38 protein-coding genes (1 of these 38 running past the window's edge) are annotated in these 57,671 nt (G+C 39.3%); 18 read left to right on the forward strand and 20 right to left on the reverse strand.

Annotated features, from left to right (window positions below):
• From OB69_RS01405 to OB69_RS01415, 3 genes are all read left to right on the forward strand, one after another.
• Positions 1–1,716 (forward strand): T9SS type A sorting domain-containing protein (locus OB69_RS01405; protein WP_157608462.1); only part of this gene is annotated, 1,716 nt, incomplete at its 5' end.
• A gap of 247 nt (positions 1,717–1,963) precedes the next feature.
• A complete protein-coding gene (locus OB69_RS01410) occupies positions 1,964–3,583 on the forward strand; it encodes a M14 family metallopeptidase (protein ID WP_053221911.1) in 1,620 nt (539 codons plus the stop codon).
• Between the two features lie 8 nt (positions 3,584–3,591).
• Entirely contained in the window at positions 3,592–5,331 is a 1,740-nt protein-coding gene (locus OB69_RS01415; protein WP_053221912.1) for a M14 family metallopeptidase, read from the forward strand.
• Positions 5,332–5,612: 281 nt separating this feature from the next.
• Here the strand turns inward: OB69_RS01415 and OB69_RS01420 are convergent, their stop codons facing one another.
• From OB69_RS01420 to OB69_RS01435, 4 genes are all read right to left on the reverse strand, one after another.
• A complete protein-coding gene (locus tag OB69_RS01420; protein ID WP_053221913.1) occupies positions 5,613–6,965 on the reverse strand; it encodes a DEAD/DEAH box helicase in 1,353 nt (450 codons plus the stop codon).
• Between the two features lie 76 nt (positions 6,966–7,041).
• Positions 7,042–8,022, reverse strand: a complete 981-nt coding sequence (locus OB69_RS01425; protein ID WP_316931869.1) for an NADPH:quinone oxidoreductase family protein — start codon at positions 8,020–8,022, stop codon at positions 7,042–7,044.
• A 43-nt stretch (positions 8,023–8,065) separates the two neighbouring features.
• Positions 8,066–8,599, reverse strand: coding sequence for a GNAT family N-acetyltransferase (locus OB69_RS01430; protein WP_053221915.1), 534 nt, complete (start codon positions 8,597–8,599; stop codon positions 8,066–8,068).
• Positions 8,596–8,790, reverse strand: a complete 195-nt coding sequence (locus OB69_RS01435) for a YwbE family protein (protein WP_053221916.1) — start codon at positions 8,788–8,790, stop codon at positions 8,596–8,598. Before OB69_RS01435 ends, OB69_RS01430 begins: the two co-directional genes overlap by 4 nt.
• 131 nt (positions 8,791–8,921) lie before the next feature.
• On the opposite strand from OB69_RS01435, the gene OB69_RS01440 reads away from it, so the two are divergent.
• On the forward strand, positions 8,922–10,409 hold the full coding sequence (locus tag OB69_RS01440; protein WP_053221917.1) for a YfcC family protein: 1,488 nt from the start codon (positions 8,922–8,924) through the stop codon (positions 10,407–10,409).
• 141 nt (positions 10,410–10,550) lie between these two features.
• Here OB69_RS01440 and OB69_RS01445 read toward each other — a convergent pair whose 3' ends face one another.
• The gene (locus OB69_RS01445) at positions 10,551–11,168 is read right to left on the reverse strand and encodes a deoxynucleoside kinase (protein ID WP_053221918.1); all 618 of its coding nucleotides are present in this window, start codon (positions 11,166–11,168) and stop codon (positions 10,551–10,553) included.
• 670 nt (positions 11,169–11,838) lie between these two features.
• Between OB69_RS01445 and OB69_RS01455 the strand changes: the two genes are divergently transcribed.
• Positions 11,839–12,804: a YheT family hydrolase gene (locus tag OB69_RS01455; protein WP_053221920.1), complete on the forward strand. Its 966-nt coding sequence runs from the start codon at positions 11,839–11,841 to the stop codon at positions 12,802–12,804.
• Here OB69_RS01455 and OB69_RS01460 read toward each other — a convergent pair.
• From OB69_RS01460 to OB69_RS01475, 4 genes are all read right to left on the reverse strand, one after another.
• A complete protein-coding gene (locus tag OB69_RS01460) occupies positions 12,801–13,277 on the reverse strand; it encodes an SRPBCC family protein (protein WP_053221921.1) in 477 nt (158 codons plus the stop codon). The genes OB69_RS01455 and OB69_RS01460 overlap by 4 nt on opposite strands.
• Positions 13,278–13,316: 39 nt before the next feature.
• On the reverse strand, positions 13,317–14,429 hold the full coding sequence (locus OB69_RS01465; protein ID WP_053221922.1) for a fatty acid desaturase family protein: 1,113 nt from the start codon (positions 14,427–14,429) through the stop codon (positions 13,317–13,319).
• 111 nt (positions 14,430–14,540) lie between these two features.
• Entirely contained in the window at positions 14,541–15,740 is a 1,200-nt protein-coding gene (lhgO, locus tag OB69_RS01470; RefSeq protein WP_053221923.1) for an L-2-hydroxyglutarate oxidase, read from the reverse strand.
• A 1-nt stretch (position 15,741) separates the two neighbouring features.
• Positions 15,742–16,131 carry a DUF3127 domain-containing protein gene (locus OB69_RS01475; RefSeq protein ID WP_053221924.1) on the reverse strand — a complete coding sequence of 130 codons (390 nt, stop codon included), beginning with the start codon at positions 16,129–16,131 and terminating at the stop codon, positions 15,742–15,744.
• Between the two features lie 202 nt (positions 16,132–16,333).
• On the opposite strand from OB69_RS01475, the gene OB69_RS01480 reads away from it, so the two are divergent.
• The 7 genes from OB69_RS01480 to OB69_RS01510 all read left to right on the forward strand — a co-directional run bounded on the left by OB69_RS01480 (position 16,334) and on the right by OB69_RS01510 (position 32,625).
• Entirely contained in the window at positions 16,334–19,540 is a 3,207-nt protein-coding gene (locus tag OB69_RS01480) for a T9SS type B sorting domain-containing protein (RefSeq protein ID WP_157608463.1), read from the forward strand.
• Positions 19,541–19,600: 60 nt separating this feature from the next.
• Positions 19,601–22,735, forward strand: a complete 3,135-nt coding sequence (locus OB69_RS01485) for a UvrD-helicase domain-containing protein (RefSeq protein ID WP_053221926.1) — start codon at positions 19,601–19,603, stop codon at positions 22,733–22,735.
• Complete coding sequence (locus OB69_RS01490; RefSeq protein ID WP_157608464.1) at positions 22,732–23,538, forward strand: hypothetical protein; 807 nt, start codon at positions 22,732–22,734, stop codon at positions 23,536–23,538. Before OB69_RS01485 ends, OB69_RS01490 begins: the two co-directional genes overlap by 4 nt.
• Positions 23,539–23,562: 24 nt before the next feature.
• The gene (locus OB69_RS01495) at positions 23,563–26,400 is read left to right on the forward strand and encodes a PD-(D/E)XK nuclease family protein (protein WP_053221928.1); all 2,838 of its coding nucleotides are present in this window, start codon (positions 23,563–23,565) and stop codon (positions 26,398–26,400) included.
• A gap of 615 nt (positions 26,401–27,015) precedes the next feature.
• Complete coding sequence (locus tag OB69_RS01500; protein ID WP_053221929.1) at positions 27,016–28,398, forward strand: thioredoxin-like domain-containing protein; 1,383 nt, start codon at positions 27,016–27,018, stop codon at positions 28,396–28,398.
• Positions 28,399–28,664: 266 nt separating this feature from the next.
• Positions 28,665–31,436, forward strand: coding sequence for a TonB-dependent receptor (locus OB69_RS01505; RefSeq protein WP_053221930.1), 2,772 nt, complete (start codon positions 28,665–28,667; stop codon positions 31,434–31,436).
• A gap of 115 nt (positions 31,437–31,551) precedes the next feature.
• On the forward strand, positions 31,552–32,625 hold the full coding sequence (locus OB69_RS01510) for a phytase (RefSeq protein ID WP_053222089.1): 1,074 nt from the start codon (positions 31,552–31,554) through the stop codon (positions 32,623–32,625).
• Between the two features lie 74 nt (positions 32,626–32,699).
• On the opposite strand, the gene OB69_RS01515 is transcribed toward OB69_RS01510, so the two are convergent.
• The gene (locus OB69_RS01515) at positions 32,700–33,170 is read right to left on the reverse strand and encodes a GNAT family N-acetyltransferase (protein WP_053221931.1); all 471 of its coding nucleotides are present in this window, start codon (positions 33,168–33,170) and stop codon (positions 32,700–32,702) included.
• A 110-nt stretch (positions 33,171–33,280) separates the two neighbouring features.
• Here OB69_RS01515 and OB69_RS01520 point away from each other — a divergent pair, with 110 nt between their 5' ends.
• Complete coding sequence (locus OB69_RS01520; RefSeq protein ID WP_053221932.1) at positions 33,281–33,880, forward strand: DinB family protein; 600 nt, start codon at positions 33,281–33,283, stop codon at positions 33,878–33,880.
• A gap of 7 nt (positions 33,881–33,887) precedes the next feature.
• On the opposite strand, the gene OB69_RS01525 is transcribed toward OB69_RS01520, so the two are convergent.
• The 5 genes from OB69_RS01525 to OB69_RS01545 all read right to left on the reverse strand — a co-directional run bounded on the left by OB69_RS01525 (position 33,888) and on the right by OB69_RS01545 (position 41,810).
• Entirely contained in the window at positions 33,888–34,415 is a 528-nt protein-coding gene (locus tag OB69_RS01525; protein WP_053221933.1) for a hypothetical protein, read from the reverse strand.
• Between the two features lie 183 nt (positions 34,416–34,598).
• Complete coding sequence (locus OB69_RS01530; RefSeq protein ID WP_053221934.1) at positions 34,599–35,009, reverse strand: response regulator; 411 nt, start codon at positions 35,007–35,009, stop codon at positions 34,599–34,601.
• Positions 35,006–36,961: a sensor histidine kinase gene (locus tag OB69_RS01535; RefSeq protein ID WP_053221935.1), complete on the reverse strand. Its 1,956-nt coding sequence runs from the start codon at positions 36,959–36,961 to the stop codon at positions 35,006–35,008. The genes OB69_RS01530 and OB69_RS01535 overlap by 4 nt, the downstream gene beginning before the upstream one ends.
• 260 nt (positions 36,962–37,221) lie before the next feature.
• Positions 37,222–38,694 carry a S10 family peptidase gene (locus tag OB69_RS01540; RefSeq protein ID WP_053221936.1) on the reverse strand — a complete coding sequence of 491 codons (1,473 nt, stop codon included), beginning with the start codon at positions 38,692–38,694 and terminating at the stop codon, positions 37,222–37,224.
• Between the two features lie 11 nt (positions 38,695–38,705).
• On the reverse strand, positions 38,706–41,810 hold the full coding sequence (locus OB69_RS01545) for a WD40/YVTN/BNR-like repeat-containing protein (protein ID WP_082338026.1): 3,105 nt from the start codon (positions 41,808–41,810) through the stop codon (positions 38,706–38,708).
• A gap of 180 nt (positions 41,811–41,990) precedes the next feature.
• Here OB69_RS01545 and OB69_RS01550 point away from each other — a divergent pair, with 180 nt between their 5' ends.
• Positions 41,991–42,935 (forward strand): hypothetical protein, encoded by a 945-nt coding sequence (locus OB69_RS01550; protein ID WP_053221938.1) that lies wholly within the window; start codon positions 41,991–41,993, stop codon positions 42,933–42,935.
• Positions 42,936–43,068: 133 nt separating this feature from the next.
• Here the strand turns inward: OB69_RS01550 and OB69_RS01555 are convergent, their stop codons facing one another.
• Positions 43,069–44,385, reverse strand: a complete 1,317-nt coding sequence (locus tag OB69_RS01555; protein ID WP_053221939.1) for a TonB family protein — start codon at positions 44,383–44,385, stop codon at positions 43,069–43,071.
• Positions 44,369–44,956: an RNA polymerase sigma factor gene (locus OB69_RS01560; RefSeq protein WP_071426676.1), complete on the reverse strand. Its 588-nt coding sequence runs from the start codon at positions 44,954–44,956 to the stop codon at positions 44,369–44,371. Before OB69_RS01560 ends, OB69_RS01555 begins: the two co-directional genes overlap by 17 nt.
• 94 nt (positions 44,957–45,050) lie before the next feature.
• Here OB69_RS01560 and OB69_RS01565 point away from each other — a divergent pair, with 94 nt between their 5' ends.
• Complete coding sequence (locus tag OB69_RS01565) at positions 45,051–46,934, forward strand: YfbK domain-containing protein (protein ID WP_053221941.1); 1,884 nt, start codon at positions 45,051–45,053, stop codon at positions 46,932–46,934.
• Positions 46,935–47,886: 952 nt separating this feature from the next.
• Here OB69_RS01565 and OB69_RS01570 read toward each other — a convergent pair.
• Positions 47,887–48,270 (reverse strand): hypothetical protein, encoded by a 384-nt coding sequence (locus tag OB69_RS01570; RefSeq protein ID WP_053221942.1) that lies wholly within the window; start codon positions 48,268–48,270, stop codon positions 47,887–47,889.
• A gap of 195 nt (positions 48,271–48,465) precedes the next feature.
• Between OB69_RS01570 and OB69_RS01575 the strand changes: the two genes are divergently transcribed.
• A complete protein-coding gene (locus OB69_RS01575) occupies positions 48,466–51,552 on the forward strand; it encodes a hypothetical protein (RefSeq protein WP_157608465.1) in 3,087 nt (1,028 codons plus the stop codon).
• Between the two features lie 1,076 nt (positions 51,553–52,628).
• On the opposite strand, the gene OB69_RS01580 is transcribed toward OB69_RS01575, so the two are convergent.
• The gene (locus OB69_RS01580) at positions 52,629–53,153 is read right to left on the reverse strand and encodes a hypothetical protein (protein ID WP_245620761.1); all 525 of its coding nucleotides are present in this window, start codon (positions 53,151–53,153) and stop codon (positions 52,629–52,631) included.
• 51 nt (positions 53,154–53,204) lie between these two features.
• Between OB69_RS01580 and OB69_RS01585 the strand changes: the two genes are divergently transcribed.
• Entirely contained in the window at positions 53,205–53,681 is a 477-nt protein-coding gene (locus OB69_RS01585) for a DUF456 domain-containing protein (protein ID WP_053221945.1), read from the forward strand.
• A 186-nt stretch (positions 53,682–53,867) separates the two neighbouring features.
• On the opposite strand, the gene OB69_RS01590 is transcribed toward OB69_RS01585, so the two are convergent.
• Positions 53,868–55,781: a M14 family metallopeptidase gene (locus tag OB69_RS01590; RefSeq protein ID WP_053221946.1), complete on the reverse strand. Its 1,914-nt coding sequence runs from the start codon at positions 55,779–55,781 to the stop codon at positions 53,868–53,870.
• A 195-nt stretch (positions 55,782–55,976) separates the two neighbouring features.
• Between OB69_RS01590 and OB69_RS01595 the strand changes: the two genes are divergently transcribed.
• A protein-coding gene (locus OB69_RS01595; protein WP_053221947.1) for a PAS domain S-box protein crosses the window boundary here: on the forward strand, positions 55,977–57,671 show its 5' portion. 1,527 nt of this gene lie beyond the right edge of the window; only the first 1,695 of its 3,222 coding nucleotides appear in the window; its start codon is at positions 55,977–55,979; its stop codon lies beyond the right edge, outside the window.

The raw sequence follows: 57,671 nt of genomic DNA on the forward strand, positions 1-57,671 counted from the left end.
AAAATCACCAGTTCGGGAGATGTTTCAACTATTGCAGGCAATGGACAAGGTAGTTACTCAGATGGGAATGCTTTAGAAGCTGGTATTTCAGGGCCAATTGGATTGACTGTCGATTCTAATGATAACATTTATGTTTCTACAGTAAACTACAGAGTCAGAAAAATCACAATAGAGGAGAACTATCTACTCAGTGGCACTGCTATTTATCAATCAGGTATAAAGGACGTTGAACTTCGGGTGGATGATGGGTTTGGAGGTTCTGCCACGCAAATTTTTAACATCACTGTAAACGATATAACACCGCCTGTATTCACTTCACCAACTACTGTAACTTATACAGAAAATGAAACAGGTACAGCCTACACCATTGTTGCCACAGATGCGAATGATATTACTTATAGTTTAGGCACGGGAAATGATGAATCATTTTTCAACCTAACAGAGGGTGTAGTAACCTTTAAGGCATCTCCAGATTTTGAGACGAAGAGTAGTTATACTATTCAAGTAAAAGCGAATGATGGCTCAAACGAGTCTGCTCAAACTGTAACAATTACAATCATTGATGTAGATGAAATTCCTCCAGTATTTACTTCAGCAACTGCGGTAAATTATGCTGAAAACGGCACAGGTACAGCTTACACTATTGTTGCCACCGATGCTAATGATATTACTTACAGCATAGGTACGGGAAATGATGAAGATTTCTTCGATATCGCTTCAGGTGTAGTAACCTTCAAGACATCACCAGACTTTGAGACGAAGAGCAGTTATACTATTCAAGTAAAAGCAAATGATGGACTGAACGAGGCTACCCAAAACGTGACGATCTCAGTTACGAATGTTAATGAAGCACCGACTGAATTATTCATCAATAATACCTCCATAGAGGAAAATAATGAGGTAGGTGATGAAATAGGTCAATTGACTACTGCGGACCAAGATGCTGGAGATACACATAGCTATACTTTGGTTTCAGGTTCTGGAGACACAGATAATGCATCATTTGAAATCGTTGGTAATAAGTTGGCTGCCAAATCATCATTTGATTTTGAAGCTAAAGCATCTTATTCAGTTAGAATCAAAGCTACTGATGTTGGAGGCTTGTCGTTCGAAGATAACTTTATCATCACAATCACAAATCAAGCAGAGGCAATTTTAAGGATTGAAGGCGGTCAAAGTGCTGAAACCACCAATGTAGGGGAAACCTCTACTCTAGAAATTTCAATATTCAACGATGGTGATGGTGTAATGGAAGTGAGTTCAATTACCTATCCAGATGGTTTTACAGGCCCGGCAACGATTGACGCAATAGCTCCATCTGCAAGTAAATCGATCACCGTAAGTTTTGCTCCTACAGAAGCCAAGACTTATTCTGGTGATATTGTAATTAGCTATAATGGAGGTTCTGGTATTAAATCAGTAGTTGCCGTAGCCGAAGTTGTAACCTCAATTGATAATGGATTTATTGACGAGGTAGCAGTAAGTATCTATCCAAATCCTGCTAATGATCGTATCACAATAGATTTGAGTCAGTACAATGGAAGACCTGTAGAGGTTTCAATATTTAATGAATCTGGTCATGGTCTCTATAAGAGGTCGAATATTAGACATTTGACTCACGATGTTGAGGTTAGTAATTATGTTCAGGGCATTTACATTGTATTGGTAAAGTCTGAGATTGGTGTGGTAAGAAAGAAACTGATGATTTTCAGATAGAAAGTTTTGAACCTTATTGTTTGAGACAGAAAACCGGGGGAGACTTCGGTTTTCTGTTTTTAATTAATGTGGTGTTGACGAATTGGGCTTAATAATTCACTTTAACTCTCCCGCCTTAGCCTTTCCCACCTAACCCGATCTAATACCATTCAACAGAGGAATTGAATGTCTTTAGTAATCCACGATTTTTTGAACCCTATTTTTTCCGTAAACTCATGGTTTAATTGAACAAACTATTAATTAGCCTATGAACCAGAAAGTCAAAAAATGGGTATTAGGGGCACTATTTTTATTTAGTGTTTCACTTCAAGCCCAAGACTACAACAACGCTAATCAGCTTGCACAAAGACTGAAGCAGTTGGCCGGGTCTTCACCCGATGTAAAATTAGAATCAATCACAAAAACCGATGGTGGCAAAGACATTTGGATGCTGACCCTTGGCAAAGGCGATGTAGATAGCAAACCAGCTATGGCCGTTGTTGGTGGGGTAGAAGGTGCTCATATTCTTGGAGTAGAAATGGCCGTGCGCTTTGCTGAAGGTATTGTGAAGGATAATGCGAGTGTTTTAGAGAATACTACTTTTTATGTTTTCCCAAACATGAGCCCTGATGCTACCGAACAGTATTTCGCAAGCTTGAAATACGAAAGAAGTGGCAACGCAAAACAAACCGATGACGATCGTGATGGAAAATTGAATGAAGATCCATTTGAAGATTTAAACGGTGACGGTATTATTACTTGGATGCGTGTAGAAGATGCTACTGGTGACTGGATTACTCACCCTGCAGATAGCCGTGTAATGATTAAAGCTAACAAAGCAGAAGGTGAAAAAGGTAAATACAAAATATTTACCGAAGGAATGGATAATGACAAAGATGGTAACTTCAATGAAGATGGCGAAGGCGGAATTCATTTCAGAAAAAATTTAACTTATGAGTATCCATATTTTGTAGCGGGTGCAGGAGAACACTCTGTATCTGAAAAAGAAAACAGAGCCTTGTTAGACTTACTCTACACTAAGTGGAACCTTTATGGTGTTTTCACATTTGGCCCAGGCAATAACCTTTCAAGCCCTTGGAGATTTAACCGTGCTGGAGCCTCAAAAAGAGTGGTGACCAGTGTTTTGAGCGATGATGCTGATTTGAACAAATTCATTTCAGATGCTTATAACAAAACTACAGGAATGAAAAACGCACCTGCTTCTGGCGAACAAGGTGGTGATTTCTTACAATGGGCATATTTCCACTTCGGAAGATTGAGTTTAGGTACACCAGGTTGGTGGGCACCTACTGTAAAAGATGAAGAAGGAGCAGTAGCCAATAAAGACAAAAACCAAGAAGTAAACTTCTTAAGATGGGCAGCGCAAGAAAATCTAAGCAACTATTTTGTTGATTGGAAAGAAATCAGTCACCCTGATTTTCCAAACCAAAAAGTAGAAGTAGGTGGTATTGCACCATTTAAAATGAACAACCCTCCAATGTCAATGGTGGCAGATGCTTCTAAAAAGAACAATGATTTTATTGTTGAATTAGTAGGGATGCAGGCAGACGTTAAATTGATAAACCTTAAGTCTGAAGCCGTAGGTAAAGGAATGACAAGAATAACAGTAGACGTTTACAATGCAGGTACATTGCCTACCCATACGCAAATGGGAACCCGTTCGCGTTGGTTAAGACCAATAGTAGTTGAAGTGAAGCTTGGTAAGGATCAAGAAGTGATTTCTGGACGAAGAATTATGACAATTAATAACCTTGAGGGCGATGGATCGCAACAATTTACTTGGCTTGTTAAAGGAAAAGGATCGGTTCAAATCGAAGCTGGTGCTCCACATGCAGGTATTGACAATGTTACTGTAAACCTTAAATAATAAAACCGATGAAAAGATATATATCAAACTTATTCGCTGGTTTAATCATGGTAGGTTTAACACTGCCAGTAACCAGTTTTGCTCAGAATGCCGATGAAGTTTTTAGGGCAGCAGGCTCGCCTCACAACCCTAAGGTAAACATTGCCTTTAATCGCTATTATACTTCTGAAGGATTGGCCGAGTTATCTAAAAAAATAGCTGCTGCTCACCCAGATTTGGTAAAGCGTATTTCTATAGGTAAATCTTATGAAGGACGTGATCTTTGGATGCTTCAGATTACGAACTTCAAAAAAGGAATCGCAGACAGAAAGCCTGGATATTATATTGATGGTAATATTCACTCTAATGAAATTCAAGGAGCTGAAATTTCTATTTATACCGCTTGGTACTTAACGGAAAACTATGGTGATGTAGACTACATTACTGATATGCTCGATAATCGTATCTTCTATATTGTTCCAACCATCAACCCAGATGCAAGGAATCATTATATGCAACAAGCGAACACGGGCAGTTCTCCTCGTTCAGGTATGATGCCTTTGGATGATGATCGTGATGGTTTAGTAGACGAAGATGGTCTTGATGATCTGGATGGTGATGGCTCTGTTACCAGTATGCGTAGAAAAAGTGAGTATGGCGATTTTATAGTAGACCCGCTTGATCCACGAAAAATGCTCCAAATTGGACCAGATGATGTTACTACTGCACAACGTTACGAAATGTTGGGTTCTGAAGGAATTGATAACGATGGTGACGGTAGAGTGAATGAAGACCGACCTGGCGTTTATGATCCGAACAGAGACTGGGCATGGAAATGGCAACCTGATTATATTCAGCGTGGTGCCTTAATGTACCCTTTCAGTGCACCTGAAAACCGTGCTGTAGCTGATTTTGTTATGGCTCATCCTAATATTGCTGGAGCCCAAAGTTTCCATAATTCTGGAGGTATGATTTTAAGAGGCCCTGGGGCTGAAGAAGATCTAGCTACCTACAACCGTGCCGACCTTAGAATTTACGATGCCATTGGTATGAAAGGACAGAAAATGCTACCAGGCTACCGTTACTTAACCGTATACAAAGATTTATACTCTGTATTTGGTGGAGAGTTAGATTGGTTCTACGGAAGCAGAGGTATTTATACTTTCACTAATGAGATCTTCACTAGCTTCGCTTACTATAAAAATGAGCGTGGCGGAAGAGATGAGGGTTATGACTTTGATAAAGAATTATTAGCAGGTGATGCTTTTACTCCTTGGGCTCCTTATAACCACCCAACTTATGGCGAGGTAGAAATTGGAGGTTTCAAGAAAAACTTTGGAAGAGCTACCCCTGGATTCTTGTTAGAAGAAGAACTTCACAGAAACATGTCTTTTGCTTTATATCATGCGCATCATATGCCGCTATTGAGCATAGATAAAGTGACTGAAAAAGATTTAGGTGGAGGGTTAAGAGAGATCACCGCTGTAATCAAAAACGATAGAATGATGCCGACCCATGCTTCACAGGATTTGAAGTATAAAATCGAAAGACCTGATTATGTAACCATTTCTGGTGTGGATGTTCAAGTCGGTATGATTGTTCAAGATTTAGATTTAGGGCTTAGTACAGAACAAAAAGTCGATCCAGCTAAAATGGTGTTGGAAAACATCCCTGGCAACAGCACTGTTACCTTGCGTTGGATTGTATCAGGAAAAGGTACTCCGAAAATCACTGTAGATAGCGCTAAAGGTGGTATTGTAACCAACTAAGCTATTTCTATCGAAATTACATAAATAAAAAAACCGGAGGAGACTCCGGTTTTTTTATGCTCTATTACTTGGTTAGAAAGTATTTGTAAACTCTCACTAGCTATAGCTCTTTTTCCCCTTCTTTTCTCTTTTTGCTTCTTTTTTTTCTTTGGGTGTTTTTAATGCTTCTTTTTTGGTAGACTTTTTTGCGTCCTGAGATTTGGCCATAGTTTCTGAATTTTCTTCAATGTACTGTTTTAATGTCAGGAATTGATAACAATTATAAATACAGCCAGAAGAGCCTACCTTCTCTTATTCTTTTTGATTTGATTTTTATCTCCTCGAGTTCTAGGCTTTTTATATTTCGCCTCAATTTTTCTTTTATAAGATCCGCCTTGATTTTCCTTTTGGTTCTTTTCTTTTTTTTCGTGGAAAGCAGGGCCTGGTACATGCTTAGATTGCTTGTGGTTTTTATGGACTTCAATTACCACAGGCTGTTCTTCAGGAGTTAACTTTCTGGTTATTGGCACCTCTTCTGGAAAAGGAAGCGTAGGTATTTCATAACCCATTAACAATTCAATAGCCTCTTTGTCGGCTTCTTCTTTTTCTGTGTAGAATAAAATGCTTTTTCCTTGATGCTCAGCTCGGCCGGTTCTACCAATTCTGTGCATGTAGTTTTCAGGGAAATTAGGAGTATCGAAGTTGATGACATGGGTGATCTGCTCTAAATCTAATCCACGGGCAATCACATCGGTAGCTACTAAAATCCGTGTGTTACCCTGATCAAAATCTTCGATAGATCTGATTCGGTAGTTCTGCGATTTGTTAGAGTGAATTACCCCAACTTTCGACATGAAAGTTTCTTCTAATAACTCATAAAGCCTATCGGCTGCCTTTTTATTCGCCACAAAAACCAATACTTTTTTAAACTCAACTGTATCTTCTAACAGATATTTCAGAAGGTTGGCTTTGGTATAAAAGTTAAGTACTGGGTAACATTGTTGGGCTATATTATCGAGTGGAGTTCCGCTTACAGCTATTGAAATTTTAGCGGGGGTGATGAAATAATCATTAATTAACGCATCTACTTCGTCAGTCATAGTGGCCGAAAACATAATGTTTTGCCTTTTTTCTGGAAGTAAATCGAAAATATTCTGAAGCTGAAATCTAAAGCCCAAATCGAGCATTACATCCACCTCATCTATAATTAATTTGTTAATGCTTTTTAAGGAAAGTGCTTTGCTCAGTACTAAATCATACAGTCGGCCAGGCGTAGCTACTAGAATATCGCATCCTTCGAGCGCTTCAGCCATATGCGTTTTGATATTCACTCCACCATAAACTCCCAAAACACGAACGTTCATGTATTTGGCCAATAGCTTGGTTTGTTCCACTACCTGCAGTACCAATTCACGAGTTGGAACAACCACCAAAATACGTGGTGTAGTTTGTTTAGAAAACTTCAGGTCGCGCAGGGAAGGAAGCATGTAAGCAAAGGTTTTTCCCGTGCCTGTTTGCGCAATTCCCACCAAGTCTTTTCCAGATAAGACCATAGGAAAGGCTTCTGCCTGAATAGGAGTAGGCTTTTCAAAATTTAGATCATCAATGGCGTTCCGAAGCGGAGTAGAAAGGTTAAGCGATTCAAAGTTATCCATGAAGAAAATATTTTTGCAAAAGTAGGGATATCTTAATTAGCAATTAGTAAGGCCGAAAATCTTCTAGTAAAGTATTTTAATCAATTACAACCACATTCTTACCCATTACTTTTCGATCCATCAAATCTTGAATGGCTTCAGCACCTTGATTAAGCGGGTATTGTTTATGGATATGCTGCTGCAGTTGGCCAGTTTTGATCCAAGCGAGAATCTGTTGAAAATTGGCCATGCTGTCTTTTGGCTGTTTCTGAGCAAAGGCTCCCCAAAATACGCCTACAATGGATGCACCTTTGAGAAGTGGTAGGTTTAAAGGAATTGAAGCTGGAGCACCGCCCGCAAAACCTACTACCAAATAACGACCTTGCCAAGCCAATGAACGTACTGCAGGTTCTGAAAAACGATCGCCTACGGGATCGTAAACTACATCTACACCTCGGTTGTCGGTCAGTGCTTTTATTCTTTCCCTAAGGTCTTCGGTGCTGTAATTAATGACTTTATCGGCTCCTTTGGTTTTGCACAGTTCTAGTTTTTCGTCTGATGAAGCTGCGGCAATTACTTTGGCGCCCATCAGCTTCCCTATTTGAACGGCAGCCAAACCTACACCACCTGCTGCACCCAAAACCAAAAGTGTTTCGCCTTCTTTTAATTGAGCCCTTTGTTTTAAGGCGTGAAGTGAAGTACCACAGGTGTACATGGTGGTAGCCGCTGTAATAAAGTCCATTCCTTCGGGAATGGGTAGGGTTTTATAGCCATCTGCCAAAACTTCTTCCGCAAAACCTCCCCAACCTGTGAGCGAGAAAACACGGTCTCCCACTTTTAAATGGTCGATTCCTTCACCCAGCTCTTTTACAATGCCTGCCACTTCGCCTCCAGGAGCAAAAGGTAATTCAGGTTTAAACTGATATTTATTTTGAATAATGAGGCTGTCGGGGAAGTTAACACCACATGCCTTTACAGAAATGACCAACTGACCTTTTTGTGGTTTTGGGCTTTCAGAGGTGGTGAGCTTTAGGTTTTCTGTAGAACCAAATTCATGGCAGAGTAGAGCTTTCATCATTCAAATTATCAGTTTAGACTTGCTCGTTCAGATTAACCAAGATTTAAGACAAAGGCAAGTCGCAGCGCATTAAATGATCTTTTTGTTTATCGGTACCCAGCTTAAAAGGGTGTTCTGCAAATTTATAGAAGCCCAGCTGTTTATAGAAGGCAATGGCTTTTGCGTTTCGCTCCCAAACACCTAACCAAATGTATTCAACTTGATGTGATTTGGCTTGCTGAACAATGAAATCGAAAAGCATTTTACCATAACCTTGGCCATGAAAATCTATATCCACATAGGCGCGTTCAAGCTCTATACTTTTTGGGTCGTTAATATCTGATTGAAAAGGAGTGAAGTTCAGTTTTATATAGCCTATCACTTGGGCTTCAAGCTCCAAAAAATAGAAGTCAGAGCCTTCATTAGCCATTTCTTGACCTAGTTTTTCTTCTGTTATGGCCTTTTCAATATAGGCATTGAAATCTTTAGGGTCGTTGTCTTTTTCAAAAGTGTCTTTAAAGGTTTTGAGCGCAAACTGGGTCAGTTGTGTTAAGTCTTTTGCTTCGCACTTTCTAATAATTGCAGACCCAGTTTTCATTCGAGTATTTCTTTAACGCGCCCTACTTGGCCGTCTTCTAAACGCACTTTAATACCGTGGGTATGTTTCGGAGATTTTGTCAAAATATCTTTCACAACACCTCGAGTTAGTTTTCCACTTCTTTGGTCTTGTTTGAGCACAATGTTTACCTCAATACCCGGCTTTATGTTCGCTCTGTTGGTTCCGTCCATTTTGCAAATGTAACGAAAGCGAAATAATGAAACCCTTGCCTTTACTAAGATTTTAACTTGAATAGAACTTGATTATTTAGGCCCAGATGAATCATTCAAATTCCTTAACTTAAAGCTTTTAATCTTGCCTTATGAAGAAATTCCAGTTTCCTAATCCGTTTACGGTACTGTATATCATTATCATACTAAGTGCTATAGCCACTTTTTTAATGCCGGCTGGAAGCTTTTCAACCTTAAGTTATGATGCAGGTAATTTTCTTATTGAAGGCAAAGAGAACACCGTTTCTTTAAAGGCAAGTCAATCGGTTTTAGATAGCCTAAACCTGAAAATGGAGCTCTCTAAATTTGAGGAAGGGAAAATCAGAAAACCTGTTTCTATTCCAAATACTTACGCTGAAATGGAATCGAGCCCACAAGGCTTAATGGCTATTGTATATGCTCCAATCAAAGGTATTTACGAGTCGATTGATATTATTCTTTTTGTATTGATTATCGGAGGGTTTATTGGTGTTTTTACCGCTTCTGGTGCTTTCGATCGAGGCTTGTCCTCGCTTTCAGAAAAAATGAAAGGGCGAGAAAAGTGGCTGATTGTAGCGGTTATGGTTTTGGTTGCCATAGGAGGAACAACCTTTGGAATGCAGGAAGAAACCATCGCCTTTTATCCTATTCTAGTTCCCATTTTTCTAGCTGCTGGTTATGACCTAATAGTACCTGTTGGAGCATTATACGGAGGTTCTTGTATTGGCCTAATGGGCGCAATGATCAATCCTTTTGAAACGATAATAGCATCCGATGCAGCTGGCGTAAGTTGGACATTGGGCATTTACAGTAGATTGGCGATGTTTATTTTAGGAGGCATTGTTGTGATTACTTATGTGTTGCGATATGCAGAAAGGGTGAAGAAAGATCCCAAGCAGTCGCTTTTATATAATATGGATATCAAGCAGCCATTTTCGGCATTGAAGAAATCTGAACAGGCAGAAAAACTGAATTTGAAAACTCAATTGCTCTTAGTGCTTTTTGGCCTAACCTTCGTGATAATGGTGTATGGTGTTTCTAGCTTGGGTTGGTGGTTCGAAGAAATGACAGCTCTGTTTTTGGTCAGTGCCTTGTTCTTAGGTCTCATCATCCGTTTGGGCGAAAATGCTTTTGTGAATGCCTTTATTGCTGGCGCGAAAGATTTGTTGGGAGTAGCGCTAATTATTGGAGTAGCACGTGGTATTACCATTGTAATGAATGATGGACAGATTTCAGGAACCATCCTGAATTATGCTTCCAACATGGTGAGTGGGGTAGATGGCTTGGTGTTTTTGCCTGTGCTGATGTTGGTGTTCTTTGTATTGGCCTTTTTCATTTCTTCATCTTCTGGTTTGGCCTTGGTGAGTATGCCCATTATGGGTGCTTTGGCCAATGTGGTGGGCGTTCCTACGGAAGAAATCGTGAATGCTTATGTATTTGGTTTTGGGCTTATGATGTTTATAACACCAGCCGGAATTATTCTTCCTTCATTGAGCATGGTGAATGTGCCCTATAATGTGTGGCTCAAATTTGTGTGGCGCCCAATGTTGATGATGGCCGTTATTGGTATGGCTATTTTAGCAGTAGGCTATTTGGTTTAAACGTATTGTATTGGGGTTAGGGCAAAAAAAATGTCCTGGTAGAATACCAGGACTGTATAAGTTTCAATTAAAAAGTAGAGTTTCAATAGCGAATACACCACCAAGATAGTAATTTTTTCAATACATAGTGTTACTATAATATTAACTAAAAAGCCCATTAATTTCTAGATTCACTTTTTCAACAATGAGCGAGTAATCTTCTACTTTGCTAACAAAGTCTAGGTTGTTTACATCTACAATGAGCAGTTTACCCATATCGTAGTTGCCAATCCAGTTTTCATAGTGCGAATTGAGGTTTTTTAAGTACTCAATTCTAATCAACTCCTCGTAATCTCTTCCTCGCTTCTGAATATTGCCTACAAGTTTTGGGATGTCTGCTTTAAGATAAATCAATAAATCTGGCGGTTGCACATACTTGATCATAGATTTAAACAGTTCCAAATAATTTTGATAGTCTCTGTCGCTTATAAAGCCCGACTGTTTTAGGTTAGCAGCGAAAATATGTGCGTCTTCGTAAATAGTTCTGTCTTGAATCGTGCCTTTTACAGATTCTTGAATGGCAGCAATTTGCTTAAATCGACTGTTTAAAAAATAAACCTGAAGGTGAAAGGACCAACGGCTCATGTCCTCATAAAAATCCTTGAGATAGGGGTTATCCTCAACCGATTCCAGTTCAACATTCCAATTGTAATCCTTTCCTAATTTCTGGGCTAAAGTGGTTTTGCCCGACCCTATATTTCCTGCTATCGCTACGTGCATATGTTCTAAAGTAATGGCTGCAAGTTAGGACTTAGCCATCTTTTGAACAGGCTTTTTTGCATAAAAAAAGTCTGTGGAAAACCAGACCTTTTTTACAAACACCCAATAAATATGATGAGATTATTTATTGAGCTAAAGGTAAATTACGAGTTTGTCTTAGTTGTAAAGTCAAGGTTAATAATGTGTTACTATAAAATATTTGCAGTGTTAAATTGCAAATGGAGCTTTAGTTCGATTTTATCTTTCTAAGAATATAAGTATTTTCAAGAGCTCATTTATTGGAGTGAATTCCATGAAATGTCTTTAATGCGCGATAATGAAATGGCTAATTGTTTTTTTGAGTGTAGTTTTCTTAGAGTTGCTGAGGGAGTCGTTCCTTTCAAAGAATAGTGAGAATAAAAAACTTAAGGTTGCCACAGTTGTATTATTCGCAATTCTTTCTTCAATCTTAATTCTATATTTAATTGAGGGTTTTTATATCGTTCTGATTGTTGAGTTCTCTATTCTAATTCTAGCTTTCCTTAGTGTCAGACGAATCGTTTATTCAAAACCTGCTTAAGTTTATCTTAATCCTTAGTTGGTCTTGCAGTGCAATAGGGATATTGATTTTGGGCTTTTTCTTTAAGATTATGGATATTCGCCCTTTCGATTAAATATTCAGAAAAACCACATGCCCATTCTTCCTTCGAAATACCAAGGTCCTCCATTCATTTACCTTAATGGCCATTTTGAAACCATTATTCCAAGCATAAGAAGGAAGGTGACGGGTGTTAGTTATGAAAGAGAGCGCATTGAAACGCCTGATGATGATTTTTTGGATATTGATTGGGTAAGAAAGGGGAATAACCGCTTATTGGTAGTGAGTCACGGACTGGAAGGAGATTCTGGAAGACATTATGTAACTGGGTTAGCAAAGCTTTTTGGTCAGAACGGTTGGGATATTCTGGCTTGGAACAACAGAACCTGTAGTGGTGAAATGAACCGCCAGAAAATCCTTTATCACCATGCTGCCAGCTATGATTTACGCAGTGTGATTGACCACGCAAATCAAAAGTATGATTATAAAGAAATTGGTCTTGTAGGAATAAGCATGGGAGGTGGGCAGACCTTACGTTACTTGGGGGAGTCAGATTTTCCATTGCCGAAAAACGTGAAAGGCGCGGTGGCCATTAGTGCACCTTGTTCTCTGACTGAAAGTGCGGCTACTTTAAACCTTAAGGTGAATAAGGTGTATGAACAGAAATTCCTTGTAAAGCTTAGAGAGAAGATAAAGAAGAAGGCCATACAATTTCCTGAAATTGATGTAAGCCGAATGGATACGGTAAAAACGCTTAAGGAATTTGATAACCTTTATTCTGGCCCTATTCATGGTTTTAAGGATGCGAAAGAGTTTTATGAATTTTGCGATCCTTATCCTTTCATTAAAAATATTGAAGTTCCCATTTTACTCATTAATGCACTCAACGACCCATTGCTAGAAGGGAATTGCTACCCATACCAGTTGGCAGAAGGAATGCCAAACCTGTATCTAGAAACCCCAAAAAGAGGAGGACATGTAGGCTTTATCCTGGCTAAAAGTGAGTTTACTTATTCAGAACTTAGGGCTCTTGAATTTTTGAACGAAGAGAAAGGTTAATTGAGCAGTACCTGCTTCCATTTTTCCGATTCGGCATATTCTTTAATGACTTGGTTTCTTTTCTCAAGAAGCTTGAACATGTATTTTTCTAAAACAATGCTGTCGAAAAGCTTACCAAGAATACCTAGGGGAGAGGTGTAATCGAACCGGTCTTTCATTTGGGTTTGCCCGTTAATTTCTTCAAAATGATGTTCATGCTTGAATGATTTGAAAGCTCCTTTCACCATTTCATCTACAAAGTAATGTGGGCTGTTAAAAACCGTAATTTTGGAAGTGAGTTTTTGAGTGATGCCAAAGTGTTTGGCTTGCCAAGTTACCGTTTCATTCAAGCCAATCAAGCCTGAAGTTTTGCCTGCTATTGCTCTTTCCTTAGTCTCAATCGTAGAAATTTGATGAAGATCAATACTTCTTGATAAATCAAAACACCGTTGCACCGGAGCGTGAATGGTGGTTTCGATTTTTATGCAGGGCATATCTTAAGTTATTAATAAAATCGATTAGCATAAGTTAAACTATGCTTTCCCTAATTTCTGATCATATTTTCCAGTACCTAAATCATGCAGCAAGCTAAAGTGGCTTTTTAAGGCATGATAAAAAGTTTTGTGTTGATAGTAAGGAATGCCGTATTTCTCGGCTGTTTGCTTTACTATTTTGGAAATGTTTCTGTAATGAACGTGACAGATATTTGGGAAAAGATGATGTTCGATTTGATAATTCAATCCGCCTACATACCAAGAAAACCAACGGCTGCCATTGGCAAAATTAGCGGTAGTTCTCAACTGGTGAATCGCCCAGTTGTTTTCCATGCTACCTTCTGCATTTGGAGTAAAGAAATCGGTTTCTTCAATCACATGGGCAGGTTGGAAAATAAGTGCTAGAATAAGACCAGAGATAAACTGCATCATTAAGAAGCCGAGCAACACTTGCCACCAAGGTAAATCTACAATGAGAATGGGCAAAACTACCGTAAGTACAATGTATCCCACTTTGTAAAAACTCAAGCGCCAAATCGCCTTTCTTAACGTAAGGCCTTGACCTACTAATAAGTTCTTTTTGTTATAGTCAATCAGTTGTTTGAAATCCTTGCTGAAAAGCCAATTCAATGTCAGTAATCCGTAAACAAAGGGAGCGTAAAAGGCCTGAAATTTATAGCCTTTTTTGCGCGGTTGGCTCGGTGATAAACGCATTACCGGATTCTCAAAGTCTTCATCATAACCTTCTACATTGGTAAAAGAATGGTGGAGTACATTGTGTTGAATTTTCCAGTTGATATGGTAAGCACCTAAAAAGTTGACCAAGAAACCGAAAAATTGATTTACAGTTTTCTTGTTAGAATAAGCTCCGTGATTGGCATCGTGCATTACCGATAAGCCAATGCCCGACATGCCCATACTCATTAAAAACCAAATGCCCATCATTGGCCAAAAAGTGTTTACTGTGCCTGATAATAGTATAGCTAGCGGAATGAAGTATAAGCAAATCATGAAAGCAGTTTTCACTTTCATGGTAGTGTTGGCCTGCTTAGAAATGTTGTTTTCTTTAAAATATCCGTTTACGTTTTTTCTAAGTTCAGTAACAAATTCGGGTCTGTCTTGGGTATTGAATTTAACAGCAGGAGTACTCATAACGGATTTTTTTACTTTGATACAAAAGTAATGCGAATTGAGTTTAGTTGGTGTAGTTCAGCCAAAGATTTGATTATCGGTGAACCAGTTCATTTTTAGTCTTCAATCTACTCAATCAAAACGCTTTAAAGCCAAGTCTGAAATGGAATTACCAATAGATAAAGACGAAGTAGCTGCTGGCGAAGGCGCATTACATACGTTAATGGCCTGTTTGGTTTCTATAATGGAAAAGTCATCTAACAAACCGCCAGTTCTGTCGCAAGCCTGAGCACGAACACCCGCACCGCCATCAATCAAATCATCAGATTGAATTTCTGGAATTAGCTTCTGCAGGGCCTTGGTAAATGCAGCTTTGCTGAAAGAACGGTACATTTCGCCAAAACCCGTTTTCCAGTACTTCATGGCAACTTTTTGGAAGCCCGGCCACATTAATGATTCGGCCAATTCGCCCAAATGAATTTGCGATTTTTTGTAGCCTTCACGTCTGAAAGCCAACACGGCATTAGGTCCCGCTTCAATTCCGCCTTTCATCATTCTTGTGAAATGAACGCCTAAGAAAGGGAAGTTGGGATCGGGAACGGGGTAAATCAAATGCTTTACTAAATATTCCTTTTCTGGTTTCAACTTAAAATACTCACCCCTAAAAGGAATGATTTTTAAGTCTACATCTTCGGAAGTTTTTCTAGCAATTTTATCCGAATACAAACCACAACAGTTGATTACAAGCTTGGCCTCAAATGAGCTGTCATCGGTAGAAATATTCGAATATTGACCTCGATCAGAAATGCCAGTTACCTTGGTGTTTAATCTAATTTCACCACCCAATTCCTTGATTTTCTCACCGTATTTTTCGGCTACCAGTTTGTAATCTACAATGCCCGTATAGGGAACATTGAGGGCTGCGATTCCTTTTACATGCGGTTCAATTTCATTCATTTCTTCGATAGAAATTCTCGAAATTTTGTCTAAGCCGTTTTGTAAACCTCGCTGATATAGGTTTTCTAATAGTGGTTTTTGAAAGTCATCAGTGGCTACCACAATTTTCCCACATAGTTCGTAAGGAATACCTTCTTGATCGCAAAAATCAATCAGCATATGGTAGCCATTAATGCAGTTTGTGGCTTTTAAACTTCCGGGCTTGTAGTACAAACCAGAGTGAATTACACCGCTGTTATTTCCAGTTTGATGTGCTGCTAAGGCACCTTCTTTTTCAAGAAGAAGGAGCTTAAGGTTAGGCTTTTTCTTTAAGGTTTGAAAGGCCGTTGCTAAACCTACAATGCCACCACCAATAACAATCACATCGTATTTCATCTTAGAACGGTAAGTCGTCTGAACTATCACTATTTAACCAATCTGGCTCATCGCTTGCAGATGGAGGAGGAGGCGTATTTCCGTTGGCTTGAGGCGCTGCACTTTGCCCAGCCGATTCAGGTGTAATTCTCCAAGCTTGTAAAGAATTGAAATATTTTACCTGACCTTGAGCATCTGTCCATTTTCTTCCTTTTAGGTTGAAACTTACGTTCACCGTTTGGTTGGGTTTGAAACTGTCTAAAAGATCACATTTATCTTGAATGGCTTCAAACTTCACATATTCAGGGTATTGTGGGTTTTCAGCATATTCTACAACAAACTCTCTTTTTCTGAAAGAGGCAGATACTTGTTGGGTTGGGAATATTTCGAGGAGTTTAGCTTTGAGTTCCATTTTCTAAATTTTGCTCAAAACAATTGATTAAATAGTCAAGATGCAAATTCAAATCGCAACTATAATTTGATTAGGCTTAAAACCTTTTTTTAAAACTTATGTCATAAGAGGCGAGAATAGGTGTGGTGAATACTTCTTTTAATTAATGAAAATACTCATATTGACCCAAGTTTGACTAACTACTATTATTGACAAGACTACGTTGAGGAGGCTAATTCTATCTTTTTTTGGACTGTTATGCATTGCCTTATCGGTAAATGCCCAAGTTACTACCGAGGGTAGAGATTTCTGGTTTGGGTTTATGCCTAATAATGATAGCGATTCTCCGTCATCCCTTGAGGTTTTTGTAACCAGTAAAAAAATCGCTAACGTAACCCTATTTATTTACGAAGATAATCGGACTTTAACATTTACTGTAACTCCAGGAGTTACCCACAAGCAATCCATATTTGAAACTTTGGAAAATCCTTATGCAGCTACGAGTAATGGTGAAAATCAACGTAAAGCGATACACATTGTTTCGGATGAGCCGATAAGTGTATATGCTTTCAACAATAGATCAGCTAGTGCAGATGCATCAATTATTCTTCCCACTCCCTCATTAGGTAATAAATATTATGCATCAACATATTTTGAATCCCCTCCAAGTAATGATGTGGCAGGGACTGATAATTCATCATCTCAGATATTGATTGTTGCATCAGAAGATGCTACACGCTTGAGAGTTACCCCAAGCTTTCGAACATTAGATAATAAGGACGCTGGCGTTCCATATAGCATTGAGCTAAACCAAGGGGATATTTATTTAATACAGGCACAAGGAGATTTAACAGGCACCCTAATTGAGTCTGAAGATACTAGCGATAATTGCAATAATTTCGCTGTTTTTGGTGGGAATGTCTGGACAAGAGTTACTGGTGGGCAGGACTGTTCAGCTCTAAATAGAGGGAATCTTTGGTCTGGAGGCTATGCAGGTGATCATTTGTTTGAACAAATGTATCCAGTCAGCACTTGGGGAAAGAATTACGCAGTACTTGATCTTGAAATGCGCTCTGGTTATGTTCTACAAATCACTACTTCTGAACCGAATACAAGAGTTAGTGTTAATGGGCGTAATTATAGTATTGTTGAAGAGGGAGAATTTTTGAGACTCTTATTTCCTAATCAAGTAACATCCATCACATCAGATAAACCAATTCAAGTCGCGCAATTAGCTCAGTCTTTGAGTTGTGATTTCCCTACTGGAACAAATAACCCAAATGGTCCAGGTGATCCTTTTATGATAATGATTAGTCCAATTGAACAACGTTTAAAAGAAATAACATTTCCGGCACTTGAAGCCTCTGCCATTAATAGGTATTTTGTAGGCTTGATAACGGATCTTGTAGGTATCTCTGGCCTTAGAATTAACGGTAATCTAATACCATCTACGGATTTTCAGAATATCCAAAATAGTTCTCTCTATTATGCTACAGTATCTATTAATAAGGGTTCAGATTATAATCTCAAATCTGACGAAGGCTTCGTAGCCTATGTATACGGCTTTGGCCAAATTGAATCATTTGGTTATGTAGCAGGCGCCAGCCTCGAAAATCTCAATGCTCAACTTTTATTGGCCGATGCCAACCTTAACATTATATCCAATGAAGGCTGTTTAAATTCAAATATTGATTTTAAAATTCAGTTTGAAACCATACCGGGCGAAGACCCGCTTTATACAGTTTTCGATTGGCATTTTGATGATGGTGCAATGGCTACTGGCGAGGAGGTAAACCATACTTATACCACTCCTGGCGATTATGTGATCAGAGTAATTGCTTCCAACGGTGAAGGCAGCTGTGGTAATTCAGAAGTTTTTACAAAACAGGTCACTATATTGGAAGTGGAGGCCACTGAAATCGTAGGGCCACAGTCGGTTTGCCCAGATGTTAATTTGATTGATTATTCTGTGGTAGGTGCAGATGAGAATACTTATGAATGGATTATTTCGGCCGATGGTCAAATCACTAGTGGCCAAGGAACGGATCAAATTCAAGTGTCATGGGGGGCGCCCAATGACAATGCCTTCTTGAAAGTAGTACCGAAAAATGCTTTAGGCTGTATAGGTGATACGCTGGAAATTCCAGTGAAAATTAATAAAGAACTTGCTCCACCATTACCTACAGGCAAATCAGAGGTTTGTTTTACAGAATTTCAAGAAGTTATTTACTCTACACCGCAAACCAACGGTTCTGTTTACACTTGGGAAGTAATCGGAGGAACCTTTGTTGATGGTATTAACACTGGCAACGAGATAAAAGTGAAATGGGACGGAGTTGGAAATGGCAAGGTCAGGTTTTTAGAATCCAACCCCTTGGTTGCCGATTGCGATGGATATTCTGAGTATTTGCCAGTTATTATTTATTCAGAAATTAAGCCAGTTGCCAATATTACTAACATCTCCTGCTTTGGATTAAAAAATGGAGCGATTGACCTCACGGTAACTGGCGGAAAACCAGGTAACTATACAGCTACTTGGGATAATGGAATGACAGGCCTTTCGGTTTCTGGACTTGCCGCAGGTAATTATGAAGCCACCATTACAGATGCTGCGGGCTGTGAAATTACTCAAACATATACCATTACAGAACCGACTCCTTTAACAGTTACTGACGGCTCAATTTTACCAGTAAGGTGTTTTTCGGAAACCAATGGAAGTATTAGTTTAAATATCACAGGCGGAACACCAAATGCGCAAGGGAAATACTCGATTAAAGTAGTGGGAGTGAATTTTGATAAAACCTACAGTGATCCTGTAATGACGAATTTACCAGCAGGCGGTTATGCCGTTACGGTTACCGATGCCAATGGCTGTCAGGTTTCAAGAACTTATACGATTACCGAACCACCCGCCTTAGAGCCTTTCTTGGAGTCATTTCTGAATCTTCCCATTTGTCCGCAAGCCGTAAATGGAACGACTTATATAGAAGCCAAAGGAGGAACGCCAGACTACCAATTTTACTGGAGTAACAAACCAAATATTGATTCTCAAGAAGGAAGTGATTTCTCTCAAGGGTCTTATTCGCTTACAATTAAAGATGCCAGTGGTTGCGAAACAGTAATGGACTTTGATGTGGAAGAGCGTTTTCCTAAAATATTTATTCCCAATGCCTTTAGCCCTAATAATGACGGTGTAAACGATGAGTTTAAACCCGTAACCGATTGCGACCTTCAATACAGCATGCAAATCTTTAATAAGTGGGGAGAAATCATTTTCTCTACAGAAGACATCACCAAAGGCTGGGATGGAAGGTATAAAGGAACCAAGGTTCAAGACGGGCAGTACAGCTACATCATTTTCTATGCGGGAGCTTTAAATGGTGTCAGCTTTGAGGAAACCAGACGAGGCACTCTGAAAGTTTTTCGCTAGACTTCGTTCACAAATCAATGCCTTTCTTTAATTTCAGCATTGGACTGAAAACTTATTATTTTGGCATTAACGGTTTATAAATCTTCCGCAGGTTCGGGTAAAACCTTTACACTCGTAAAGGAATATGTCAAGTTGCTGATTAAAAGGCCACAAGACTTCAAACATATCTTGGCCATTACCTTCACCAATAAGGCTACGGAAGAAATGAAAACCCGTATTCTCAAGGCTTTGGAAGAAATGGGAGCGGGCAAAGAAACGCAGCTGTTCAAAATATTAGCCACCGAACTGGCCGCAGAACTCACTCCACTTAACATTCAACAAAGGGCAGAAGAAGCCTATGACCTGATCATTCACAATTATGGCCGGTTTGAAGTGTCTACGATCGACAGTTTCTTTTCTAGGGTGCTCAAATCATTCGCCAGAGAATTGGATTTGCCCCTCAGTTACGAGGTAGAAATGAATACCTCCATGGCCTTGCAAGAAGCCATGAATGAGCTTTTCAAAAGCTTGGATGACAATAAAGAAGTGCGGCAATGGCTTACTCAATATGCCAAAGAGCAAATTGAAAGCGATAAATCATGGAACGTAGATCAGCAGATTGAAAAGCTTGGCAAGAATCTCTTCACTGAATCTTTTCAAGACGGTTTCAGCGGGTTAAATCTCACTTTCGAAGAACTGAAAAAGATCATTGAATCATTAAGGTCAGATATTAAGTCTTTTGAAGTGCAACTAAAAAAGTATGGAAATGAAGCTTTAGATTTAATTTCTCAGCATGGGTTACAAGTAGCAGATTTTAGTGGCGGCCAAAATCGAAGTGTTGCCAATACTTTTGTGAAGCTTATTAATAAGGATTACAAACTTACTTCTACTTTTATTAAAACCGTAAATGGTGATAGCAATTGGTATACTCAAAAGTCAGATAAGAAAGCAGAAATAGATCAATTGGTGTCGGGTAAGTTTGGAGAGATTTGTCAAGGCATAGTTGATTTTATTGAAGACAACGAAAGTGACTACAATTCCGCAAAAGCAATCCTTAAAAACGTGTATGCTTTTGGTTTGCTGGAAGAACTGAATAAGTATTTAAAAGAATACCGCGATGAGCATAATGTGATGCTTATTTCGGACACGAACATCATTCTCAAAGATATTCTGGAGCAAGCCGATGCGCCTTTCATCTTCGAAAAGCTCGGTAGTTTTTACAAGCATATCATGATCGATGAGTTTCAGGATACCTCCAGTTTTCAGTGGAATAATTTAAAACCTTTGATCATCAACGCCCTTTCAGAAGACAATGAAGTGCTGATTGTTGGCGATGTCAAGCAGTCCATTTATCGTTTTAGGGGCGGAAATATGCGTTTGTTACTTTCACAGGTGAAGGAAGAGCTAGGTGCTTTTTATCCTAAAGAAGCTGATCAGGTGCTGAATGACAACTGGCGAAGTTTGAGCAGTATCGTCAACTTCAATAATAACTTGTTCGGAAAATTGCCAGAAGCTTTCGGTAAAAACGAGTCCTTGCATGACACAACCTTGTTTACCCAAGCCTATGAAAACCACGAGCAACATATTCAAGGAGGAGAAGGTGGCTATGTGCAAATGCGTTATTATTCTTCTGATGAGGAAGATGAAAAATGGCAAGCACAATCTGTTAAGGACCTGCTAATTCAAATTAGAGAGAACAAAGAAAAGGGCTTTTCACTGAGCGATATGCTTATTTTGGTGAATCGTAACAAGGAAATTTCAGATATAGCCACTGCTTTTCTAAACGAGAAAATTCCATTTATCAATGGTGAATCGCTCAAGCTTCAGCAGAGCGAATCGGTTTTATTTGTGCTGGAATTACTCCGCTATTTACAATCGGGTAAGGATGAAGTGCTCATGCTTAACCTCATCAGTCTTTTCTTTAGGTTGAACGATATTCCAGAGCAAGCTGTAATGCTGCGCGGAAAAGGAGAACGAATGACTTTGGAAGAAGCGGGCTTCCCTCAAGAATTCCTAACCAGACAATACGAAATAAAGCAGTATGCACTTTTTGACTTGGTGAGCGAATTATTGCTCATGTTCGACATCGAAAAGAAGGCGGATGTGTACTTGCAACAGCTTTTGGATGTTATTCTTGAGCAGTCACAGCGAGGTACCAATTCTATCAATACTTTTTTAGAATGGTGGGATAAGGAAGGAGATAATCAAACCGTAGCCACAAGTGAGAAAACCAATGCCATAAGAATTCTGACGATTCATAAATCTAAGGGACTGGAATCGCCTATTGTGTTTATTCCCTTTACCAATTGGGATATTCTGCCGAATGCTACCACACATCAGTTTTGGACGAAGAATATACCTGCGCAGTACCAGTCGCTTCAGTACATTCCGCTAGATTTTAGTAAAAGCACATTGCTAAAATCTCATTTTCAAAAAGATTTTTATACTGAAGCAACAGAAAGCGCGCTTGATATTCTCAATAAAACTTATGTGGCTTTTACGCGCCCCAGAGAGAAACTCTATTTAGGAGCGCCTTTGTCGAAGGGAACTAAGGGTGCTAGAATCCATGAGTTTCTTCTGGATTTACTTCCTGAAATTGGATTGCTTTCTCAAGAAGAATCTACTTACACGCAGTTTAGTTTGGGTACTGATGGTCAAAAAATAGGTAGTGGAGAAGAAATAGACGCATCGGTTGCGATTGGCATTTATCCGCAGGTTTCCTTCCTCAATCAGCTGACCATCCGCAATGATTCGGAACGCTTTTTTATGCTGCAAGAAACTGAAGAAGCCCAGAACATTAGTTTGGGCAATCAGGTGCATGAAGTACTTTCTGCCATTCGGGTAAAGGAAGATTTAGAAATGGTTTTACGGCAGTTTTTACAAGCTGGGGAGTTAGACCATAAAACAATAGCGTTGGTGAAAGATCGAATCCTAAGGCTTTTTGCTGACCCAAAAATCAGTATCTGGTTTTCTGATGACTATGAAGTTTTCAATGAAAGAGAGATTTGGTTCGAAGGCAAAGCCCATAAACCAGACAGGCTACTGATTAAAGGACCCGAGGCAGTGATTATCGACTATAAAAAGGAAAAGGAAAGCCCAGCCCATCAAGAACAAGTAAAACGTTATATGAATGCCATGAAAGCCCTTGGTTTTGAGCAAGTCTCCGGTCATTTAATATATGTTGAACCAGTAATAGTGAAGGAGGTGATGATATGAGATTGCTTTTGTGTTTGTCATTTTTGCTTTTACAGTTTTATGCTGAAGCTCAACAAAGTATATATTCCGTTTTGCATTTTGCTCATGAAACTTCCAATAAGGGTAAAGTCAAATTAATAGAGGAGAGTAGGACTTTTTATCGTATTTCAAGGGTCATAAAAGAGTCGAGGGTTTTAGAGTATAATGAAAATCAACAGTTGTTGGTTGAGAAAAGGTATTCCAAGAAAGAAGGGAAATACTTAGAGGTCATGTTTGGGTATCAAAATGGGCGGAAGGCTTACAGAAAGCGTACTGCGAAATCAGATGACGGTTTCTCAACTGAGTTTAATTCTTATAGATATTCCAAAGAAGGCCATTTAATCGAAATGGTTTATTATGACGCTGATTCAGTTGTAACTAGACAAATTACTTTGAACAATAACGAGAATGGGCATCCAATACAATTAAAAAAGTATCGGGGCGAAGAGTTAATTGGTATTGAAGAGGCTCGCTATGATTACAGCAACAACAGAGTTTATATTAAGGCATTAAATGAGTTTGGAGATGTCATTTCTGAGGTTGATTATACAGTTGATCAAAGATTAAAGAATCCAGAGTTTACCTATGATGATCATGACAATGTGGTTGCTTTCCCTAGAAACGTTAAAGGCTCAGACCAAATGTATACCTTAAGAAAATATAAGTATGATGATAATGGAAACTGGACTACCATGACCGTTTATTTGGCTGAGAAGAGGGGCGATAAATATATTTTTATGATAAAGGATAGTGTGTTCAAAAGAAAAATCACCTACTATAAATAACCTTAGTACGAAGTGGATCAATATATGAAAACCTTCCACCACCTTATTGTAGAGCAAATTCAGGAAAGCGACTTGCAACAGCTAAAAGGCCATTGCTTTGTGTTTCCTACCAAACGTGGAGGCGTTTTCTTCAAGCGCGCTTTGCTTCAAAAATACGGTCATCATGATTTTATGCTGCCTACCATTTTCAGTATTGAAGACTTTGTGCAGCGAATGACAGGCTTGTCTATTACGGATGAACTCACTTTGCTTTTCCACCTATTCAAAATTTACCAAAAGCGAGATAAGGATTTAGAATTCGATGCTTTCTATGCTTGGGGCAAAGTGATTTTGAAGGATTATGATGAGATAGATCGCTACTTGGCCAACGCCAAACAAATCTATTCCGACTTACAGAATATTAAAGAAATTGATCATGTTTTCGGCTATAATGACGAATTCAGAGAGATCATTGCCCGTTTTAGAACCCTGACGGAAAAGCAAGACAAGACAAAGTTGCTCACTGAGTTTTTGAAAATCTGGAAAGAGGTTGGTGCGGTGTATGAAGATTTTCAAGGTGAATTACTAAAAGAAGAAAAAGCTTATGGCGGTATGCTGTACCGAAATTTAGCTTCGGTACTCAGTCAAGACCACTTTGAGCATCCTTTTGAGTATTATCATTTTTGCGGTTTCAATGCCCTTTCAAAGTCCGAAGAAGTAATTTTTGATGCCTTGGTAAAAGCCAAGCGTGCCCAACTCTATTGGGATACGGATAACTACTTCATGGTGGAGAAGAAGGAAGAGGCTGGCGATTTTATGCGGGAATACCGAACCAAGTGGCCCGAAAGCATTTGGTTCGATGCCGATTCTTTAAACGAGCCGAAAACAGTGCATGTGCATGCCGTGCCTCAAAATATGGCGCAAGCGCATTTGGCTGCAAAATTGGCCGGAGAACTCATTCAGCAAGGTGCCAAACCAGAAGAAACTGCTATTGTATTGGCCGATGAAAAGCTGTTGGTGCCTTTCCTTTACGCCATGCCATTGCACGACCATAAGGTCAATGTAACGATGGGCTACCCAATGAAGTCGACTATCGTTTTCGATTTTGTGCTGTGTTATTTGGAATTGATGCGAAAGGCACAAACCACCGACCAAGGTTTGGTTTTTCATACCTATGACCTTCGACCTTTTCTTTCCAATGCCTACACCGCGCTTTTTCACGAAGGTATTTATCAGCAATTGAACGAATGGTTTGTTCGGGAAAAGAAAACTAAAATTGGCTTGAACGAATTGCTAGAGAAAGTGAAGTCGAGTCAGTTGCAAGCCTTGCTCAAAGCGGGGAAAGAATGGGAGGGGATTGCGAATGCCTTAAAGACATACCTCACAGCCGCATTCTATGATTTTAAAGAGAAAGACAGTGGACTGACGGATCGTGAGTTTATCTATTTCTTCCTCAAGTCACTCAATCAGCTAAACGACTACCTAAGACAGAAAGAGACCTTTTCCTTAAGGTTGATCAAGAAAATCATTCAAGAGCATTTCAGGGCCGTTAAAATACCTTTTGAGGGCGAACCAGTGCAAGGCGTTCAGGTAATGGGTTTCCTAGAAACCAGAACCTTGGACTTCAAACACATTATAGTGGTTTCAGCCAACGAAGGAAAGCTTCCGACCACTAGAAACTCAAATTCTTACATTCCTTATGGTTTAAGAAAGGTGTTTCAATTGCCCACTTTCGAGGAGCAAGATGCCATTTATGCTTATCACTTCAAGCGATTATTGCAAAGAGCGGAAGAAGTGCATTTTGTTTATGATAATACTACACAAGGCGATTCGACAGGGGAAAGGAGCCGCTTTATTCTACAGCAACTAAAGCGTTACAAAAAACTGGAGCATTATACCATTTTAGAGAAATCGTATGAAGGCCTTGTTCCGAAAGCCATCAATTCGAATGAGATTTCGATTCCAAAAGGGCCAGAAGTAAATAAACTACTGAGTAGGTTTTTGCAGGGCACAGAGGAGGGTAAGTTCTTGTCACCTACTTCCCTTACCAATTACATTACCTGTCCGCTAAAGTTCTACCTAAAAAACGTAGCCAGTTTTAGAGAATTGGATGATTTGGATGAAGACATTGATGCACGAAATCTTGGAATTGTAGTGCATGAGGTATTGGAGTTTTTATACAAACCTTGGCTAAACAGAGAAATTGGTGCAGAGCAAATTCGTTTGCTCAAGGGCTTGGTGGAAAAGCAGCTGATTGACTCTTTAGAACGAAACAAAATCATTCAAGAAAACCAGCAACTGTCGGGCAGAGATTTGGTGACCAAACAGGTGATGGAGCAGATGATTCAAAAAGTGTTGGATTTAGATGCGCAAGAAGCTCCTTTCAAAGTGATTGGTCTGGAAGCAGAAGAATTTGAAACGCTGGTGGCCATTGATGGAATTGGCAAGGCTCGGGTTAGTGGTACGATAGATCGAATGGATGAAAAGTCTGGCGAGCTACGCATTACAGATTATAAAACGGGTAAGGTAGAGTTTGTAAGCAAAACGCTGATGTATAAAGATCCGCAGGCTTATATCGATAAGTATTTTGATGACCCAAAATACAAGTCTGGTTTTCAAGGCTACCTCTATGCGGTGCTCACCAAAGGTCATTTTGACCTTCCTGTAAAAGTGGGCATTACGAGTATGCGTAAGTTGAGCGAAGGCACCCAGTGGCTCCGAGATGGCCAAGCCATTCCTGCTGAGGCTATTACTATGTTTGAAGAAAAGCTTCAAAACCTAGTGCGTGAAATTTACAACCCAGCAATTCCATTCACCCAAACCGATGACTTAAAACGCTGCGAATATTGCGAGTTTCAACAGTTGTGTAAAAGGGGAGGTTAACAGCATAAATTTGATCAGGTCGCCCCGCTGGGGCTTATTGATTTTATGGCCAAGGCTTTTACAAACTGTTCACCCCCCCCCCTGGGGTTCTCTATATTCATAAAGGCGAATTGCATTAACCAAACTTATTTGCGGGCTTGGCCAGAGATAGATCTCCAATTGTTAAAGTCTTTGATAAAAGTCCCAGAGGGACGGCCAGATTGTATGAGATTCATCAAACTAAGTTTGGTTCAGAAAGCCTGATTTAGATGCTATGTGATGTGCGTGATTGTTTCGCCCTATAAAAGTCCCAGCGGGACGATCCGTTTGTAGACTTACAAACATAAATTAACCGCTAAGCTCCGTAGGAGCGACCTGTGTTTTACAAAACCAATCGATATACAGTTCACCCCGCAGAGTTTCTTGATATTCAGCAAACAAGTTAGGTTGAGAAAGACTGCTTTTTAAGTGTCGCTAAATTAAGGTTTTGGCTTGCTGTATGCTTGAAATAAAAGTCCCATCGGGACGGCCTGTTTGTAGGCTTGCAAACAGAAATAACCGCTGAGCTCCGTAGGAGCGACCCATATTATCTCCAGTTCAATTCCCTTCAAAACCTAAAATCAATTATCTTTCGGCATGCGTATTTTAAAACTCCTTATTCTGGTATTAGTACTTGGAATCACTTCTAAAACTTCTGCCCAAGAAATTTACAATGCAGATTATACTTTTACCATCGAGGGTTTGGCTGCTGGTGAAAATATGCGTTTGGCCTATTATTTAGGCGATAAACAATACATCAAGCAGGAGTCGCTTTCTCAAGAAGGCGGTTTGGTGAATTTTAAAATAGATACGCTTCATGTGGGTTTGTGCATGTTGGTTTTTCCCGATAACAATTACTTTGAGTTCGTAGCCAAAGAACCTAGGGTAATAATGAAAACCAATAAGGATGATGTAATTGGAGCAATGGAAGTGATTGCATCTGAGGAAAATGCCAAGCTTTATGAGTACCTAAAATACAACAATCAGAGGCAAATAGATTTGCAGAAAATAGAGGACAATGCTCAATTAAACGATGAGCAAAAGGCCACTATGCGCATGGATATGAACCAAAAAGGGCAAGTAAGACAAAAGGAATTTGTAGAAAAATACCCTAATAGTTTTATGGCCAAACTGATAAGTGCATCTATGGATTATGTGCCCAAAGATGCACCTGAAGGTCTATCGGACGATGAAATCAATGCTTATAGATTTTACGAATACAGAAAGCATTACTTCGATAATATTGATTTTTCGCAAAGCGATTTACTGTATTCGCCTGTCTATCACCCCAAATTGATGGCTTATACTGACCAACTTACCTTACAGCAACCAGATTCACTAATTGCAGCTACTGAATACTTGTTGGGAAAGGCGAGTGCTAATGATGAATATTTTAAATACACCTTAATTACGCTTTTAAATAAGTTTGCAAAGACAAAAGTGATTTGCCAAGATGAAGTCTATTTGCATTTGGTAGATAATTACTATTTGTCAGGAAAAGCAGTTTGGATGGATGAAGAGGGGCTAACCAAGTTAAAAGTTAGTGCAGATAACTTAAGGAATAATCTCTGTGGAAAACTGGCTGTCAATTTTGAACTGCCAGATGTAAACGGTACAAAACAATCACTTTATGCTCAGTCGGCTGAGTATACCATACTTGCCTTTATGCAAACCGATTGTATTCCGTGCGAAAAGGTATTAGAAGAACTCTCAAAAATAGATCAAACTATATTACCCTCTTTTAAAGTGGTCACTGTGTTCAAGGAAGGCGATAAAGCGGTTTGGAAGGGAGTGCTCATGGGGAAAACCAAACCAAACTGGGTAAACTTAATGAATGACGATGGTACCTTGAATAGTGAACGAGATTATAACGTGCAGTCTTACCCAACACTCTATTTGCTAGACAAGGATAAACGTATTGTGTTGAAGCGAATCAGCGCAAGCCAAATTGTCGATTATATGAATACCGTTAATAACTAATAGTTAGCGTTGGCCTTGTATGCTTACCAATTGATTTTAACTCGCTAACAAACGGGTAATATTGGCTTAATTCTTAAGTAAATCACCTCTTACAAATCCTTAATATTACCTCAATAAGTGGTCTATTTGATTCTTCTAACCATTCACTACTCTTAAATTCTTAACACAGAAACAAGGTATCTTGCCTTTTTCTTAACCTTTACGAAACGACTAGTTTTTCTTCATTGGTCAGATTTGGCACAGCAAATTTTTAACCTAATCTATCTATGAAAAAACTTTTACACACATTACTATTAGCACTTTTGTTTTCTAGTGTTGCCATTGCGCAAAACGGAATCATTAGTGGTAAAGTGACTGACGAAATTGGCTTAGGGTTACCTGGAGCCACAGTTTTTATTCCGACTATAAATAAAGGAAGCGTTACAGATGTTAACGGTAACTATACCATAATTGAAATACCTGCAGGAGATCATAACATAACGGTTTCTTATGTAGGTTATAAAAAAGTAGAACAATTGATTACCGTGGTGGCTGGCCAAACTACTTTGGGTAATATTACTATGGAGCCTGGTTACACTCAAACCGGAGAAGTAATGGTAGTAGGCGATAGATTAAAAGGTCAGGCCAAAGCATTGAATCAGCAGCGTACAAATGCCAACATCACTAATGTAGTCTCTGCCGATCAAGTAGGTCGTTTTCCTGATGCCAATATTGGTGATGCACTAAAGAGAATCCCGGGTATAACTATTCAAAATGACCAAGGAGAAGCTAGGAATATTATTATTAGAGGCCTTGCACCACAGTTGAATTCGGTAACACTTAATGGTGAAAGAATTCCCTCTGCCGAAGGCGATAACCGAAACGTTCAGCTGGATTTAATTCCTTCAGATATGATTCAAACCATTCAGGTAAACAAAGCAGTGTTACCAAATATGGATGCCGATGCCATTGGTGGCTCTGTAAATTTAGTTACTCGTTCTGAACCTACCGGACAAAGACTTTCAGGAACTTTAGCTTCAGGCTACAATTTTCTTTCAGATAAAGCCATTTGGACAGGTTCACTGGTGGCTGCCGATCGTTTTGCCAACGGAAAATTGGGAGCAGTTTTTTCAGCTTCTTACAACAATCATAACTTTGGCTCAGACGATATTGAAGCAGTTTGGGTGAAAGGAGATGACGGCAATACTTACATTGACGAATTCGACATTAGAGAATACAGAGTACAAAGAATAAGAAGAAGCGCCAACCTTGCTTTGGATTACCAAATCAATAAGAATAACAAAATCTTTCTTTCAGGAACCTACAACTGGAGAGATGATTGGGAGAACCGTTTTAGAATGCGAGTAAGCAAACTAGAAGACGCATTCAATGATGGAGATTTTACGAGCCTTGGAAATAATAAGTATAATGTTTCTGCTGCCCGAGTAGAATTTCAAACCAAAGGTGGAATTGGAAACGATAGGGTAGATAACCGTAGACTTGAAGACCAAAGAAACAGAAACCTATCTTTGAAAGGCGAACACCAATTGGACAGATTGAAAATGACTTGGTCTGCTACCTATGCAAAAGCTTCTGAAGAAAGACCAAACGAAAGATATTTAAGCTATAGGTCTAAAAATCAAAGTGTAAATGTAGATTTAAGCAATCCAGAATTTCCGCTTGCCATATTAGCAAACCCAGCCGATAATGCAGGTATTGGATTTAATGAGCTTTCAGAACAGAACGGATACACTTTCGATAGAGACATAAATGGTAAGTTAGACTTTGCCCTTCCAATATCTGAAAATGGAATTTTAAAATTTGGAGGTAGAGCCAGAATCAAGAAAAAGGAAAGAGATAATAATTTCTTTGCTTACGAACCAACAGATGAAAATGCTTTTGGTGCAACAATTGGTGACATACCAAACAATGATTATTCTGAATCTGATTTCTTACCAGGAAGCCAGTTTAGAGCGGGTATATTCGGAACACCAAAATTTTTGGGTGGCCTAAATCTAAATTCTGGTCAATTCGATTCTGAAGATATTTTGGAAGAGTATTTAGCGGGTAATTATAGTGCTACTGAAAATATTTATGCGGCTTATGCCATGTCGGATATTCAGTTTACAGATGAGTTTTCTGCCATTTTAGGCTTAAGGCTAGAGTCTACCAGCATCGACTATAAAGGGTATGTGTATGATATTGATGAAGAGGAAGGACTTGGTGAAGTAGAGGATTCTCAGAGCTACACTAACTTTATGCCTGGTGTTCACTTAAACTACAATTTTTCTGATTTTTCAATTTTAAGATTTGCCTTTACCAACACCATTGCCAGACCAAACTATTATGACCTTGTTCCTTATGTGCAGTTCAGTGCCGAAGACGAGGAGCTAGAAAAAGGTAACCCAGAATTGAAGGCTACAACTTCAATGAACTTTGACCTGATGTACGAAAACTATTTCGATAATATTGGTATCGTTTCAGGTGGGGTGTTTTACAAAAACCTCGATAACTTCATTTACCCTCAAAGGGTAGAAGGTTATAACGATCCCGTATATGGTAATGATTTGCAATTTACTACCGCAAAAAATGGTGGAACAGCAGAGATTTACGGGCTTGAAGTTTCTTTCCAAAGACAAATCTGGAAAGGTCTAGGGCTGTATTTGAACTATACTTACACCGGCTCTAATACTACTGGTATTCAAGGTAGAGAAGCCGATGATTTAGAACTTCCAGGTACTGCCAATAACATGTTCAATGCGTCTCTTTCTTACGAAACAGAAAAGTTAGTATTAAGAGCCTCGCTAAACTATGCCAGCGACTATATTGATGAACTTGGTGGAGAGAGTTTCGATGACAGATACTACGACAAGCAGACATTTGTAGATGTAAATGGTTCTTATGCCTTCAGTAATAATTGGAGATTCTTTTTTGAAGTAAAGAACTTAACTAATCAGCCATTGCGCTATTACCAAGGCATTAGCTCTAGAACCATGCAAGCTGAATATTACAACGTTAGGTTTAATGCTGGTGTAAAATTCGATTTGTTTAATAATTAATAAGTAAGGAAAAGTATTTGAGATAAACCTGTGACCCTGATCTCGATGTATCGAGATCAGGGTTTGCTGATTTTTCGACTAGTACAAAATGACTACTTCTTTTCAAATTTTATTTATGAAGAAAATAACCCTAAATATTGCGCTTGCAGTTAGCCTTACTATGGTGGCTTGCGGAGCTGCAAAAGAGAAAACTGTTATAGATACAGACATTATCAAGCCAGTTATTATTACAGAAGCAACACTTCACGATACCGATGACCCTGCTATTTGGGTTAACCCAAATGATCCTGCTCAAAGTATGATTATTGGTACTGATAAGGACGTTGATGGTGCATTATATGCCTTCGATTTAAACGGAAAGGTGATTGAAGAAAGAACTGTAAGAGGTTTAAAAAGACCCAATAATGTCGATATCGAATATGGTTTGGTCATAGGTAACGATACGGTTGATATAGCTGTAACTGGCGAAAGATTTACCCATAACATGCGTGTATTTGCTTTACCAGAAATGAAACCTATTGACAATGGCGGAATTCCAGTTTTTGAAGGTGAAGAAGGCGCTGAATTCCGTGGTTTAATGGGGGTAGCCCTTTATAAGAGACCAACCGATGGAGCAATTTTTGCGATTATGGGTAGAAAAACGGGTCCTGTAGATGGTACTTATTTATGGCAATATTTATTAGAAGGAACTGCTGAAGGTACCGTAAAAGCGACTTTGGTGAGAAAATTCGGATATTTTAGTGGTGTTAAAGAAATCGAAGCTATTGCTGTAGATAACGAATTAGGCTTTGTGTACTATTCAGATGAAAACGTAGGGGTGAAGAAGTATTACGCAGATCCTGAAATGGGAAATAAGGAATTGGCCTTGTTTGGAAAATCGACTTTTTTAGATGATAACGAAGGTATTTCCATTTTTGACGCTGGTAATGGTAAAGGATTTATTCTGGTGTCAGATCAGCAGGCTAATCAGTTTCAAATCTTTTCGAGAGAAGGAACTGCCGACAACCCCCATCAGCATGAGCTATTGAAAACCATCAAGGTTTCAACAAACGAAAGTGATGGATCTGAAATTAGCAATGTAGCCTTTAACGATACCTTTAAACATGGAATCTTTGTTGCTATGTCAGATAATCGCACTTTTCAATATTATAAGGTCGAAGATATTTTAGGTGAACTATTAAAAAAGTAAGATAAAAAACTCAACACTTTAGTTTGAAAGTCTAGGCGCCCCGAAAGGTAAGCCTAGACTTTATTTTTTCTAATCTACGGTAGACGTTTCCATCGAATCTTTACCGCTGAAATTTTTTCGGTTTCTAAACGAATTTCGCTCAGTATTTTAAAGTCATTTTTTAGGTAAAAGGGGAGTGGGATGGGGTACAATGATCCATCTGATTTTTTACAGGTGTCATTGTCTATTACCCAGCCATTAAGCGTTTCAAAGTCATGCTTGGCTAAGGTTATCAGTTTTTTTCCTAACCCTTGTTTTTGAAAATCACTATCTAAAATTATTGAAAACCATGTCTCTTCATTCCGAATAAAAACACAAAGCCAGCCTATAATTGTTTGATTAAGGTTGTAAAGAATGTAATGCTTCAGTTGCTCTATTTTGTTAAGGAACTCGTCAAATTCAGCTATGGTAGTGTAGCCTAATGAGGCCGGATATTCAGCATTCCATAAAGTCATTATCCTTTCTTTTTGCTCTCCTGATAATCGTTTGGTTTGAATGACTTGCATATGACTAATGAAAGGTAGAAAGTTGGATGGACTATTTACTTATTTGCTCCTGAAAAGTAATGGTTATTCATTCTTCTTATCTTAGCCATATTATTGAATAATTTTGAATCATGGCCAGTCGTAAAAGTATTTTCTTCATCCTTTTTCTAATATCATTTGCAGGCTTGGCAAATGCACAAGATATTCTTCCCTTTAGAGAAATACCTCCTGCAGCAAAGGTCTACACTTCAGGAACATTAATGGGACGAATGACGGACGGACTTGGCTTTCGGTTTTATTGGGCTACACAAGGGCTTACTAATGAAAACTTAAGCTTTAAAGCAGGAGAGGAATCGAGAACTATAGGAGAAACAATTGATCATGTTTACACTTTGGTATTAATGTTTACCAATGCGGTAATGGAACAACCTACTACTTTTCCGGTCGAAAGCAATGAGCTTAGTTTCGAAGAGAAGAGAGCTAAGGTGCTTTCCTTTATTCAAACCAGTAGCGCCTTATTAAAAATGAGTAACGATGAAGATTTTGAACGTTACAATTTGGTATTTCAATCCGCCAATGGGAGTGGGCAAAAGTTGCCTTTTTGGAATGGACTGAATGGCCCATTGGAAGATGCTCTGTGGCATATTGGTCAAGTGGTTACGCTCAGGCGAATGGCGGGCAACCCAATCAATCCCAAAATCGATTTTATGAATGGGGTGGTCAATAATTAATTATATATTATTTAGAATAATCGGGATCTATATTGGTAGAATCAGGGATGGGCTCTGTACTGTTACCTTTAGCTATGGTCATTCCTCGCGATACTTTTGCAATTGTGCCATTTTTCAGAAACTCAAGCATAGTGTTTTTATGATATGTAATGTAATTGTCAAAAAAAAGATCTTCTGGTTTTAGTTGGTTAGGAATATACCGGTATTTGAAAATCGAAACAGACATGTCTATTGAGTCTTCTTTTACATTTATCACCTTCCATAATTCATATTTATTTTCAGAAGTCTCGTAAGCATTACGTAAGGCATAAATATCATTCACCTGAGGGTTTTCTAGGTATGCACTATATTTATTTTTCCTTGATATACTCTGAACAACAAGGAGTCCGATTATTAGAGTGAGTATAATTGAGCCTAAAAACAGATACCAAGGCGGTTTAACTGTAGCTTTAAGCTGCTTTGCCATTTCTCTTACTTCCTCTGAAGTTTCATAAATTCTTACTACGTGTTTACAGTTAGAACACACAATACCCATTGTTTTTCTGTATGGAAAGAGGGGGATCCAAATTATGTGAAGGTATGAAGCAGATACAGATATGATATTGTTCTCACTTTGGCAATTAGCGCAAGTTATGCCTGAAAACGGAGCCCGTTTTAGGTTTTTAGTAGATGTGCCGGCAGGTATCATAGTGCATTGAAATTAAAAAGAGGTCAATAATTAAAGATAATTCGCAAAGTTATCCTCGATAATTTCTCGTAGCATTTTAGCTGTTAATGGTTTAGAACTATAACCTCTAATGTATTTATACTTAGTAGCTTTTAGTTTGTCTTCTACAGCATCTGAAGTGCTCAGCATCATCATTATGCAGTGGTCTTTTTGAGTTGAATCCAACTTGTCATACTCATCTAAAAACTCCCAACCGTTCATTCTGGGCATATTGATGTCAAGAAAAATCAAATCAGGTTGATTTTCTTCAGGGCAATTGGTAAGGTATTCTAATGCCTCAATTCCGTCTTCAACAATGATTATTGACTCTGTAACGTTCTCTGCTTCAATTACCATTCTATGATACAAGTTATCAGCAGGGTTGTCATCAACTAGTAGTATAGCCCTTAATTTCTTTTTCATACCTGCTTTTTCTTAATAGTGAAATAAAATGTAGTACCCTGCTGGTCATTAGGCTCAAACCATATTTCGCCTTTATGCCTTTCAATTATTTTTTTGCAATGGGCTAATCCAATACCTGTGCCTGTATATTCTGACTGCTTATGTAGCCTTTGAAAAATTTGAAAAATTTTGTCTTTGTATTGAGGGGCAATGCCTATTCCATTATCAATAATGGAAAATTTATGATTGGTTTTTTCTTCCTGATATCCAATTTCGATAGAAGGAGTTTTATCTATTTTTCTAAACTTAATAGCATTGTTGATTAAGTTTTGAAAGACAATTCTTATCTCGGTTTCAGCACCATGTACTGTTGGTAGATTTCCAACTTTTATTTTAGCATTGGTTTCGTTGATTAATGCCGACAAATCCTCAATAACTTGTGTTACTATGCTTTTAGTATCGATTTCGGTTTTTTCCTTTTCTTTCCCAATTCTACTATAGTCAAGAATATCATGAATAAGAGTCTGCATTCGAGTAGCAGCAGATTCAATAAACTGAAGAATCTCAACTCCCTGCTTATCTAACGTGCTTTTATACATTTTAGAGAGTAGGCCTGAGTAGTTCGTGATTGTTCTTAATGGTTCTTGCAAATCGTGCGATGCGATGTAAGAAAATTCCTGTAGCTCTTTGTTTTTGTTTTTCAGTTCATGTACATACTGCCGATTCAGTTCTTCAGCTTTCTTTTCTAAACTAATGTCTTTCTCAAAAGTAAGGTGTTGGTAAATTTCACCTTCGGAATTTCTAAAGGGAATAATGGTTAAGTGTGACCAACGTGTTTTACCCGATTTGGATTTGTTCAATATTTCGCCTCGCCAAACCTGCCCCATAGATACTGTTTTTCCCATGCCTTCATAAAATTCAGGCGGATGATGATCTGTTTGAACCAATCGGTAGCCCTCCTCAAGAATTTCAGTTCTAGAATAACCAGAGGTTTCACAAAACATGTCGTTTACATAAAGTATTTTTTGTGTGGGTGATGCAATTGTCACAGACATTACTTGGTCAATGGCATATTTGTAGTCTAAAAGTTCTTGGTTTACCGCATTATAAGACTGTTCTAACTCAACTTTTTGTTTCAAAATCATATTGATTCTTTTCCCATATAGAGTGATTAAAACACTACCAATTAAAATTAGAACTATCGAATACACCGCAAGGCCCAAATCAATATTCAGTACAGCTGTGTCGATTAGTCTTGAAAGTATGGAGCTAATGAGTATTGGCAATATTAGAATGACGGGTAGAACAGACTTAATTATTTTGTCGCCATAACGGTTACTATTGAGGAATGACGTAAAACCGATTGTTGGATTAACTAGAGAACAGCTTATACTGAGAAAAATGAAAGATAAGGAAGTGTGAACGGCCATTGTATCCATTACTTTTAATCTTCCTTCTATAGGTACTCTAAGAATAAAAAATATCAACGAAAGTAGATTAGTTATAAAAATGATTATTGCGACTGATTCACCATACTGCTTGTTTACTTGTTTCTTAGATGATACGAGCCAAAAGGATAGGCTAAAAATCAAAAAACACATCATAGTAGCAACAGACATTCTACCGATTGACTTTGATGAAATATTGTCTTCGATTAATAGTGTAGCTATTACATCTATATTAAAAAGGTATTCTATTAGAGTAACTCCGCAAATGATAATAATAGGAAGTGTAAGCAATAAAGGGATTTTTCTATTCGAAGGTTTTAAGGTGAATGTATAGAGAACTAAACCAGAAAATAAAAAACAAACAGCAGTGTTAAATTTCATTGTAGGGCCAAATTCTACAATTCTCAAAATCATTGGAGTTTGAGAAACCCAGCCTGTTATCACGATTAGAGAGAATGAAATAGTTAATAGGGCGAGGCCTCTGATTGTTTTAATTGCAGAAAATCTAGCTAATCGATGCGGCATACACTATACTTAATGAAAAACGGATATCCCCTTTGTTTTTATTAAGATAGTGATAATAATTAGAATATAGTAATGTTCTATTTTTGGGTTTAAAAAGGAGGCTAATATAATGGAACTATAGAGGGTTTTTCATTGGAGGCCAATTTATGACAGGCTGAAAATTTGAATAAAAGAGTTGAGAGTTTGAATATTGTTTTTTAATATAAAAAAAGCAGGTTGCTGAGTAAGCAACCTGCTTTTGGGTTTGAAGATAAAATTCACTAATACTTCGCAGGAGTACCTGCTGGTGGTATTGAATTCTTGATAAACTCTCTGATATCTTCGTTCGATTGAGCTAAATCCTCAGCTCTCAAATACATCATATGACCACTGCGGTAACCTTTAAAGCTCATTCTGTCTTTTAGTTTACCACTTGGGTCGGTCTGCCACATGTTGTATTTAGCATTAAAGTAAGTTGTAGCGCCATCGTAGTAGCCACTTTGTGTCATAACCTTTAAGTAAGGATTCATGGCCATTGCCTTGCGTAAGCTTTCTGCAGAATTATCGCCTGATCGATCCCAAGGGTTAACAGGCCCAAACATGTTGTATTTGATGTCTGTTTTGTAGCCTAACTCATTCATGAAATATTGGTTAATGGCAGGAGTAAATGAATGCAACCAAGATGTAAGTTCAGCATTGAAATCGGGTCCCATACCTGCATCCATTCTATCAATTCCTTTGTAGCGCGAGTCTAAACGACCAACGGTATGTCCTTCATGCCGGAGTAAGTCCTTCCAAAAGAAGTTGTAAGGAACATCTAGATTGTGCTGTCTGATGATTTCTTCATCTAAACCAGAATAACGAGCAAACATTTTAATGGCTTCATTCTTTTCAGATTCCGTAGCCCAAGCACCTTTGGCCAACACAGGAATAAACTTGTTTATAGCGTAGCTTTCAACTTCATCTAATACTTCCAGCAAATCTTTGCTCTGTAAATCAGAAGGAAGTTGCTTATGGTACCAAGCGGTAGCGGCAAAATATGGCAAACGATTGGCGGCTTCTACCGGGCCGCTTCGATCGATTCCCATGTCGGTTGGAGAAACCAAAATAACACCATTTAAGTACATCCATTGATTGTTTTGTAGCTCATAGGCCATTCCGCCAACACGAGTAGTTCCGTAACTTTCCCCAATCAAATACTTGGGTGAACTCCAGCGGTTGGCACGTGTTACAAAAGTATTCACCCATTCAGATAAATAGGCAATGTCTTGTCTTACACCAAAGAAAGTCGATCTATTGGCTTTCGGGTCTGTGATTCTGGAATAGCCTGTGTTCACAGGGTTTACAAAAACAATATCCGCTACATCTAAAATGGAATTTGGGTTGTCCTTTACTCCATAAGGCTGAATAGGGTAACCTTCATCATCAATTTTAAGAATACGCGGGCCAGTATAAGCCAAGTGCATCCATACCGAAGCAGAGCCAGGGCCACCATTAAATGAAATCACCAACGGGCGACTATCTTTGTCTTTTACATCTGTTCTTTCGTAATAAGTGTAAAATAAGGTCGCAATTGGGTCTCCATTATTATCCCAAACGGGTTGGGTACCCACAGTGGCCGAGTAGGGTACACGTTTTCCTTTAATGGTTACCTCATGGTTGGTAACCACTTTGGATTCTACATCAATTTTTCGATCCTGCGCCATTACCGATGTGGTAATGGCTAAGAACGCTATTAAAGCTTTGATTTTCATATGCTATAAAATTATTGACCTGTATATCTATTTTCTTTACTTAAACTCTTATTGAGTTTTTTAACAGTATCATTCAATACTGCTTTTTTCTTCGGTTCTAACTTAACAAGCATTTCCTGCAAGTAATCGAATTGTGCTTGCTGATCGCCAGTGATTTGGCCAATCCAGCCCGAAGCGCCAAAGTAAACGCCTCTTACTCGGCTCATCAATTCAGTATACAATCCAGCTACATTTCTAATTTCTTTAGCAGCAGCCTCATCATACTTTACCTTTTTTCTGTCTAACTGACTTAGGTGTCTTTGCAATTCAGCAAGTTCACCCATGGCTTCGGTTGCTTTCAAAGAAAACTCACCAATTTCCATCAATTTGGCTGTCCACGCTTTTCTATCAGCAATATCGATATTCAATCTTGGGTCATCTTCTACTACAAATGTTTGAGAATAGGATTTTTCTTTTACGGTTAACTTAGCTACATAATTTCCAGGTATTACTTTTGGTCCATTTAAACCGAACCCTCTACGGCCTCCTCCGCCTGTATTTGCGGTAGAAGCAGGGGCAAAGCTTTCATAATTCATGTCCCATACTTCGCGCTGAATACCTGCAACAGTGTCAGGATCCAAAGTTTTGATCAAATTGCCATGCGTATCGTGAATCGTCAATGAAATTTCGCTCTCCTTTACTGGTGCTTTTAAGTAGTAATCAATGATTGCTCCTCGAACTGGGTTCTCACCTCTAAAGAACATATCACCCACATGAGCACCTTCGCTTGTATAATTAATCATTACACCTTTATCAATGCTGAAAAGGGCAGCATCTTGGTTGGCTACAGAAGTAGTGAGTTCTTGAATTGAGTTAAGGTTATCTAAAATCCAAACGCCACGCCCGTGCGTAGCCAAAACCAAATCATTGTCTCTTGGGTGAATTACTAGATCATTGAAAGGCAAAGTCGGCATATTGTTCTTCAGCTCAATCCAGTTTTTACCACCATTGTTACTAATGAAAAGGCCTAATTCAGTTCCCAAATAAAGTAAGCTTGGGTTTTTAGGGTCTTCTCTTAAAGTTCTCGCTACACGATCTGCTGGTAGATTTCCTGTAATTGAAGTCCAGTTTTTACCACCGTCAACAGTTTTGTATACATAGTTTTTGAAATCGTTATTTCTGTAATTGTTAATGGCTACATAGGCCGTTCCTGCATTGTGGCTTGAAACCTCGATAGTGTTAATCCACGTTTCTTTTGGCAAGCCACTCAGTTTTGAAGTAACATCCGTCCATGTTTGGCCATCATCACTCGACACTTGAAGCAATCCGTCATCTGTTCCTGCATAAAGCAAGCCTTGCGTAAAGCGATCTTCGGCCACTGCAGTAAGGGTAGGGTAGTACGGAATTCCATCATCTAATGAAGCTGTGTTTTCTGTAGCTCTTCTCCCCATGATTTCTAAATCTCTACGGTTTACCTTGGTGGTTAAATCACCCAAAGATTCCCATGAGTTTCCGCCATCTGTACTTTTCCAAAGCACGTTAGTACCTGCATAAATTGTATTAGGGTTATGGTAAGAAAGGAAGAAAGGTCCGTCCCAGTTGGCTGGAGCCATGGCATTCTCCAAATCTGGCTCAGGCAAACCTGGTCCCCAGAAATCCCAGTTTCTTCTTGCGCCAATAGCGCCTTTCGGGTCGCCTGGTCTGATTGATTTTCTTTGACCAGTGTTTAAATCTAGTTTGAAAAGCCCTAAATATTGAGACTCACCATACATCACGCCTTCTTGGGTGTGGTGTGGTAAACTTAAGAAACCGTCTCCACCACCAGTTCTTCTCCAGTCTGAATTAAGAATTCCATCACTGTTGTAAGTAGCGTTAGGGCCTACCCAGCTACCATTGTCTTGTAATCCGCCATAAATATTATATGGTTCTGCATTATCTACTGCAATTCTGTAAAACTGACTTACTGGTAAATTGGTAACAAATAGCCAAGTTTTGGTTTGGTCGTAAGAAATACCAATTCCACCATCATCACCTTTGATTACATGACGAGAATCGTTAGGATTTACCCAAACAATTCTGTCATCACCATGCAATGACTGACGAGGAGCAGTGAACGTTTTTCCGCTATCCGTAGAATAACTGAACTGGTTTTGCATGTAAATACGCTTATCGTCATTTGGGTCTACATATGGTTGACTAGCGTACATTGGTCTTGGATTCCAATCACTCATAAATTTCCAGGTTTCACCTTTGTCGTCAGAACGGTATAAGCCAGCTCTACGCTCGTTGTAAGCCGTAGAAGCATTGTATTGGAAACCTTGCTCTACAGAAGCATAAATGATATTCGAATTTTTTCCATAAATGGAAATACCAATACGGCCATACTCACCTTCAGGTAAACCATTCGTTAGTTTTTTCCATGTTTTACCACCATCGGTAGATTTGTGTAATCCACTTCCTGGTCCACCACCATCAAAACCATAAGGCCTTCTTCTTCTTTGGTAAGTGGCTGCAATTAAAATATTAGGGTTGCTTGGATCCATTGCCACATCTACAACTCCTGTATCGTCATTTACATAAATAATGCGCTCCCAGCTTTTACCACCATCAGTGGTTTTGTAAAGACCTCTTTCGTTATTTGGGCCCCATAAATGTCCCATTGCTGCTACATAGGCAATGTCTGGGTTGGTAGGGTGCAATGCAATTCTGCCAATATGATGAGAATCCTTTAAGCCTACATTGGTCCAGGTTTTACCTGCATCAGTAGATTTGTAAACACCATCTCCCCATGAAGAACTTTGACGGTTGGCACGTTCACCAGTTCCGACCCATATGATGTTTGGATTGCTTTGGTTTAGTGCAATAGCTCCAATTGAGTGGGTAGTTTCATTTTCAAAAACTGGAGTAAAGGTGACACCATTGTTTGTGGTTTTCCACATTCCGCCTGTAGCGGTGGCCACGTAGAAAATATAAGGGTCACTTTCTTGTACGGCTAAATCTACTACTCTTCCGCTCATATTGGCTGGGCCAATATGTCTGAGGTCTAAATCAGCGTAGGTTTCTGATTTGATTTGCCCCATAACTTGGGTAGAGAATAAGATGATTAACAGTCCTGATAAAGATAGGAGTCGTTTCATAGTTAAGTATTTGAATTGATTTTGGAAATCAAGATAAGCAAAGGAATTAAACGGCAAGATTGATTTTTTAAGAGCGGTGAGCAGGGATTGTCGGTTAATGATTATTCAGAACTTTTCTCTTACTTGCGAGTTGAATGAATCTCGAAACCTGGTCAGTTCTGGATTAGACTTAAGCCTTTAATGCGACTATTACTTTCTTTCCTTTTTCTATTCTTAACTATCGGTGTAAATGCTCAAGACATTATTACTTATCGACCTAAGGTAGTTGAGTTTACTTCCGAATATCTTTCTAATTATGAAGCTTATGAGAAGCCTGTTGGTGAAAATAACTCCATATCGAGTATAGCTAAAGATAACTTGCTGAGAGTGAGGTTAGGGGTGCCGCTTATTCTAAAGGAAAAAACACTTTTTGGCTTTCAGTTTAAGTATTATAAACAATCCTATGGTGTTGGGACAGGCCAACAAGGAGAACTGTTCAATTTTTTGAATAACAATCACCTCAATAATGCTGGACTTAATTTTCTATATCAAAGGAACATTTCAAAAGAGAAAAAATTCTCTCTGATTGTTCTAACTGAACTGGCCAGTGATACCTGGAGTATTAACCGGTTTTCGAGCAGGTATTTGGCAATGGGAGAATACAGCAAACAATTGAATGAGAGTACAATTGTTGGCTATGGTGGTGTAGTGAATTACGCTTTGGGGCTTTTAAATATCTATCCAACATTTACTTACAAAAAGCAACTTTCTGATAAAATCTTATTTGAAGCTATTTTACCGAGTTCAATTAATTTGAGATACCATTGGAAAAAGGGCACGTACTTTATTTATCAAACTGAGTTGGTGAACTGGAGATTTAACCTTACAGATGCCCTGAAAAATGAAGCACATTTGATTACTCTTCAGAGGGCCGATATTTATTTTAAACTCAAACTAGAGCAAGAAATTCATGATTGGCTTTGGATGGGTATTGATGTGGGTTACGTTCATAACCTGACGTACTTTACGGTGAACCCTGGTGATAGGATCAAGAAGGCGATAGGTGAGTATGATATTAAAGACTCAAGCTATTTGCGTTTTTCTATCTTTATGGTTCCTCCCAGAAAGTTATGGGATTCACTTTAAGGCTTAGTTCGTACTTAACCCTCCAAAAGTTGATGCGCTTATCTCATCAGAAGCTATTGAGTTTAGCAGAGTTATGAATGAAAACTTTTGGAGGGTTTTATCCTAAAGTTATTTCTTTGGAGGTCTCTAATGCCTATGGCTTGAAAACCACCCGAATAGTTTCTGTTGAAGCTTTTGAAGCCCCATTTTCATCCGTAGCTGCTTGCCAAGCTGGACCTTCTTTTATCAATCGTATAGCCTCTTCATCAAAAACCTGCCCTAAGCTTTTCTTGATTTCGAAATTGCTCAATGAGCCATCAGAATTAATGGTAAACTCTACTCGAACAGCCCCTCTGTTTTTTATCCCACCCTTGGGGTAAATGATGTTTTCCTCCAAGTACTTTCTATAATGGGCTCTTCCTATAATTGGCTCTGCTTTATGGTTATTGAGGCCTTCTTTTCTGTTTGTTTTGATATGACCAGTAACTACCACTTCGGCTAAATAGGTAGCATCAGCTTCCATTCGGATAGTGTCATTCATTTTAGAAAGATCGTTCAATCTAAATTCCTGAGTAACATAGCCTAAATGGCGAATGACATATGTAATCGAAGTATCAGCTAAAATTTCTGCTTTGCCTTGAATATTTGTGGCAATGTCTTGGGTTGTGTTTTTGATTATAACTGACACTTGAGGCAAGGGGGAAAGGTCACTGGCATCAACAACCGTTAAAGTTATTTTTGGTTCATCAATCTTAACTCCAGCCACTCGACTTTGAAGCATGCTTTGAATGTCCATAGCTCTGGCACTTTCAGCTTCAGCTTTTTCTTCGGCTAGGGTTTTAGCAGCTTCCATTCTCACGGCCTCTTCCATTTTTGCTTTTGCAGTATTGGTTTCTGTTGCTTTTGAAAGAGCTTTTAAATCGGCTTTTTCTGGTTCAGCTTCAATACTCATATCAAATACCACCTCTGCCAATTCTTCTTCATCGGCAATAGGGGGGAGCGTCATTGTCTTTGGCTTAGCATCGGTGTGTGATGCCATTAATTTTGGTTTTTCCAGTTGATCTGGATTGATAAATTCAAGACTATCCGTGGTTGGTCTTGTCTCGGTTTTAACTTCTTTTTTTGCAGTGGATTTTTCAGGTGCTTCATCCTTCTTCTGTAACCAGAAGAAGGCAAAGGATGCCGTAATTAGAATCAATAAAGTGGCGGCCAATCTTCTGGTAGTTGTCCAGAAACCGATTCGTTCTTTTTCATCCAGTCGTTGATCTAAACGGTTTTCAAGCTTGGTTAAGTCTGTGTTTAGGTCGGTTTCTGAAATTCCTTCCCAGCCTTCTAATGCATCGGTATAGAACGGGTCTTCCAACATCAGTTTTTCAACCTGATGTTGTTGCTCAGCATTTAAAAGTCCTTTTTTATAGGCTTCTAATACTTTGGGAGTCAATTGTTCAATATGGTTATGCTTCTTTTTCACGAAGATTTTCTACACATATTTTTAAATTTCTACGTCCGTTCTGAATGTAGCTTTTCACTTTCTTTAAATCAAAACCTGTCAATGCTACTACTTCTTGATAACTCTTCTTTTCTATATAAAAGAACTGTACACAGACTTTTTGTTCTTTATTTAGTTGACTAATGCAGTCTTCCAGTTTAGTCAAATCACTTTCCAATGCATTGGGCTCGGTATCATGATGCACGGCCAAGGCAATTTCCATAACGGCTTCTCCATTTTCTACAGAATGCCCTTGCGACTTTTGTTTTCTGAGCAGCATTAAGCATTCGTTTTTGGTGAGTACATACAGCCAGCTTTTAAAGTTCTCTACTTTTTGATTTTGTAGCTGCGAAAGCAACTTCTCAAAAACCTGCATCACCATGTCTTGAGCTGCATCGCGGTCTTTTAAATACTTCAAACAAACTCCATAAACTAAGTTCATATAGCGCTTATACAACTCACCAAGCCACCTATTGTCCTGATCTTCTTGATAAGCGAAAATCAGCTCTAGGTCAGTCTTCTGGGCGATATCTGTTCGTTTTTTCGAGAACAACGGATTAAAAATGAATTTTTTTCTCTGCTTTTATGGAATCTTCAAGAACCGTGCATCTCAAGGTTAAAGAATTTTTTACATAAACCTTTTAGTCATGAAGAATTTAATAATAGTAATGATGCTGTTCACTGGCATTTTCCACAACAGCCCAGCCAGAGATTTTCAAAAAGAAGTCACAGGGATTGTGAAAAGTGCTGATAATAGCCTTCCGCTACCTCAAGTATCTGTATTGATTAAAGGGACTACCCAAGGTGTTTCCACGGATGCTAATGGCAAGTACAGCATTACCGTACCCAATAACGAAACGGTATTGATTTTTAGGCACTTGGGCTATATTACCCAAGAAGTAAAAGTAGGAAAACAATCGGTAATCAATGTTAGCCTTAAAGTAGATGAACAGGAAATGGCAGAAATCATAGTAAAAGGGCAAATGGAAGCAGAACAAACAAGGAAAATCTGGATTGGAGCTATAGCAGATCAAGAAGAAATGAAGATCGATATCTCTTCCCAAATGTACATGCAACCTGAGAATAACTTTTCTACAGCTTACCAGTATCCAAAAGAATTAAGTCAGGAAGATTATGCTGAAATAAAAGAAAATGGCTTCAATACCCCATGGAAGAATCCTTTTTCCACTTTCTCTATTGATGTAGATGCGGCTTCATATAGCAATGTTCGCAGGTTTATTAATGACGGGAAAGTGCCTCCGAAGGATGCTGTAAAAATTGAAGAAATGATCAATTACTTTAATTACGATTATAAGGAACCGAGAGGGAAACATCCATTTGCAGTACAGCATGAAGTATCTGATGCGCCTTGGAATACCAAGCATAAACTTGTTCATATAGGAATTCAAGGAGAGAAGATTGAGGTAGATAAATTACCGCCTGCCAACCTTGTTTTCTTGGTCGATGTGTCGGGCTCGATGAGTGCTGACAATAAACTGCCTTTGCTCAAAAAATCGTTGAAGCTTTTAGTGAACCAAATGCGTGAAGAAGATCATGTGGCCATTGTGGTCTACGCGGGTGCAGCAGGAGAGGTGCTGCCTTCTACTTCGGGTAAGGAAAAAATCAAGATTATAGAGGCATTGGATAAATTGAATGCTGGTGGTTCAACGGCTGGTGGGGCTGGTATTGAACTGGCTTACAAAATCGCGAAGCAGAATTTTCTGAAGGAAGGAAATAATCGCGTGATATTGGCTACTGATGGTGACTTTAATGTAGGAGCATCCAGTAATAAAGCCATGGAAGACTTGATTGAAGAGAAGCGTAATGAAGGCGTTTTCTTGACTGTTTTAGGTTACGGAATGGGCAATTACAAAGACTCTAAAATGGAGCTTTTGGCCGACAAAGGAAATGGCAACCATGCTTACATTGATAATATTTTGGAAGCCAAAAAAGTATTGGTAAACGAGTTTGGAGGAACGCTTTTTACCATTGCCAAGGATGTTAAAATTCAAGTAGAATTTAATCCAGCCACTGTACAAGCCTATCGTTTGATTGGTTATGAGAACAGAAAACTGAATGATGAAGATTTTAATAACGATAAAAAGGATGCTGGAGAATTAGGTGCTGGCCATACGGTAACCGCCTTGTATGAAGTTATTCCAGTAGGTGTAAACAGTCAGTTCAAACCGTTGGACGATTTGAAATACCAGAATAACGAATTGAAGCAAACCACAGGAAATACGACAGACTTAATGACTGTGAAACTTAGATACAAAAAGCCTGATGGAGATACCAGTATTTTGTTGCAGCAAGTCATTAAAAATGAATCTGTGAAACTGACCGACACCTCAGAGAACTTCCGTTGGTCGGCTGCTGTGGCTGGTTTCGGGATGCTACTTCGCAATTCAGAATACAAAAATAACCTGACTTTCAATACGGTAATCCACTTGGCCAAAGGTGCAAAAGGTCAAGACAAAGAAGGCTATCGTGCTGAGTTTATCAGGTTGGTTGAAATGGCAGGCTTATTCTAAGTAAAAACGTAGCTAAAAGGTTTCGCTAAGTAAAAGACCTGCCAGGTTTCCAAAATCTGACAGGTCTTTTTGATTCTTCCCGAATTTTCTATTTAGAGCCATGAACAGACAGCTGCATTAGTTTATCTCGTCCCTACAGGACTTTCTTGAATATAGAGTCGAGTTTTCCAAAGGGTTACACCCTTCGTTAAGCTGTTAAGCCCTTTCAGGGCTAAGACTAGCTGAATACTTGTGAAAAAAAGCCCTGTAAGGGCGAACAGTTTGTAGCGTAAATAAGTATGAATCATGTATTAAGCCCCATCGGGGCGACCCATAGCGATTGTGTTATTTGCATTCCGATTTTATGAAGGGGTATCCGTTCAAGGACAGAGTCCTTGAATAATAGTGGTCACGGGTTCGGAGAACCTGCCACAGGAGGAAAAATGAATACTTGTCCAAAACTCAAGCCCCATCAGGGTGGCATATTTGCACCACAGAAGAGAAATATCCACCCTACATTAAGCCCCAGCGGGACGACACCTTTGTAGCCCCAACGGGGCGGAATATCACAGGAATGGGCGCAGCCCATTCCATGATCATTATAAAGTAAATCCAGCCCTGAAGGGGCGTAATATCTTAAGGTTTGTGGTATTTGAAATATATCAAAGTACCAATAGCCTGCGTTAAGTCATCCCGTAGGCTCCGAGACTTCGGAATTTTTCAGAAACACAGAAAGGCTTGACTTGTGGAACGTGAAAGGATTCCTACGGAATGACGCTCCGAATGGGCTTCATTTAGCCGTCATTGCGAACCTGCTTTAGTTCTTCGAAGTGAAGGTGTTTACGTGAAGCAATCTCTTTTTTAGGTAACGATTGCTAGAGATTGCTTCGTCATAAGCTGTTGCTGATGCAACGCTTATTTCTCGCAATGACCTAACCGAGAGGGTTAACGTGTCATAAGAATATTATCTAATTCATTGTTCATTTATGTTATTCATTACTTTGAACATATCGCTTCTAGAGAACTCAAACTGTGCTAAGTTTCTTTCAAAAGATCGCTCAGTATCGTATAAGTATTGTAGCGTGTTTCCTAGGCTATTAGATAACCCAGTATCAGTGAACTTCAGCCTGCCAATAATCTCATCTAGTTGTTGAGCCGTAAGTTTGTTTTGTATAATTTCTTCCAATGCTAATTTAGCAACAGAAGACATGTGATATTCTCCCATATAATGTTTTCCGTCTTTCTGAAAGTATAGATTGAAACTCACCTCGTCATCTAAGGAAGCTAAACAAACATAAAATGAAAACCAATTTTCGAAATTAGGAGGTAGTTCGTCCTGAGATAATTTTAATGCCATAGTCAATTCAACTTAACTCTTTCAAAATAATTTTTTCCGCTTACTTCGATGTTAATATAAACTAATTAGAATTTCTTTTCGAGGTTTTGGATAAATGAAATACCGCTTCACACGCCACTAATAAAATTCCACCCCGCAAAAACCTTGAGATAGTTTTACCTTGAGCCATTGATAAATAAACAAAATCCTTTCTCAATGAAGCTCGGAAATCTATTTACACTTTTATTCTTATGTCTGTGTGTCGCTTCGGCCACAGCGCAAACCGACCTTTCCTTATTCAAAGCCATGGAACCACGTTCTATCGGTCCGGCAGGAATGTCGGGTAGGGTCACTTCAATCGATGTAGTTCGGTCGAACAAAAACATTATTTATGCAGGAACTGCCTCTGGTGGTTTATGGAAGTCTACCAGCCAAGGCACCTTATGGGAACCGATTTTCGATGACCAGGATGTAGCCTCTATCGGAGTGGTGACCATCGATCCATCTAACCCGAGTGTAATTTGGGTAGGTACGGGCGAAGGAAACCCTCGTAACTCCATCAACTCTGGTTATGGCGTTTACCGCAGTTTAGATGCAGGCCGCACATGGGAGCACATGGGCTTAGAAAAAACCAGCAATATCCATCGTCTTATTGTTCACCCTAACGACCCGAATACCATTTGGGTAGGCGCAATCGGTTCTCCTTGGGGCGAACACGAAGAACGCGGTGTTTTTAAATCTACCGATGGCGGAAAAAACTGGAAGAAAGTACTTTATGGAGGTCCGGGTGCGGGTATTGCCGATATGGTTATCGACCCTACTAATCCTAATAAAATTGTAGCAGCCATGTGGGAACATCGCAGGTGGCCTTGGTTCTTCAATTCTGGCGGTCCAGCTTCGGGTATTTACATTACCTACGATGGTGGTGAAACTTGGAAAAGAAAGACTGCGGAGCATGGTTTGCCGAAGGGCGATTTAGGTCGAATTGGTTTGGCCATTGCGCCTTCTATGCCCGATAGAATTTATGCTTGGGTGGAATCAAAAGAAAATGCCATTTACCGATCAGACGATGGGGGAGAAAGATGGTATAGAATTTCTAACAAGAACGATAGAGGCATTGGTAGCCGTCCGTTTTACTATGCCGACATTTATGTAGATCCGCAGAACGAAAACAGAGTTTACTCTCTGCATACGCAAGTTACTTCCAGTGAAGACGGTGGTAAAAGCTTCCAAAACTTTGTGAATTCAGGCATTATCCATGTCGATCATCATGCTTGGTATGTACACCCAGATGACCCGAACTTTTTGGTTTTAGGTAACGATGGTGGTTTAGTTTTGAGCACCGACCGTGGAGGGCGATGGCAATATTCTGAGAACTTACCAATTGGGCAGTTCTACCATGTGAATTACGATATGGAATACCCATACAATGTAATGGGTGGAATGCAAGACAATGGTGCATGGTTAGGCCCAAGTCAATTGTTGAAAAACGGAGGAATTAGAAACGGTTATTGGGAAAGAATTGTAGGTGGCGATGGCTTCGATGTGGTGCCAGACCCTACTGATTTTCGCTATGGTTATTCATTGAGTCAAGGTGCCAACATTCAGCGGTACGATAGAGTAACGGGTGAAATGGTGGGCATTAGACCGGAACATCCTAATGGCGTTGAATTACGCTGGAATTGGAATGCAGGGGTAAATGTGAATCCGATCGATAAAAAGACTGTGTATATCGGTGCGCAATACCTTTTCAAGTCTATCGATAATGGTAGAAATTGGGAAATCATTTCTCCAGATTTGACCACCAACAATCCTGAAAAGCAAAGACAAATTGATACAGGAGGCTTGAATTATGATAATACGGGTGCAGAAATGCACACTACAATTACCGTGATTGAGCCGAGCCCATTAAAGCAAGGTGTGATTTGGGTAGGTACCGATGACGGTAATGTTCAATTGACGCAAGATGGCGGTGGAAAATGGGAGAACAGCGCAGGAAAGTTCGAGGGTTTGCCAGATGCCACTTGGGTGCAGCAAATCAAGCCAAGTACTTACGATGAAGGAACAGCCGTAGTGGTTTTTGACGACCACAGAAGAAACAATTGGGAGCCTTATGTTTACCAAACAACCAACTACGGAAAATCATGGAAACGCATTGTGGATAACAATGATGTCTTCGGTTTTGCGCTTTCATTTGTGCAAGACCCAATCGAACCAAATCTAATGTTTTTAGGTACTGAAGGTGGACTTTACGTGAGTATGGATGGTTCTGCTACTTGGGAGAAATGGACTCATGGTTACCCAACAGTGCCTACGATGGACCTTCAAATTCACCCAAGAGAACATGATTTGATCATCGGTACTTTCGGTAGGGCACTTTGGATTTTGGACGATATCCGTCCGCTGCGCGAAGCGACTACAATGGGTATGAAAAAGCTGATGGCAGAAAACCTTCACTTGTTCCCAATCCCTGATGCTACGAATGCTATTATTGGGCAGTACATGGGCTACAGAAGTACAGGTGACGGGCTGTTTATGGGAGAGAACAAACCATTTAGTGCAGCAATTAACTACTATGCTAAAGATGCAGGTCGTGTAAAAGTTGAAATTTCTGATGCTCAAGGTAAAGTAGTAAGAACTTTATATCAATCTGCCGATAAAGGCTTAAATCGTATGTACTGGGGTTTTGAAGGCGATGGCGTTCGTCAGCCGGGTTCTGGCCCGAGCCGGGAAGGCGCTGCACCACCACGTGGTTACGATGTGTTGCCAGGTACATATACCGTTAAAATGACAAAGGGAAATGCTTCAAGTAGCCAAACGATTAAGGTCATGAAAGATCCTCGTTCACCAGAATGGGACATGAACGAGATTGAGGCAAAGCAGCAATTTATTCAAGAATACTATGATTTCTTGGCGCCTGTTACCGAGGCCATTGATCGTTTGCAAGCCGCTACGAAAAGCGTTGGTTTGATAGATGGTTTTGCTGATGATAATGCAGCTTTAAAAGCTAAGAATGCTGAAATCAAGAAAAAGCTAACGGCTTTGAATCGATTGATTTACGCTGAAATCACACAAGGTTCACGAAATGACAAGAGCGTTCTATCGAGTTATTTAGGAACTATTAGAGGTAAAATGGGCGGAAGTTATGATCCAGTAACGCAGGGCATGCGCTTTGCCTTGGCCAATGCTGAAAAGAAAGCCGATGAAGTGATTGGTGAAATCAATGCTTTCTTCAAAACCGATTGGCCAGCCTATAAAGCTTATGTAGATGGGCTTAATATTGAGTTACTACCAGGCTTTTAAGCTTACAAGTACCTTAGGAATCAAAAACCCAAAGCAGCAATGCTTTGGGTTTTTTGCTTTACAGCATAAGAATGAAACCGTTAAAACAGTTGGTGTCAGCTTATTCATTTATTGCCCACGGTTTCAACCGTGGGCTATTTGTGTAAAAGGTACCTAGTGATGTTATTAACCATTTAAACCTGAAACCAGTCGAGCATGCTGCTCTGAATAGGCTTAAATTGACCGTCATCCTGAACTTGTTTCAGGGTCCGCTTGCTATGAGACTTAGTAAATAAGGTAACTCAAGAACAGAGTCCTAGGTTAAAGTAGTCACAGGTTCGGAGAACCTGCGACAGTGGGTAATGGCACTTACATGTTTTATTATCTCGTCCCTACAGGACTTATGTGAGTCGTAGTCTTGACTACCGAAGGGCTGCACCCTTCGTTTTGATGTTACGCCCTTACAGGGCTAAGAGAAGTAGAATGCTTGTGTAAAAGTAAAACCCCAGCGGGGTGGCCCCTTTGTAGCATAAAGAAATACCCATTCTACATTAAGCCCCGCTGGGGCGACACCTTTGTAGGCCCCAGCGGGGCGTAATACCATAGGAATGGGTACAGGCCATTCCAATATCAGTATTAAAATTAATCAAGCCCTGAAGGGGCGCAATAACCTTTTGGTACAGTTAATCTTGATCTAAGGAAAGTGAAAAGATTTCTCCGCAAGCTGCGAAATGACGGCTCGAAATAGGGCAGAGGTTTAAGTAATCAGTGAGATTGCTTCACGTAAGCTCATTCACTTCGATGTTTATTGACAGGTTCGCAATGACAGTTAAGTTGGCGTTTGTGGCGCGAATGTTTGGGTTTTGCGGTGAGCCATCGGTCACGGTCATTGCGAGGCACGAAGCAATCTTTATTTAAAGTTGGCTCGGCAGAGCTGAATACGCATTGCATACATTGTATATACTCTTTGTGAAACTCCGCGCCCTTTGCGGTTAATAATCAGTGAGATTGCTTCACGTAAGCTCATTCACTTCGATGTGCACTTGCAGGTTTACTATGACGGTTCGGTTGACTTTTGTGGTGAGCAATGGGGACTCTTATTGGATTTTCTCAAGCGCCTTTAACGTACGTTTTCCTCTGGATTTAAAGCCGGCAGAGCCATATGGCATTTGGTCTTCAATAAGAATTTGAAGTTCGCTTTTTAGCTCAGGTACCTTTTGGGTAATATTCAAAAGCACGGTCATGGAAAAGCATTTAATAGCTATGGCTTCACTTTTAGAAGCCAAATAGCCAAAGCAAATGTCGGCTACTTCACCCCAAAGGCTTTCTGGAATTTCGAGTTCCTGAAGCACACGGACGGTGTTGCGTTTAATGGAGTCATGTAAATTGGGTTGCTTAAGGTTGAACACCATTGCTTTCAAATGTGGTTTAAGCATTTCTACTTTCTTTCTACCAATTTCACCAACTACCCAAGCAGCCCTTTGCGTTACGCGATATTCATCGCTTAGGAATAAGTTCATCAGCGCATCAAACCGTTCCTGTTGTTCGGCAACATAAGAAACGATGAGGTTCGTATTCTCTTTGGAATGTTCCTTTAAAAGTTGTTTTCGAATGTCCATCATGACTTATACACCAAAATTAATCATCTTTAAATATCAATCATTTTTTTAGCCATGGATATACTACTTATTGTTTTAGGTATCGTTTTTATGCTTGTGGGTGTTGCAGGCTGTTTTTTACCCATTCTACCTGGGCCACCTGTTAGTTTTCTTGGATTGCTTTTCCTCCATTTTACAGCTAGAACTGATATTCCAGAAGATACTTTATGGACATTGGCTTTAATTACTGTTGCCGTTACGGTGCTAGATTACATTGTTCCCATTTATGGAACCAAGCGTTTTGGCGGAACTAAAAAAGGGGTGTGGGGGAGTACTATAGGTTTAATTATAGGTATGTTCTTTTTTCCTCCTTTTGGAATTATTATCGGTCCGTTGTTGGGTGCTTTTGTTGGCGAAATGAGCGCTGGGCAAGATACTAATAAGGCCATGCGTTCAGCACTGGGCTCGTTTCTTGGTTTTTTGGCAGGCACACTGCTTAAGCTTATCGCTTGTTTTGTAATGGCCTATTACTTCATTATCTATTTATTCTAAGCTGTTTTTGTTCAGGTCGTTAAGCTAGAGTTTTATATATATTAATAAAATTAAATATGTTAATATTAAAATATATTTATCTTTCAACATGTTTGGTTTTTATCTTTTAGTTGAAGAGGGTAGGAAACGAAACAGCCTGAAAACACATTGATTTTCAGGCTGTTGATTAGGGTGTTGTTGGTGCTATTATTTTTCTGGTGTACCGATGGTTACCTCAGTTTCTATATAACCACCTCGTGTGGAAAGGATTTCCACTTTTGCTTTAGCGCCCTTGATTTTGTTCAGTTTAATTTCAAAAGTAGCTTCTTGGCTTTGGCCTGGCAGCGTTCTGTCCATATACTGAGTTTTGTCAGATAGAGTAGGATTAATGATTTGCACTTGAGCCTCATCACCGCCTCGGGTTAGTTTCGAATCGAACTGTAACTGAACACGGTCTTCGCGTACAATTTTAACCAATTGTGCCTGTTTAAGAGCAGTGGGTAATTGGCCTGTATTAGTGAATTTCACCTTCACTATATAGGTGTCTTTGCCTTTGCTTTCTACACTTACATCGTTTAAAGTAATTTGTGGTAAATCCATGGCCATGGCTAAATTGAAGAGTGCTTGCTTTTTCGCCCAGTTTTCTAATTGCCAAGGTGGTCCGTTTTGACCAAAGAATTTAGGGTGAAAACCACCGATTTCGGCTTTGCCTAATGTTGGATGATCGAAAGGTTCCCATTCTTTAAAACCACGACCTCCGTTTTCTTCATCGTCCCAACGCAGTCCATCATAATCGTCATAAATGCCATCATTATCGTAATCTTTCATGGCACCATTGTTCCATAGCTCATCGCCATACCAGATTGCTCCGTAATAGAAGTACCCAAAATCAGGACCATGGCCGAACAGCGGACTAGGTTTTAATGGGTCGCCAGTAGAAGGGTTCACTTTGTAGCGTGTGGCATAAGTTTCATATACATCGCCAGCCCAAGGGTAGCCGGTAATGTCCATTCCAATTTGATCGTATTTTTTGTAGATGTCCAAATCTTCAGGATACATTCTTTCTTCACTTTTCGAAGTAGAAGGAGCTCTTAAGTGCATTGGCACTCGGGTGTCCATAGAGTTGGCTACTGAAATATTAGGGTGAGTAAGCATCCACATTACAATAGAGCGCGATTCTGGTTCGGACATGGGGAAAGCTCCGGCTCCATTTTGTGTATAGCCCCTGCTTGTTTCATCTTCACCCGTATCAGGTCGCCAGTTTTCAGGGTAGTTTCTATGAAGGTCTAATCCGCCAATGCCATCTTCATTAAAACGGCCGTCACCATCATTGTCGATTCCTTCGCTATAAACAAAGTAATCACCATTTTCTGAACGCTTCATTAAACGTCCTTTCGGGTCTCTTGGGTCAATAATATGTGTGCCTTTTTCCCCTTTTTTGGCTTTTACTCGAATCTGGTATATAATTCCGTCTCCGTCTAAATCTTCTTCATCGTCTTCATCTAGTAAACCATCTCTATCATTATCGTGTGGCCTTACCGTAGAACGGTTTCTTTGGGCAGTGTTTAAATAGAGGTTCGAACCATCAGGATTGTTTTGTGGTCTCAGGTAAATCGCCTTAGTGTCGATCAGTTTGGTAATGGCGGGGTCGCTACCATAGTTTTCTAATAGGTGTTGAGTGAGCCAGAGAATGGATTCGCTACTGGTAATTTCTCCGCTATGGCGGCCACCTTCAAAGTAAGCGGCTGGTTTATCGGTGTCTTTGCCAGTTTTTTTATTGGTCAAGGTCATCTGTAAAATTGGTCGACCTTCAAAGCTGGTGCCTACCTGATACAAGTCTACAATGTCTGGATACTTTTCGGCCCATACTTTATACCAGTAATACATTACGTTTACGGTGTGGTAGGTGTCGAAGGTGAGCTGCTTCATTGGCTCATATTGTACTTCAGGGTGTCTATACTGTTTAAAAAAACTAACACCATGCCTTTCGCCTTTTACGGTGTATGTGGCGGTGTCTTTATCAGATTCGGGCCAAGTTATAGGGTTCAGTACTCTTACTTCTTGAGCAAAAAGCATAGGGGAGTAGAGCAACAAAAATAGTAGAATGTGTTTTCTATTCATTTTCTATATGGTTGTTTGAATTGGAAGATAGGAAGAAAATCAGATTGATAGGCGTGCTATTATTGGAGTGGCTGGGAAGACCTTAATTCATTTATCGATGATTTCGGTCAGTTATCGAATAATACTGTCAGTTATCGAAAGAATCATTGTACCAACTATTAATTCTATTCATTTGTATTGCACAACTCAGCCCAAGTGAACACACAGCCTCAAATAACCATTACCAGTAACGGACTTTTAGTCAGTAAACAGTTTGTACCCTCAATCTGGAATTCCCAATTAGGACTCGTAGAAGGAGAAAAGATTGGAGAAAATCTATGGCATTGTATTTCTTCAGATTTATCTAAGAAAGAGAACATACAATTCGAAATGAACCATGCAATGTATTATCTTAGTATTCGGTACTCAGATAGTTTATATCATATTTCTTTCGATTTGCAGCATAAAAAATCATACTCTTCTAGATCAAAGTCGATTAACCGCTACAAAATGTTGGTGGAAGCGGCAAATGACATTATTTATGAAACAGATACCCAAGGCTGTTTCACCTATGCAAATCCCAAGGCATTAAAGGCTGTGGGTTACAGCAAGGACGAAGTAATTGGGATGCGATATGTCGATTTGATTCGAGATGACCACAAGGAAAGAGTAATTCATTTTTACCAAAATCAAATGGCCAAGGGTGAAACAACCACTTACTTGGAGTTTCCAATTGTTTGTGCAAATGGTGAAGTAATTTGGATTGGTCAGAACGTGCAGATTCTTGAAGATGAACATGGTATTTTAGGAATGATGTCGGTAGCCAGAGATATAACTGACCGACATGTATCTGATCAACTATTACTGAAATCCGAAGAAAAATACCGAGGTATTATTCAAAACCTTCAGTTTGGTCTTTTAGAAGTAGACTTAGATGAAAAAATTCTCTACGTAAACGAGGCCATGTGTAGCATTACTGGCTATACACCAGAAGAGCTTATTGGCAATGTTGCTTCCGATATTTTAGTTCCAAAACAGACAAAGGAGATTATTGATAGAGAGCATGACAAGCGGGCGCAAGGTGTAGCTAGTGTTTATGAAGTAATGCTGAAACATAAAGATGGCCGACCAATTTGGTGTTTGATTAGTGGTGCTCCCAACTACAATTTTGATGGTGAAAGAATAGGGTCTTTAGGGATTCACATGGATATTACGGGCAGAAAGAAAGATGAGGAAGAACTCATATATACCCGCAGTCGCTTAGATAAATACAGGGTAGGTTTAGAGCTTTTAAACGAAATGACCTCCAACATTGGTTTAGATCTTAACTGTCAAATCAATGAAGGGATGAAGATTGCTGCTAACTATCTTAATTTACCTTTTGGGATTGTAAGTAGGATTGAAGGCGATGATTATTATGTTCAGCATAGCTATTTAAATGATGAAGAGCCGGCAGATTCGGCTGAACAGCACTTTAAGCTGCAAGAAACTTACTGTGACATTACCTTTAATCTTGATTCAAAAATTGCAATTCATAATTTTAGTAAATCTGATTATTCAGACCATATCGCATTTAGTAAGTTTGGTATTGAAACATACATAGCCTCCCCTTATTCGGTAAATGGAAAAAGGAGAGGTACAGTTAATTTCACTTGTGTAGAAGCACGTGAACAGCCCTTTGATGCTTACGATCTTGAGTTTATCGATCTTCTGGCAAAATACATTGGCTTTATTATTAGCCAAGACGAAAACCAAAAGGAGCTAGCTAAGGAGCGCGAAACTTTAAGATTAAGAAATGCTAAACTGTCTGAAAATGAAAGCTATCTAAAAGCGATCAACGGTTTCGTTACCAAGCTGTTGGTAAAAGAAGATATTGTAGAAATAGCCTGGGAGATTGCTGAAAATGTTATT

The organism is Roseivirga seohaensis subsp. aquiponti, assembly GCF_001267955.1.
GTDB lineage: Bacteria > Bacteroidota > Bacteroidia > Cytophagales > Cyclobacteriaceae > Roseivirga > Roseivirga seohaensis.

Excerpts from the sequence above, each read along its gene's own strand:
- OB69_RS01410 (WP_053221911.1), top strand. The coding sequence starts at position 1,964 with ATGAACCAGAAAGTCAAAAAATGGGTATTAGGGGCACTATTTTTATTT.
- OB69_RS01415 (WP_053221912.1), top strand. The coding sequence starts at position 3,592 with ATGAAAAGATATATATCAAACTTATTCGCTGGTTTAATCATGGTAGGT.
- OB69_RS01420 (WP_053221913.1), bottom strand. The coding sequence starts at position 6,965 with ATGGATAACTTTGAATCGCTTAACCTTTCTACTCCGCTTCGGAACGCC.
- OB69_RS01425 (WP_316931869.1), bottom strand. The coding sequence starts at position 8,022 with ATGATGAAAGCTCTACTCTGCCATGAATTTGGTTCTACAGAAAACCTA.
- OB69_RS01430 (WP_053221915.1), bottom strand. The coding sequence starts at position 8,599 with ATGAAAACTGGGTCTGCAATTATTAGAAAGTGCGAAGCAAAAGACTTA.
- OB69_RS01435 (WP_053221916.1), bottom strand. The coding sequence starts at position 8,790 with ATGGACGGAACCAACAGAGCGAACATAAAGCCGGGTATTGAGGTAAAC.
- OB69_RS01440 (WP_053221917.1), top strand. The coding sequence starts at position 8,922 with ATGAAGAAATTCCAGTTTCCTAATCCGTTTACGGTACTGTATATCATT.
- OB69_RS01445 (WP_053221918.1), bottom strand. The coding sequence starts at position 11,168 with ATGCACGTAGCGATAGCAGGAAATATAGGGTCGGGCAAAACCACTTTA.
- OB69_RS01455 (WP_053221920.1), top strand. The coding sequence starts at position 11,839 with ATGCCCATTCTTCCTTCGAAATACCAAGGTCCTCCATTCATTTACCTT.
- OB69_RS01460 (WP_053221921.1), bottom strand. The coding sequence starts at position 13,277 with ATGCCCTGCATAAAAATCGAAACCACCATTCACGCTCCGGTGCAACGG.
- OB69_RS01465 (WP_053221922.1), bottom strand. The coding sequence starts at position 14,429 with ATGAGTACTCCTGCTGTTAAATTCAATACCCAAGACAGACCCGAATTT.
- lhgO (WP_053221923.1), bottom strand. The coding sequence starts at position 15,740 with ATGAAATACGATGTGATTGTTATTGGTGGTGGCATTGTAGGTTTAGCA.
- OB69_RS01475 (WP_053221924.1), bottom strand. The coding sequence starts at position 16,131 with ATGGAACTCAAAGCTAAACTCCTCGAAATATTCCCAACCCAACAAGTA.
- OB69_RS01490 (WP_157608464.1), top strand. The coding sequence starts at position 22,732 with ATGAGATTGCTTTTGTGTTTGTCATTTTTGCTTTTACAGTTTTATGCT.
- OB69_RS01495 (WP_053221928.1), top strand. The coding sequence starts at position 23,563 with ATGAAAACCTTCCACCACCTTATTGTAGAGCAAATTCAGGAAAGCGAC.
- OB69_RS01500 (WP_053221929.1), top strand. The coding sequence starts at position 27,016 with ATGCGTATTTTAAAACTCCTTATTCTGGTATTAGTACTTGGAATCACT.
- OB69_RS01505 (WP_053221930.1), top strand. The coding sequence starts at position 28,665 with ATGAAAAAACTTTTACACACATTACTATTAGCACTTTTGTTTTCTAGT.
- OB69_RS01510 (WP_053222089.1), top strand. The coding sequence starts at position 31,552 with ATGAAGAAAATAACCCTAAATATTGCGCTTGCAGTTAGCCTTACTATG.
- OB69_RS01515 (WP_053221931.1), bottom strand. The coding sequence starts at position 33,170 with ATGCAAGTCATTCAAACCAAACGATTATCAGGAGAGCAAAAAGAAAGG.
- OB69_RS01520 (WP_053221932.1), top strand. The coding sequence starts at position 33,281 with ATGGCCAGTCGTAAAAGTATTTTCTTCATCCTTTTTCTAATATCATTT.
- OB69_RS01525 (WP_053221933.1), bottom strand. The coding sequence starts at position 34,415 with ATGGGTATTGTGTGTTCTAACTGTAAACACGTAGTAAGAATTTATGAA.
- OB69_RS01530 (WP_053221934.1), bottom strand. The coding sequence starts at position 35,009 with ATGAAAAAGAAATTAAGGGCTATACTACTAGTTGATGACAACCCTGCT.
- OB69_RS01535 (WP_053221935.1), bottom strand. The coding sequence starts at position 36,961 with ATGCCGCATCGATTAGCTAGATTTTCTGCAATTAAAACAATCAGAGGC.
- OB69_RS01540 (WP_053221936.1), bottom strand. The coding sequence starts at position 38,694 with ATGAAAATCAAAGCTTTAATAGCGTTCTTAGCCATTACCACATCGGTA.
- OB69_RS01545 (WP_082338026.1), bottom strand. The coding sequence starts at position 41,810 with ATGAAACGACTCCTATCTTTATCAGGACTGTTAATCATCTTATTCTCT.
- OB69_RS01550 (WP_053221938.1), top strand. The coding sequence starts at position 41,991 with ATGCGACTATTACTTTCTTTCCTTTTTCTATTCTTAACTATCGGTGTA.
- OB69_RS01565 (WP_053221941.1), top strand. The coding sequence starts at position 45,051 with ATGAAGAATTTAATAATAGTAATGATGCTGTTCACTGGCATTTTCCAC.
- OB69_RS01570 (WP_053221942.1), bottom strand. The coding sequence starts at position 48,270 with ATGGCATTAAAATTATCTCAGGACGAACTACCTCCTAATTTCGAAAAT.
- OB69_RS01575 (WP_157608465.1), top strand. The coding sequence starts at position 48,466 with ATGAAGCTCGGAAATCTATTTACACTTTTATTCTTATGTCTGTGTGTC.
- OB69_RS01580 (WP_245620761.1), bottom strand. The coding sequence starts at position 53,153 with ATGATGGACATTCGAAAACAACTTTTAAAGGAACATTCCAAAGAGAAT.
- OB69_RS01585 (WP_053221945.1), top strand. The coding sequence starts at position 53,205 with ATGGATATACTACTTATTGTTTTAGGTATCGTTTTTATGCTTGTGGGT.
- OB69_RS01590 (WP_053221946.1), bottom strand. The coding sequence starts at position 55,781 with ATGAATAGAAAACACATTCTACTATTTTTGTTGCTCTACTCCCCTATG.